Origin of the sequence: Ruminococcus sp. OM04-4AA (assembly GCF_003462585.1) — a bacterium.
Taxonomy (GTDB): Bacteria; Bacillota; Clostridia; order Lachnospirales; family Lachnospiraceae; genus Mediterraneibacter; species Mediterraneibacter faecis.
Genome location: NZ_QTZH01000024.1, coordinates 1 through 45610, shown reverse-complemented (window position 1 = coordinate 45610; position 45610 = coordinate 1). Strand labels below are relative to the sequence as shown.

37 protein-coding genes and 4 pseudogenes are annotated in these 45610 nt (G+C 42.3%); 28 read left to right on the top strand and 13 right to left on the bottom strand.

The window, feature by feature from the left end; all coding sequences use genetic code 11:
• Window positions 1–163 precede the first annotated feature (163 nt).
• The 8 genes from DXB52_RS08730 (at window position 164) to DXB52_RS08690 (ending at window position 10136) form a co-directional block, all read left to right on the top strand.
• A complete protein-coding gene (locus DXB52_RS08730) occupies window positions 164–1186 on the top strand; it encodes a DNA/RNA non-specific endonuclease (protein ID WP_118106974.1) in 1023 nt (340 codons plus the stop codon).
• Window positions 1187–1769: 583 nt separating this feature from the next.
• Window positions 1770–2603, top strand: coding sequence for a rhamnulose-1-phosphate aldolase (rhaD, locus tag DXB52_RS08720; protein ID WP_117579692.1), 834 nt, complete (start codon window positions 1770–1772; stop codon window positions 2601–2603).
• Window positions 2604–2785: 182 nt separating this feature from the next.
• A complete protein-coding gene (fliB, locus tag DXB52_RS08715) occupies window positions 2786–3910 on the top strand; it encodes a flagellin lysine-N-methylase (RefSeq protein ID WP_118106970.1) in 1125 nt (374 codons plus the stop codon).
• 481 nt (window positions 3911–4391) lie between these two features.
• Entirely contained in the window at window positions 4392–5858 is a 1467-nt protein-coding gene (locus DXB52_RS08710) for an aminotransferase class I/II-fold pyridoxal phosphate-dependent enzyme (RefSeq protein WP_117542394.1), read from the top strand.
• Window positions 5859–5863: 5 nt separating this feature from the next.
• Entirely contained in the window at window positions 5864–6718 is an 855-nt protein-coding gene (gene speE / locus DXB52_RS08705) for a polyamine aminopropyltransferase (protein WP_020436216.1), read from the top strand.
• A gap of 3 nt (window positions 6719–6721) precedes the next feature.
• Complete coding sequence (speB, locus tag DXB52_RS08700; protein ID WP_015528169.1) at window positions 6722–7579, top strand: agmatinase; 858 nt, start codon at window positions 6722–6724, stop codon at window positions 7577–7579.
• An 80-nt stretch (window positions 7580–7659) separates the two neighbouring features.
• Entirely contained in the window at window positions 7660–8919 is a 1260-nt protein-coding gene (locus DXB52_RS08695; RefSeq protein ID WP_117916942.1) for a saccharopine dehydrogenase family protein, read from the top strand.
• On the top strand, window positions 8919–10136 hold the full coding sequence (locus DXB52_RS08690) for a carboxynorspermidine decarboxylase (protein ID WP_118106967.1): 1218 nt from the start codon (window positions 8919–8921) through the stop codon (window positions 10134–10136). The genes DXB52_RS08695 and DXB52_RS08690 overlap by 1 nt, the downstream gene beginning before the upstream one ends.
• 37 nt (window positions 10137–10173) lie before the next feature.
• Here the strand turns inward: DXB52_RS08690 and spoVAC are convergent, their stop codons facing one another.
• Window positions 10174–10632 carry a stage V sporulation protein AC gene (gene spoVAC, locus DXB52_RS08685; RefSeq protein ID WP_055170376.1) on the bottom strand — a complete coding sequence of 153 codons (459 nt, stop codon included), beginning with the start codon at window positions 10630–10632 and terminating at the stop codon, window positions 10174–10176.
• A 108-nt stretch (window positions 10633–10740) separates the two neighbouring features.
• On the opposite strand from spoVAC, the gene DXB52_RS08680 reads away from it, so the two are divergent.
• The 9 genes and pseudogenes from DXB52_RS08680 to DXB52_RS08640 all read left to right on the top strand — a co-directional run.
• Entirely contained in the window at window positions 10741–11853 is a 1113-nt protein-coding gene (locus tag DXB52_RS08680; RefSeq protein WP_330677897.1) for a stage V sporulation protein AD, read from the top strand.
• A 72-nt stretch (window positions 11854–11925) separates the two neighbouring features.
• Window positions 11926–12282, top strand: a complete 357-nt coding sequence (spoVAE, locus tag DXB52_RS08675; protein WP_117542369.1) for a stage V sporulation protein AE — start codon at window positions 11926–11928, stop codon at window positions 12280–12282.
• Between the two features lie 197 nt (window positions 12283–12479).
• A complete protein-coding gene (locus DXB52_RS08670) occupies window positions 12480–13226 on the top strand; it encodes a CpsB/CapC family capsule biosynthesis tyrosine phosphatase (protein WP_117542368.1) in 747 nt (248 codons plus the stop codon).
• A 12-nt stretch (window positions 13227–13238) separates the two neighbouring features.
• Window positions 13239–13997, top strand: a complete 759-nt coding sequence (locus tag DXB52_RS08665; protein ID WP_117542367.1) for a YveK family protein — start codon at window positions 13239–13241, stop codon at window positions 13995–13997.
• Window positions 13998–14693 (top strand): CpsD/CapB family tyrosine-protein kinase, encoded by a 696-nt coding sequence (locus DXB52_RS08660; RefSeq protein WP_117542366.1) that lies wholly within the window; start codon window positions 13998–14000, stop codon window positions 14691–14693. It abuts the gene before it with no gap.
• Window positions 14694–14777: 84 nt separating this feature from the next.
• Complete coding sequence (locus tag DXB52_RS08655) at window positions 14778–16274, top strand: sugar transferase (protein ID WP_330580693.1); 1497 nt, start codon at window positions 14778–14780, stop codon at window positions 16272–16274.
• A 1080-nt stretch (window positions 16275–17354) separates the two neighbouring features.
• Window positions 17355–18284 carry an Rpn family recombination-promoting nuclease/putative transposase gene (locus DXB52_RS08650; RefSeq protein ID WP_118106965.1) on the top strand — a complete coding sequence of 310 codons (930 nt, stop codon included), beginning with the start codon at window positions 17355–17357 and terminating at the stop codon, window positions 18282–18284.
• An 8-nt stretch (window positions 18285–18292) separates the two neighbouring features.
• Window positions 18293–18424, top strand: coding sequence for a hypothetical protein (locus tag DXB52_RS17030; RefSeq protein ID WP_264466793.1), 132 nt, complete (start codon window positions 18293–18295; stop codon window positions 18422–18424).
• Window positions 18414–18545 (top strand): annotated as a pseudogene (locus DXB52_RS08640) (GDP-mannose 4,6-dehydratase); the annotation flags it as partial. The gene DXB52_RS17030 and the pseudogene DXB52_RS08640, both read left to right, overlap by 11 nt.
• A 130-nt stretch (window positions 18546–18675) precedes the next feature.
• Here the strand turns inward: DXB52_RS08640 and DXB52_RS08635 are convergent.
• Window positions 18676–20325 carry a flavodoxin family protein gene (locus DXB52_RS08635; RefSeq protein ID WP_118106963.1) on the bottom strand — a complete coding sequence of 550 codons (1650 nt, stop codon included), beginning with the start codon at window positions 20323–20325 and terminating at the stop codon, window positions 18676–18678.
• Window positions 20326–20599: 274 nt separating this feature from the next.
• Here DXB52_RS08635 and DXB52_RS08630 point away from each other — a divergent pair, with 274 nt between their 5' ends.
• From DXB52_RS08630 to glmS, 3 genes are all read left to right on the top strand, one after another.
• Window positions 20600–20968, top strand: a complete 369-nt coding sequence (locus DXB52_RS08630; RefSeq protein ID WP_227189737.1) for a hypothetical protein — start codon at window positions 20600–20602, stop codon at window positions 20966–20968.
• Window positions 20965–21681 (top strand): tRNA 2-thiocytidine biosynthesis TtcA family protein, encoded by a 717-nt coding sequence (locus DXB52_RS08625; RefSeq protein ID WP_117567946.1) that lies wholly within the window; start codon window positions 20965–20967, stop codon window positions 21679–21681. Before DXB52_RS08630 ends, DXB52_RS08625 begins: the two co-directional genes overlap by 4 nt.
• Window positions 21682–21875: 194 nt before the next feature.
• Entirely contained in the window at window positions 21876–23744 is a 1869-nt protein-coding gene (glmS, locus tag DXB52_RS08620) for a glutamine--fructose-6-phosphate transaminase (isomerizing) (protein ID WP_117567947.1), read from the top strand.
• A 45-nt stretch (window positions 23745–23789) separates the two neighbouring features.
• Here the strand turns inward: glmS and DXB52_RS08615 are convergent, their stop codons facing one another.
• The 4 genes and pseudogenes from DXB52_RS08615 to glgX form a co-directional block, all read right to left on the bottom strand.
• Window positions 23790–23939, bottom strand: a complete 150-nt coding sequence (locus tag DXB52_RS08615) for a diguanylate cyclase domain-containing protein (RefSeq protein WP_227189738.1) — start codon at window positions 23937–23939, stop codon at window positions 23790–23792.
• Window positions 23940–23951: 12 nt separating this feature from the next.
• Window positions 23952–25688, bottom strand: a complete 1737-nt coding sequence (locus tag DXB52_RS08610; RefSeq protein WP_118106961.1) for a [FeFe] hydrogenase, group A — start codon at window positions 25686–25688, stop codon at window positions 23952–23954.
• Window positions 25682–27513, bottom strand: a pseudogene (locus DXB52_RS08605) (NAD(P)-binding protein). Before DXB52_RS08605 ends, DXB52_RS08610 begins: the two are co-directional and overlap by 7 nt.
• A gap of 243 nt (window positions 27514–27756) precedes the next feature.
• Window positions 27757–29844: a glycogen debranching protein GlgX gene (glgX, locus tag DXB52_RS08600; RefSeq protein WP_118106959.1), complete on the bottom strand. Its 2088-nt coding sequence runs from the start codon at window positions 29842–29844 to the stop codon at window positions 27757–27759.
• 224 nt (window positions 29845–30068) lie between these two features.
• Between glgX and DXB52_RS08595 the strand changes: the two genes are divergently transcribed.
• From DXB52_RS08595 to DXB52_RS08585, 3 genes are all read left to right on the top strand, one after another.
• Entirely contained in the window at window positions 30069–30899 is an 831-nt protein-coding gene (locus DXB52_RS08595) for an Mrp/NBP35 family ATP-binding protein (RefSeq protein ID WP_117542147.1), read from the top strand.
• A gap of 154 nt (window positions 30900–31053) precedes the next feature.
• On the top strand, window positions 31054–32064 hold the full coding sequence (locus DXB52_RS08590; RefSeq protein WP_118106957.1) for an alpha/beta hydrolase: 1011 nt from the start codon (window positions 31054–31056) through the stop codon (window positions 32062–32064).
• Complete coding sequence (locus tag DXB52_RS08585) at window positions 32061–32834, top strand: histidine phosphatase family protein (protein WP_117908558.1); 774 nt, start codon at window positions 32061–32063, stop codon at window positions 32832–32834. The genes DXB52_RS08590 and DXB52_RS08585 overlap by 4 nt, the downstream gene beginning before the upstream one ends.
• Window positions 32835–32876: 42 nt before the next feature.
• Here the strand turns inward: DXB52_RS08585 and DXB52_RS08580 are convergent, their stop codons facing one another.
• Window positions 32877–33362 (bottom strand): GNAT family N-acetyltransferase, encoded by a 486-nt coding sequence (locus tag DXB52_RS08580; protein ID WP_118106955.1) that lies wholly within the window; start codon window positions 33360–33362, stop codon window positions 32877–32879.
• Window positions 33363–33775: 413 nt separating this feature from the next.
• On the opposite strand from DXB52_RS08580, the pseudogene pflB reads away from it, so the two are divergent.
• Both pflB and pflA read left to right on the top strand, forming a co-directional pair.
• Window positions 33776–36027: pseudogene (gene pflB / locus DXB52_RS08575) on the top strand (formate C-acetyltransferase).
• A gap of 330 nt (window positions 36028–36357) precedes the next feature.
• Complete coding sequence (gene pflA / locus DXB52_RS08570; protein ID WP_055144933.1) at window positions 36358–37104, top strand: pyruvate formate-lyase-activating protein; 747 nt, start codon at window positions 36358–36360, stop codon at window positions 37102–37104.
• A 76-nt stretch (window positions 37105–37180) separates the two neighbouring features.
• On the opposite strand, the gene DXB52_RS08565 is transcribed toward pflA, so the two are convergent.
• Window positions 37181–38503: an MATE family efflux transporter gene (locus DXB52_RS08565; RefSeq protein ID WP_118106953.1), complete on the bottom strand. Its 1323-nt coding sequence runs from the start codon at window positions 38501–38503 to the stop codon at window positions 37181–37183.
• A 178-nt stretch (window positions 38504–38681) separates the two neighbouring features.
• Here DXB52_RS08565 and DXB52_RS08560 point away from each other — a divergent pair, with 178 nt between their 5' ends.
• A complete protein-coding gene (locus DXB52_RS08560; protein ID WP_020436192.1) occupies window positions 38682–39896 on the top strand; it encodes a DUF4317 domain-containing protein in 1215 nt (404 codons plus the stop codon).
• A 141-nt stretch (window positions 39897–40037) separates the two neighbouring features.
• On the opposite strand, the gene DXB52_RS08555 is transcribed toward DXB52_RS08560, so the two are convergent.
• The 3 genes from DXB52_RS08555 to citC form a co-directional block, all read right to left on the bottom strand.
• On the bottom strand, window positions 40038–40208 hold the full coding sequence (locus DXB52_RS08555; RefSeq protein ID WP_015528732.1) for a hypothetical protein: 171 nt from the start codon (window positions 40206–40208) through the stop codon (window positions 40038–40040).
• Window position 40209: 1 nt separating this feature from the next.
• The gene (citX, locus tag DXB52_RS08550) at window positions 40210–40716 is read right to left on the bottom strand and encodes a citrate lyase holo-[acyl-carrier protein] synthase (RefSeq protein ID WP_118106951.1); all 507 of its coding nucleotides are present in this window, start codon (window positions 40714–40716) and stop codon (window positions 40210–40212) included.
• A gap of 98 nt (window positions 40717–40814) precedes the next feature.
• Window positions 40815–41930 (bottom strand): [citrate (pro-3S)-lyase] ligase, encoded by a 1116-nt coding sequence (citC, locus tag DXB52_RS08545; RefSeq protein ID WP_118106949.1) that lies wholly within the window; start codon window positions 41928–41930, stop codon window positions 40815–40817.
• 309 nt (window positions 41931–42239) lie between these two features.
• Here citC and DXB52_RS17025 point away from each other — a divergent pair.
• Window positions 42240–42527, top strand: a pseudogene (locus tag DXB52_RS17025) (recombinase family protein); the annotation flags it as partial.
• A gap of 256 nt (window positions 42528–42783) precedes the next feature.
• Here DXB52_RS17025 and DXB52_RS08535 read toward each other — a convergent pair.
• Together DXB52_RS08535 and DXB52_RS08530 are read right to left on the bottom strand one after the other, a co-directional pair.
• Window positions 42784–43572, bottom strand: coding sequence for a DUF3169 family protein (locus DXB52_RS08535; protein WP_181989185.1), 789 nt, complete (start codon window positions 43570–43572; stop codon window positions 42784–42786).
• Window positions 43562–43780, bottom strand: coding sequence for a helix-turn-helix transcriptional regulator (locus tag DXB52_RS08530; protein WP_118106947.1), 219 nt, complete (start codon window positions 43778–43780; stop codon window positions 43562–43564). Before DXB52_RS08530 ends, DXB52_RS08535 begins: the two co-directional genes overlap by 11 nt.
• Before the next feature lie 429 nt (window positions 43781–44209).
• Here DXB52_RS08530 and DXB52_RS08525 point away from each other — a divergent pair, with 429 nt between their 5' ends.
• Complete coding sequence (locus DXB52_RS08525) at window positions 44210–45439, top strand: dicarboxylate/amino acid:cation symporter (protein ID WP_118106946.1); 1230 nt, start codon at window positions 44210–44212, stop codon at window positions 45437–45439.
• Window positions 45440–45610: the final 171 nt, after the last annotated feature.

Genomic DNA, 45610 nt, shown 5'->3' with positions numbered 1-45610 from the left:
GAGCGTATGGAAATTAACTATAACGTTCTATTTTTTTTCCTTTTTTGAAAAGTGATTAAAAAACTATTGACATTTTGTTACTGGTGTTCACACAAAGCACTTCCTATATTAGAAAAAATAGTGTATACTTAACAAGTACATATGTTCGAAAAAGGAGTGCAATATGAGCAAAAAGAAATTTAAAACCATATTATGTGGATGTATAACGGTCCTTTGTCTTCTTTTGACATCCTGCGGTTCACTGCAGATATCACAAGGCTCAGGCAATCAGGATTCTGACCGCGGAAATCAAACGACAACAGAAACGACATTCGCATCAACAGGGCAGATAGAATCCGTAGATACGTTGGAAGAAGTACCGGAGTATACAGGACAGCCATACGTGGAGATCAATGATAATGAGCCAATATTTACAGAAGATGAGCTTACGACAGATTCTTACGAAGAATACAGCCCGTTAGATGAACTGGGAAGATGCCAAACAGCGGAAGCCTGTGTAGGTGAAGATTTGATGCCGACACAGAAGAGAGAAAGCATCAGTAGTGTGAAGCCAACAGGCTGGGTGAATAAGGAATATGATGGAATTGACGGTGGATATCTGTACAACCGCTGTCATCTGATTGGGTTCCAGCTGACAGGTGAGAATGCGAATGAGCGCAATCTGATAACAGGAACACGCTATATGAATGTAGATGGTATGCTTCCATTCGAGGATGAGGTGGCAGATTATGTCAAAGAAACGGATAATCATGTGATGTATCGTGTCACTCCAATCTATAGCGGTGATGACCTGGTGGCTTCCGGAGTCCAGATGGAGGCGAAGTCTGTGGAAGATGATGGCGCCGGGGTGACATTTAACGTATATGTATATAATGTGCAGCCATATATTGTGATCAATTATGAGACAGGAGAAAGTTATCAGACGGAAGAACTCGCAACGCCGGAAGGTGAGTGGGCTCCAGGAACAGAAGCTGAAGTGACTGATAAAAATGTATCCAATTCATCAAAAACATCAAATCCAACCAAAAAAGAAACTTATATATTGAATAGGAATACAAAAAAGTTTCATAAATCAACTTGTTCTGGTGTGAAGGACATCAAAGCAGAGAACAAAGAAGAGTATACAGGAAGTAGGTCGGATTTGATTAAAGAAGGATATGAGCCTTGTGGCAGATGCAAGCCGTAAGAGTTATGAGAAGAGTTATGAGATTAGAAATGGTTGCTGGTCGCACGAAGTGAAAACAGCAACCGCTAATGTGTAAGCACATGTGGTCTCAGACCTTTTTGCTATAGAGATTATTATAGAAAATATAATATCAACATATAACAGATAGTTCCAGCCACTTTCGAAGTACTGTCAGTAGAAGTACAATCAGTATTATTGTTGGAATCATAAAGGAATTCGCTCCGAAGAGAATCAGACATACAAGCGAAACCAGGATTCCAATCATAGAAGAAACATGGATTTTTTCTTCCACCCAAGTCCTTTGAATTTATCTAACATGGAAAGTCCATAGAAAAGATGTCTGGCCTGGATCATCACAGCCATGATCAGTACCTCCTGATATAGTTCAGAATTATAGCATGATAGGCTTGCTTTGTGTTAATGTCTTTCGGATTGTACAATTTTTTTTGAAAAAAGTGTTTACAAACCACATAAAACCATCTATAATACAAATAGAAACCACAAGAAAACAATAATAAAGAAGAAATAAACCACACAAAACAACATTGCGGTAAATGAGTAAAAACAGGAGGAGTAGAATAATATGAAGATTTTAGATGCAAAGTTTGTACAGGATTTTATTAAAATGGCAAATGACGGATTCCTTCAGGGATGGCATGAGAGAAATGGTGGTAATTTAAGTTATCGTTTGAAACCAGAAGAGGTTGAGCTGATCAGACCACGTCTGAATGAATCAGGAGAATGGACAGAGATCGGAACAGAGGTTCCGGGACTTGCAGGAGAATTCTTCCTTGTAACAGGAAGTGGAAAGTATTTCAGAAATATTATCGTTGATCCTGAAGTATGTCTTGCAATTATTGAGATTGATTCTACAGGAACAAAATACAGAATCCGTTGGGGACTGGTAGAGGGAGGAAGACCGACAAGTGAGCTTCCAACTCATCTGATGAACCATGAAGTGAAGAAGAGAATCACAAACGGAAAACATCGTGTAATCTACCATGCACATACAACAAATACAATCGCACTGACATTCGTTCTTCCTTTGGATGATCAGGTATTTACAAGAGAACTTTGGGAGTCAGCAACAGAGTGTCCGGTCGTATTCCCGGATGGAGTTGGAGTTGTAGGCTGGATGGTTCCGGGCGGAAGAGCAATCGCAGAGAAGACAGCTGAACTGATGGAGAAATACGATGTTGCTATTTGGGCACATCATGGAATGTTCTGTTCAGGAGAAGACTTCGATCTTACATTCGGTCTTATGCATACAGTAGAGAAGTCAGCAGAGATCCTTGTGAAGATTCTTTCTATGACACCAAGAAAGATTCAGACAATCACACCGGAGAACTTCCGCGAACTGGCACATGACTTTAATGTAACACTTCCAGAAGAGTTCCTATATGAGAAAAAGAAATAATTAAATTTCTAAGAAAATAATAAAACGTATCAAATCGACCGGATATTCAATAGTGATAATTGAAATTCAGTCGGTTTGATGCGTTTTTTTATAACCATTTCTTAAAAGTGCGTGCTATAATAAAACAGGTCGGAAATTCTATAGATGATCAGAAAAGCGAAAGGAATGGATAAAGTAGATTAATGTTATATACAATCCCGGATTATTATCATGAATTTAGCTGTGTTGCAGGAAAATGTGAGGACACTTGTTGTGCCGGATGGCAGATCGTTGCAGATGAAGCTTCATTAGAGAAATATAAAAATGAGACAGGCACATTTGCAGAGCGTATGAAAGAATCTGTCAACTGGGAAGAAGGAACATTCAAGCAGGATAAAGACAGAAGATGTGCTTTCCTGAATCAATCAAACCTCTGTGATATGTATACCGCCTTGGGAGAAGAGAGCCTGTGCAGAACCTGTAAATTGTATCCAAGACATATTGAAGAATTTGAAGATGTGCGGGAGGTTACACTTTCTGTATCCTGTCCGGAAGTGACGAGAATCCTGATGAATAAAAAAGAACCGGTACATTTTCTTACTTATGAAACAGATGAGGAAGAAGATTATGAAGATTTTGATCCGTTTTTATATTCGAAACTGTTAGATGCAAGAGATGTGATGATTGAGATTTTACAGGACAGAGAGGAAAAGCTGAATCTGCGAGCAGCTCTTATTCTGGCGATTGCACGTGATCTGCAGGAATGTATTGACGAAGAAGATATATTCTCGATGGATGATGTATTTGATTACTATCAGGCTGAAGAAGGCGTGCGGGGAGTGAAAAATGCTCTTGCAGAAGTGGATTACTATACACATAGTAGAAAGATGTTTCAAAATCAGTATCAGATGGAACATTTAAGAGCGGATTGGGAGTCTTATCTCCAAGAAACAAAGAAATTATTATATAGAAATGTAAATGAAAAAATAGACAAAAAACGATATGTTGAGATGATACAAGAATTTCATGCTTGGATGGCGAAAGAAATGCCGGAATATGAAATACAGTATGAACAGCTCCTTGTATATTTCATCAGTACCTATTTTTGCGGTGCAGTATACGATGGAGAAGCGTTTGCGAAAGCACAGATGGCTGTTGTCAGCACCCTGTTGATCCATGAACTTCTGATGGCGCAGTGGATGAAGCAAGAAAAAGTGCTAGATATAAATGATGTGATAGATACGGTGTATCGTTATTCAAGAGAACTGGAACATTCTGATTCGAACCTTAATTTAATGCAAGAATTGCTGCAAGAAAGTAACGAATAGATGGGAGAAATTCTTGACAGTGTTTTTTTAACATGTTATGCTATAGTCGATTTTGAGAGACGAAGATGCAGAGTAACAGACAGAGTCTTTTCAAAGCAATTGTTTCGGACCACCCAGCGAGGTTAAGGCCATACGGACAGCCGGGTCCACTGCCGATTATGGTAACTTTGGTTGCCTTATTGATTGAGTGAAAAGCTCTAATTTTATAAGTAGGTTTCTTTGATAGCCTTATGCGCCAGACGCGCAGACTTGTGAAACGGTCAATAAGAGTAGTAAAAGTATAATTGCTATATAGACTCTGACACGCATGATCCAGAAGTTTTATTTAAAAATCTAAGAGAAGATATTGACTTTTCTGTTACAGCTGAGAATAAAACAGACGAATACATACCGAACGCAGGTTTGTGGCTTAGCGCCCTTATCTGCGTTTTTTCTGTATTAAGAAAGTGTTTTGACAAAGGAACCTGGAAAGAGAGGAAATATGAAAGGGAGTCGTTTTAAATTAAACCAGAATCATGCACCGATTCATGAGGCTCTGGAGACTTTCCGGCGAATGAGAGTTGTGCCATTTGATGTCCCTGGTCATAAACGGGGAAGAGGAAATCCGGAGCTGACAGAATTTCTCGGACAAAAATGTGTAGGCGTCGATGTCAACAGTATGAAACCACTGGACAATCTCTGCCATCCGGTATCTGTAATACGGGAAGCAGAAGAACTGGCAGCAGATGCCTTTGGAGCAGCACATGCATTTTTAATGGTAGGGGGCACGACAAGTTCTGTACAGACAATGGTTCTGACTGCCTGCAAACGTGGAGATGAGATCATATTGCCACGTAATGTTCACAGAAGTGTGTTGAATGCACTTGTTTTATGTGGTGCGATCCCTGTTTATGTAAATCCGGAGGTAGACCAGCGGCTTGGGATTTCCCTGGGAATGCAGAGAGAACAGGTAGCAAAAGCGATAAAAGAACATCCAAAGGCAGTTGCAGTGTTAGTAAATAATCCGACTTACTATGGAATATGCAGTGATCTGCGAGCAATTGTCAAGATGGCACATGAGGCAGGAATGATGTGTCTGGTAGACGAAGCGCATGGAACACATTTTTATTTCGGTGGCGGACTTCCTGTTTCAGCTATGGAAGCAGGCGCAGATATGGCGTCCGTATCCATGCACAAAAGCGGAGGCAGTCTTACACAGTCGAGTCTGCTTCTTACAGGTCCGGACGTACATGCCGGGTATGTGCGGCAGATCATCAATCTGACACAGACAACATCAGGAAGCTATCTTCTGATGTCGAGTCTTGACATTTCAAGAAGGAATCTTGCACAGCGTGGCCGTCAGATTTTCCATCAGGTAGCAGATATGGCAGAATATGCCAGAGAGGAAATCAATGCAATCGGTGGTTATTATGCATTTGGAAAAGAACTGGTAAATGGAAATTCTGTTTTTGATTTTGATATTACAAAGTTAAGTGTACATACGTTGGATATCGGACTCGCAGGAATTGAAGTTTATGATATTCTGCGTGATGAATACGACATTCAGATCGAATTTGGAGATATTGGAAACATTCTTGCTTACCTTTCGATCGGAGACCGTGCACAGGAAGTAGAACGGCTTGTGAGTGCACTTGCGGAGATCCGCAGACGTTTTCAGACAGACGGAACAGGACTTCTGAGTCAGGAATATATTGATCCTCAGGTAGTGGCCAGTCCACAGGAAGCTTTTTATGCAGAGAAGTGCAGTCTGCCACTCCGGGAAACAGAAGGTATGGTCTGTAGTGAATTTGTGATGTGTTATCCACCTGGAATTCCGATCCTTGCGCCTGGGGAACGCATCACAGCAGAAATTCTGGATTATATCGAGTATGCAAAAGCGAAGGGGTGTAATATGACCGGACCGGAAGATCCGGATATTTTGAAACTGAATGTTCTGACAGGGAGGTAATAATAATGGAAATGTGGTTTTCAGAATTCCATACACCGGATGTGAAACACAGTATCCGGGTAAATCGTCAGCTCTTTTCCAGACAGAGTGATTATCAGAGAATTGATATTTTTGAGACACCGGAATTTGGCCGTGTTCTGACTCTGGACGGAAATGTAATGCTGACAGAACGTGACGAATTTATTTATGACGAGATGATCACGCATGTGCCGATGGCGATTCATAAAGAAGCAAAAGAGATTATGGTGATTGGAGCCGGAGATGGCGGTGTCGTTCGTGAACTGACCAGATACGACAGGGTCAGGCACATTGATCTGGTAGAAATGGATCCGATGGTTGTCGAGGCATGTCGTGCATACCTTCCGGAAAATGCATGCAGACTGGATGACAGAAGAGTACATCTTCATTACGAAAATGCACTCCGTTTCATCCGAAGATGCGAGGCAAAATATGATCTCATTATCGTAGATTCTTCTGATCCGTTTGGCCCATCGGAAGGATTGTTTACCCGAGAATTCTATGGAAATTGTTACAATGCGTTGAAAGAGGATGGAATTATGGTCAACCAGCAGGGAAGTCCATTCTACGCAGAAGATGCACATGCAATGCAGCGAAGCCATAAAAGAATTGCCAGTACATTTCAGATCAGCCGTGTTTATCAGGCGCATATCCCAACCTTTGCCGCGGGTTACTGGTTGTTTGGATTTGCCAGCAAAAAATATCATCCCGTAGATGATCTGGACGCAGAAGCATGGAATGCATTAAATCTTCGTACACGTTACTATACAACAAGACTCCATAAAGGAGCATTTTACCTTCCGGCATTTCTGGAAGATATGCTGAAAGAAGTGGAGGAATAATTCATGATTTTACCGAATATAGAAACTTTTATCGGATGCGAAAGCAGCTTTGAGGAAGCATCGATTGTCCTTTATGGTGCGCCGTTTGATTCGACGACAAGTTTTCGTCCGGGCGCAAGATTCGGTCCGGCAGCTATGCGTCATGAGAGTTTCGGACTTGAAACTTACAGTCCATATCAGGACAGAGACCTTATGGATATCAGTGTATTTGACAGTGGGGATCTGGAACTTTGCTTTGGAAGCAGTGAAATGGCGCTTTCGGATATTCAAAAGAGAGCAGAAGAAATATTGAAATCAGATAAATTTCCATTGCTTCTGGGAGGAGAACATCTGGTGACGCTGGCAGCAGTACGCGCTGTAGCTGCGAAATATCCGGATCTACATATCATCCATTTTGATGCACATGCAGATTTAAGGGATGATTATCTGGGAGCCAGATTGAGTCATGCATGCGTTCTGCGAAGATGCCATGATCTTCTGGGAGACGGACGTATTCATCAGTTCTGTATCCGAAGCGGAGAGAGAGAAGAATTTAGATTTGCCGCGCAGCATACAGATTTCCATCCACTTTCTTTTGACGGACTGGAAGAGACTGTAAGAGAATTGAAAGAGAAAAATGTACCAATTTATTTTACAATTGATCTAGATTGTCTGGATCCGGCAGTATTTCCGGGAACAGGGACTCCGGAGGCGGGGGGAGTAACTTTCTTAGAGCTTCTTGAAGCCATCCGTACAGTTGCACAGGCAAATGTAGTAGGAGCGGATGTGAATGAACTTGCTCCTATGTTGGATGCAAGTGGTGTCTCAACCGCAACAGCATGTAAGGTTCTTCGTGAACTGCTTCTTGCAATTGCAAAATAAACCGGCAACTTATAAGAGAGCAATTATAAATATACAACTGTTGAAGAAAACAGTTACATGTCAAGAAAAGGAGAAGAGTTATGAGTAGAGTACTTGTAATCGGCTGCGGAGGAGTAGCCAGTGTAGCAATTCAGAAATGTTGTCAGGCAGATGAGGTCTTCACAGAACTTTGTATTGCAAGCCGTACAAAGGAAAAATGTGATGCACTTGCAGAAAAGCTAAAAGGAAAGACAAAAACAGTTCTTACGACAGCTAAGGTTGATGCAGACGATGTGGATCAGCTGATCGAACTGATCAATGATTACAAACCGGATCTGGTAATGAATATTGCGCTTCCATATCAGGATCTGACGATTATGGATGCGTGTCTGGCATGTGGCGTAAACTATATGGATACAGCGAACTACGAGCCGGAAGATACGGATGATCCGAAGTGGCGTGCGATTTACGAAAAACGCTGTAAAGAAGAAGGATTTTCAGCATATTTTGATTATTCCTGGCAGTGGGCATACCGCAAAAAATTTGAAGATGCAGGTCTTACAGCACTGCTTGGATGCGGATTTGACCCGGGTGTCACACAGGCATATTGTGCATATGCATTAAAACATGAATTTGATCAGATCGATACCATTGATATTCTGGACTGCAATGGCGGTGATCATGGATATGCATTTGCGACAAACTTTAATCCGGAAATCAATCTTCGTGAAGTAAGTGCACCGGGAAGTTACTGGGAAAATGGACATTGGGTAGAAATCCCGCCGATGGATATTAAGAGAGAATACAACTTTGATCAGGTCGGAGACAAGGACATGTATCTGCTTCATCATGAGGAAATAGAGTCTCTTGCGAAAACAATTCCAGGTGTGAAACGTATTCGTTTCTTTATGACTTTTGGACAAAGTTATCTGGATCATATGCGTTGTCTTGAGGATGTGGGAATGCTTTCTACAACACCGATCCAGTATAATGGACAGGAAATCGTTCCGATCCAGTTCCTGAAAGAACTTCTTCCGGATCCGGCAAGTCTTGGTTCACGCACAAAAGGAAAAACAAATATTGGCTGTATTTTTACCGGTGTAAAAGATGGAAAAGAGAAGACTTACTATATCTATAACGTATGCGATCATCAGGAATGCTACCATGAGGTTGGAAGCCAGGCAATCAGTTATACAACAGGTGTTCCGGCAATGTGCGGAGCATTGATGATGCTGACTGGAAAATGGATTAGACCGGGTGTATATACCGTAGAGGAATTTGATCCGGATCCGTTCCTGGACGCACTTGACCGTTATGGTCTGCCGCGCAGTGAAAATCATGATCCGAAGCTGGTAGACTGATGGAAAGATTAGATAAAAGAGCACCATTTACAGCCACCGGCGGAATTATTCCGCCGGAATTTCAGAACATCAAAACACCTTGTTATATACTGGATGAAAAAGCACTTATAGAAAACGCAAAACTGCTCGGTGGAGTAGCAGAACGGACAGGATGTAAGATGCTTCTGGCACAGAAAGCATTCAGTAATTATGATTGTTATCCTTTTTTTGAACCGTATCTGGCGGGTACAGAGGCCAGTGGATTGTATGAGGCAAGATTAGGGGCAGAGGAAATGGCGGGAAAAGAAGTTCATGTATTCTGTGCAGGTTACCGGGCGGATGAATTCGAGGAACTTCTTCAATACGCCGATCATATTGTATTTAATTCTCCGTCCCAGCTTCTTCGCTTTGGAAGAATGGCGAAAGAGGCAGGAAAGAGCGTGGGACTTCGAATCAATCCGGAATGCTCTACCCAGGAGGGACATGAGATTTATGACCCTTGTGCACCGGGAAGCCGCATGGGTACAACAAGAGTACAGTGGGATGAAGCAATTGTGAAGAATCCGGAGTTGATGGAACTTTTGGATGGGGTTCATTTCCATACTCTCTGTGAGCAGGACTCGGATGATCTGGAGACAACCCTTGCTTCCGTAAAGAAACAGTTCGGTGATTTGATTGCCAAAGTGAAATGGATCAATTTTGGCGGTGGTCATCATATTACAAGACCAGGATATGATATTGAGCGACTGGAGCGATGCATTCGAACGGCACAGGAAGAATGGAAGGTTGAGGTTTATCTGGAGCCGGGAGAAGCCTGGGCATTGAATGCAGGATTTCTTCTGACCAGTGTGCTGGATGTTCTGAAAAATGGAGACACACAGATTGCAATCGTAGATGCCAGCGCCGCCTGCCATATGCCGGATGTACTGGAAATGCCTTATCGTCCACCGCTTCTTGGATCATCGGATGAGACAACAGATAGCGGGATTACAGTCCGGTTAGGAGGTCCAACCTGCCTGTCAGGGGATATCATTGGAGACTATAAATTCAGCAAACTACCGGAATACGGAGATCTCCTTCTGTTTGGAGATATGGCGATTTATACGACTTGCAAAAATAATACATTTAACGGGATGCCATTGCCGGATATCTGGATCAGACATGCTGACAGAACCATGCAGCAGCTAACCGTATTTGATTATACAGATTTTAAAGAAAGATTAGGAAGCCGTGAATAGCGGCTTCCTAATACATTTATTTAACACATTTCTTGTTTCACATCAACGTCCATACCCAATATACAACTCCAAGCGCCCAGCTCGTCACAATTCCATACAGGATCACCGGTCCGGCAATCGTGAAAATCTTACAGCCAATACCAAAAACCTGGCCCTCCTTCTTATATTCAATCGCAGGTGCAGCAACAGAGTTGGCAAAGCCGGTAATCGGAACAAGTGCACCGGCACCGCCCCATTTAGCAAGCAGTGGATAAATTCCGGTACCGGTGAGAAGGATACTCAGAAGAATGAGCAGAATAGAAGTCCAGCTGCTGCAGTCATCCGGGGAAAGTTTTTTCAATTCACAGAAATGATAAATACATTGTCCAATCAGGCAGATCATTCCACCAAGGAAGAACGCCTTCATCATGTTGAACCACACATTGTGCTGTGGTGTTTTCTTTTTGACATAGGCTTCATATTGTTTCTGTTGTTTTAATTGTTCTATTTTGTCCATAAATGAAATCCCTTCTTTTTTGTTTTCAAATTCTACACATAGTTTTTCACAAAATGAAAATAATATCCTTAAAAATAAATAATGAAACATCAGAAATGAGGAAATGATATGAATGATACGGGAAACAAGAACCGGACAATTGAGTCGGAGTGCGGTCCTTTTCATCTGTCCCAGCTTCGTGGAGCACAGAGCATTGTATTCACAAAAGCACCTTATCTTCTAAGCGCAGCATCTGTTGCCGGAAGCAAAGAAGCTCAGGGACCGCTTGGAAAATACTTCGATCTGACAAATGAGGATGACCTGTTTGGAGCAGAGACCTGGGAGGAAGCCGAAAGCAACATGCAGAAGGAAGCCTGTGTACTGGCACTTGGAAAGTCGCATGTAGATCCGAAGTCTGTGCGTTATCTCTTTGGTGGAGATCTTCTCAGACAAGGGATCGCAACTTCTATGGGAGTGGAAGATCTGCAGATTCCCATATTCGGCCTGTATGGCGCATGTTCCACATCAGGAGAAGCACTGGCATTAGCAGCAATGAGTGTGGCAGCAGGATACGGAGATTACATGCTGGCAGTAACATCCAGCCATTTCGGAAGTGCAGAGAAAGAATTTCGATTTCCGTTAGGATATGCGAACCAGAGACCACTTTCCGCACACTGGACCGTGACAGCCAGCGGGGCTTTCCTCGTAGGAAGCCATCTGAATAAAATACATTCCGATAAGCAACGTCAAAGAAAATCCCAGTTCCGGCATGTTCGGATCACCGGCGTTACGATAGGGAAGATTGTGGACTTTGGCCTGAAGGATTCACAGAACATGGGGGCATGTATGGCTCCGGCTGCAACCGATACCATCTACCGTAATTTTCAGGATCTTGGACGTACACAGGAAGATTACGATCAGATTATAACAGGTGATCTTGGATATATTGGTCAATCCATACTTTTTGACCTAATGAAAAGCAGAGGATATGATATCAGAAAAAAGCATATGGATTGTGGAATGACTATCTTTGATCAGGAGACACAGGATACACATGCCGGCGGAAGCGGCTGTGGATGCGCAGCGTCAACACTGGCTTCTTATATTCTGCCAAAGATTGAGAACGGAGAATGGAGAAGGATACTCTTTGTGCCGACCGGTGCATTGATGTCAACGGTCAGCTTCAATGAAGGAGCAAGTGTGCCTGGAATTGCGCATGCGATTATGATCGAACACTGTTGAAAAGCCCTATTATAATAGGAAGAAGTAAAAAATGTGCTAAGTGTGTGTTAAAAAAAGAAAAGGAATAGAAAAATGGATTATATAAAAGCATTTTTAATCGGAGGTCTCATCTGCGCTGCAGTGCAGATTCTTCTGGACAGAACAAAGCTGATGCCGGGACGGGTTATGGTATTACTCGTCTGTACAGGCGCAGTGCTTGGATTTATTGGAGCATACGAACCATTTGTAAAATTTTCAGGAGCAGGCGCAAGCGTTCCACTTCTGGGATTCGGAAATGTCCTGTGGAAAGGTGTGAAGGAAGCTGTTGATAAAAACGGATTCCTCGGAATCTTTCTGGGAGGGTTCAAGGCAAGTGCCGCCGGAATCAGCGCAGCACTTATTTTTGGATACCTGGCTTCATTGATTTTTGAACCCAAAATGAAGAAATAAACGAGAAATCACTATAATGTTACAAAATGTTACAAGGTTCATAAAAATATACATGAAAATATCTTGACAGTAAAAGAAAAATGAAATATCATTAATTGAGTATTAAAGGCAATAAGATACGACGGAACAAGGAGGCACGGCAGGACAGATTTTTTATCCCAGGTGTCTCTTTCATTGTGTAAAAGGATGAGTTAAAGATGATTGATATACATAGCCATATCTTGCCCGGAGTTGATGATGGAGCGTCTTCGATGAAAGAAAGTCTTCATATGCTTTCTATGGCGAGAAGACAGGGAATCACAGATGTGTTTGCAACTTCACATTATTCCAAAGCGTTTCCGAACAGAGATCCGGAGAAGCTGAGACGGCTTCGGGATGAGCTGATGAGCCGTGCAAATCGTCCGGTGCAAGGACCAGAGGGAAAGGTGAAGTGCAAAAGACCAATTCGAATCTGGACAGGTCAGGAGATTTTTTATTCTAATAGTGTTATACGACTGCTTGAAGAGGGAAAACTGCTTACGTTGGCAGACAGTAATTACGTACTGGTTGAGTTTATGCCGTCAGTGCCTTATTCAGAGATATGTACAGCGGTGAGGAATCTGTCAAGAGCAGGATATACTCCGGTAGTTGCTCATGCGGAGAGGTATCGTTGCCTTAGAAAAGGTAAGCGTGTGGAAGAACTGATCGATCTGGAAGCATTGATCCAAATGAATTACAGATCCGTCAGTGGAGGCTGGCATGATGCAACAGCGCGCTGGTGTAAGGATAATCTGAAAAAAAGGAATATCCATTTTATGGGAACTGATATGCACAATATCGGGAGCAGAATGCCTGATACAAAAGAGCCAATGGGTTGGATGAGGAAGCATTTAGACAGTACTTACCTCAGACAGATAACAAGAGAGAATGCACTTCGCATTACAGAAAACAAAATAATAAAATAAAGGGGAGCAAAGATGGGAAAGACGCATGATGACGACGAGGTCGAGATTGACCTCAGAGAACTATACTACGCATTGAAAAAGCGTGTTTTGGTAATCCTTGCAGCCGTACTGGCAGGAGCAGTGATTGCCGGAGCAGCAACAAAGCTTTTGATGACACCTGTTTACAGCGCAACATCTACAATGCTTGTTCTCACAAAGGAAACAACACTTTCTTCACTGGCTGATCTGCAGATCGGTAGTCAGCTGACGAAAGACTACAACATCCTGATCACAAGCCGTACAGTATTGCAGGACGTAGTAGATGAACTGAATCTGGATATGACATATAAAGAGTTGATGGAATGTATCACAATAGAGAATCCAAGTGATACACGTATTCTTTCCATTACAGCAATAGACAAAGATCCAAAGATGGCAAAGAAGATTGCTGACACGCTGGCGAAGACATCAGCTGACTTTATCGGAGACAAGATGGAAGTAACACCACCGAAAGTTATTGAAGAAGGTGAAGTGCCGACAATCCAGACAAGTCCGAGTACAAAGAAGAATGTGCTGATCGGAGCACTGGCTGGTCTGATTCTTTCCGCAGGTATTATTATCCTTCTCACACTGATGGATGATACAATCAAGTCAGAGGAAGATATCGAGAACTACCTCGGTCTGACAACACTGGCAAGTATTCCGGATAGAAAAGACTACATTACAGGAAAAGGACCTCGCAATTCAAGCAAGACAACATCGAAGAAAAAGAAGAAAAGGAGGAAAAAATAAATGGCAATTCAGAGAGTTATATTGACAGATTCCAGAAAAGAAGATGTCTTCTATGAAGAGGCTATTAAAACCCTCCGTACAAATATGCAGTTCAGTGGTGTAGAGACAAAGAGTATTGTTCTCACAAGCTGTTATCCAAATGAAGGAAAAAGTGATGTGGCTTTCCAGCTTGCAGTAGAGATTGGAAAGATGGGAAAGAGAGTTCTGATCATAGATGCAGATATTCGTAAGTCCAGTTATATCAAACGTTACCAGATCAAACAGAAGACCAATGGACTGTCACAGTATTTAAGTGGACAGGTTGCTTTGGAAGAAATAATTTATTCTACCAATTACCGTAATCTTGAGATTATCTTTTCAGGTCCGTATGCTCCGAACCCGTCAGAGCTTCTGGAGCAGGGACGTTTTGGCAGATTGATCGAAGAGACAAGAAAAGTTTATGATTATATTTTGATTGATACACCACCGATCATCAGTATGAGTGATGCAGCAATCGCAGCAAAACAATGTGATGGAGCAATCCTCGTAATCGAGAGCGAAGCAGTAAGCAGAAGAGATGCAATGAAAGCAAAAGAACAGCTTACAAAGAGTGGATGTAAGCTTCTCGGTGCAGTACTGAATAAAGTGGATATGAAGAAAGAAAAATACTATAGTAAGTATAATTCATACTACTACGGTAAAAGCAAACAGGAATAGCCGGATATGCAGTGGAGAATATCCGCTGCATATTTCAGTTTACAGAGAAAAAACAGACAAAGCATTTAAGATAAATAAAATCAGATGTTTTGTTATGCAGTCAGACAGAAGATTATCAGGGGAAAAGGGTGTACGCGAATGTATAGGAAGAACAGTAACGGCTGGTTGAAGCACTGGGATTTCATTATACTAGATCTTGTTGCATTACAGCTGGCTTATATAAGCAGTTATGTATTGCGCATGGGAACAAGTGATCTGTATCATAACGGATTATATCTGAATATCGGGATTATTATTATACTGATAGACATTTGTACAGCTTTCTTTACAGAGCCATATCATGGGATCATGAGAAGAGGATATTTTGTAGAGTTTAAGAATGTATTGAAGCATGTGTTTATCGTGAGTGTGCTTGTGATCGTATATCTTTTTATGAGCAAACAGGGAAGCATGACCTCGCGTCTTGTGATCAGCTCATTCATTCCAATGGCAGTGGTTCTGCTTTATGCGGTGCGAATCGTATGGAAGAAATATTTGCTGAAACATGGCAATATGCTCTATTCAAAAATAAATATACTCCTTGTTTCAACAAGTGATGAAATAGATTCCATGTTAAGACGGGTGGAACAGAATGTATTTAATGAATTCGATATTGTCGGAATCGTACTTGCAGACCGCGAACCGGAAGAAAATGAAATGATCGAAGGAATTCCGGTTGTAAGTAAGATTGATACAGTAACTGAATACATACAGAAAAGATGGGTTGATGCTCTTCTTGTTGGAATTAAGAAGAAAACATTGATACCGGAAGATTTGTTTGAAACATGCGTGAACATGGGAATTACAGTTCACGAATGTCTGGGAGACAGAGCAGGATGGGCAGGAAATCAGTTTATTAACCGCATGGGTGGATATACAGTCCTGACTTCCAGCGTCAGAGTGATTTCCTCACGGCAGGCCATGATGAAGAGAACGATAGACATCTGTGGCGGAATCGTTGGAATGATTCTGACAGGTATCATTACAATATTCCTTGCTCCGGCAATCTATATTGCTTCACCGGGGCCAATCTTCTTCTCTCAGATGAGAGTAGGAAAAAACGGTAAATTATTTAAGATCTATAAATTCCGAAGCATGTATATGGATGCAGAGGAACGCAAGAAAGAACTGATGAAACAGAACGAGATGAAGGGGCTCATGTTCAAGATGGAGAATGACCCAAGAATCATCGGAAGCGGAGCGGATGGAAGCAAGCATGGACTTGGCTGGTTTATCCGTAAGACATCTTTGGATGAATTCCCGCAGTTCTGGAATGTACTCAAAGGAGATATGAGTCTCGTAGGAACCCGTCCACCAACAGTAGATGAGTGGAAACAGTATGAGCCATATCACCGCGGAAGACTTGCCGTGAAGCCGGGACTGACCGGAATGTGGCAGGTGAGCGGAAGAAGTGATATCACTGACTTTGAGGAAGTTGTAAAGCTTGATATGGAATATGTCAAGAACTGGAATATCGGAATGGATATCAAAATTCTGCTTAAGACTGTCGGAGTTGTGCTTAAGGGCAGTGGATCCAAGTGATGGATTAGATAGAAGAGATAAGGAAAATGATATAAGAATGATGATCTGCAGTGGAACCGGGAGGGGAAGCTGCAGGTGTTATTGATATTGAACGTATGGCTACATGAAGAAAAAACAAAGAATTGAAATAAAGTTTAGGAGGATATTAGGACATGAAAAAGGAGTATAGAATTGCAGTTGCTGGTACCGGTTATGTTGGTTTGTCGATTGCGGCTCCGACGAATGTCTACCTCAAACTTTCAGTGGCGATTTGATGGTCTACGGTGGCGTATAAAACTCATGCAAAATACCCCTACTGCGAGCCTGTTCTATTGCAGAGCAAGGTAGTGACATGATACCTTCATTTTTCCGAAGAATTAGAGGTAGTGAGGGGGGATGATTGTTCATGTTGCAACAAAGAAGTGCTATGTAGTTGTATAGTTTTAACAAAGTGAGTTTGCGTACGGGTTATGACAATAAAGGTCAGCACTTTGAAAAACGGAGAAGCGCGACAGCGGGTTATGACCATAAGACTTAACACTTTGTTGGTGAGCTGCTACGCGAACGGTGAATTCTTTAGAGACGGTTTTATTGAACTGTTTCCAAGGGGCAACTGTGGGATAGTCTGCGATTGGCTAGGACGGTATTTTTTGGAATATGCCAATGTAAGAAGTTGGTACACATCTGGTGAAACGGAATCAGAATGGTAAGTGCCTCCATTGATGATGCGGCTAGTATAGAAGAAAAACTGCTGTAATACTAGTGCGTCATGTTTTGAGATGCTTACAAAAATTCAGCTTGCAATAATAGAATTCTCATGCTAATCTAATACCACGCAGTCATCATTCTGATGAACTGCAAAAAGATCTATGAACCAAATCGGTAATTATTCAATAAGCTCAGATTTTCGAGCAGATAATCCGATGACAACCCAAAAAGATGAATATTGTTTGAAGATTATGTGATGGAGTAAGTTTCTCAAATATCTGATTTTAAGGGGATAGTTACTTCCATAGAAAACTATCTTGTGTTAAGATAAATATAACTTTAGAATCCTCTTCTTCAGGCAATCATTCGTTGCACAGAAGAGAGGAGAATTCTATGAAAGAAAACAAGAAAAGTGTATCAACTAAGAGCGTATCATCACATTGTAAAGAATCGAAAGAGGAGCAGGAAGACTTTATCATGCTTCCAACGGTAGATTTCTGTTTCAAGGAATTGATGCAGAATGATAACATCCGCAAGAATATTATCGCAGCACTATTGAACGTTCCATCCGGTGAGGTAGAGAACACGGAACTTATGCCTACGAATCTCAGAAAAGAATCGAAAGATGATAAGTATGGGATTTTAGATGTCCGGGTGAAACTGAAGAATGGAGAACAGATTGATTTTGAGATGCAGGTAGAAGCATTTGATTGCTGGGCAAATCGTTCTGTTTATTATCTAAGTAAGATGTATACAAGTGAAATAAAAGAAGGCGAGGGATACGATTGCTTGAAGAAGTGTATCCATGTGAGCATTCTTGCATATGATCATTTTCTAGATGATAAAGAGTGTTATCGGAGAATTGCATTCTGCGATGCAAAGACAGGAAAAGAGTATACAGATCTTATGGAGATGCATATCTTAGAATTGTCAAAACTTCCACCGGAAGAGAAAAATGAGACAAGCCTGTTGCAGTGGATGCGCTTTCTTGGAGGAAAAACCAGAAAGGATTTTGAAGAAATGGCAAAGAAAAATTCTGAATTGGAAGAAGCATATGACGTATTGGATAAATTAAGCGCAGATGAAAAGAAGAGATTAGAATACGAGACAAGGCAAAGAGCAATCAGAGATTACAATATAGGAATGTTAACCGCAGAAAGACGAGGAATTGAAGCAGGACGCAAGATTGGAATAACAGAAGGAGAAAACAGAATTAACCAGTTAAATATTGAATTATCAAAACTCGGGCGTACAGCAGATATATTGAAAGCGGCGGTTGATAAGGAGTATCAGGAAAAGCTATTGAAAGAGTTTGAGTTATAATCTAATTTATGGGATATAAGGGATATCTCGGAAGCGTGGAATTTTCTGAAGAAGATGAAATATTTTTTGACAGGGGACTTGGAATACGTTCTTTGATCTCCTATGAAGGGGATAATGTAAAAGACATTAATTACAGGTAATACAGGTCAGGATGGTTCTTATCTTGCGGAGTTCCTTCTGGAGAAGGGATATGAAGTTCATGGGATTGTCCGCCGTGCGTCTATTTCTAACACGGTTCGTATTGACCATTTGATTGAGGAGGATGCTCGATTATGCAGTTGTTGAGCATGAACAGAACCGAAGTTGAAGATGTATATCTCGGTCAGTGCAGAGAATAAGGAAGCGGCTGAAGTGGTAGAAGAAGAAATCTGTGAAGGCGCAAGAGAAAATACTATTTTCTCTTGCCTCTTGCCATCCGTGCAGGATACCATTTTTGAAACCATGCTGTGAAAAGTCCCATCAATACAGGAATCAGATTATTCACAAGGATAAGCACACTTCCAAGTCCGGCTTTCTTAAGCAGAAAGGTCCAGATTGCTGTCAGCACATATAACACTCCCCATGCTGCTGCAAGAATATAATTTGTTTTCATAAAGAGAGGGTTCCGGTGTGCACTTTCACCACCATAATTATATTTTACATACGCAGCGCATAAAGGTTCTTTTGTCAGGCATGAAAGCAGCCAGAATAGTCCAAATACAAGATATCCGATGTTTGTCAGAAGAACTCCGTTTCCGGTTATATTTGCGGCTGCAGAAAGTATAGCAACAGCTGCCATAGAGAGCTGATCCCAAATTACAAATTTACGATTTCGCATAATAAATGGTACTGTTGCGACCACAAGTAGTGTGATCACAGCTCCGACTTCCGGATGAATAGAAACAGCAATCCAGAACGTAATCCACGGTATAAGCATTGTCATCATGGAAGGATTTTTCTGTTCAATCGTATTTTGAGGCGTTTTCTCTGTTTTTTTGACTACAGATGCGCTTCCGAAGAATTTATCCCAATCAATCATCAAGGAAAAGTCACCGGATACCGTATACATCTGTTTCCCCAATGCTTCTGCGCCACCGATTTCTCCACGGGAAATAGCTGACCATACAGTAAAAGGCGTATCTATGCGAGTAGTTGGAGAAAGACGTCCGTCAGTAAAAACTTCACTTCCAGTCTTGCTAAGCTGAATCTGGTAGGTGTGTCCCAAATCGGTAAAGTGTATCTCAAGTACGCGTTCTTTTCCATCATAGCTGTCTTTGTTATAAAGAGAGGCCATTTGCCGGGTAAATACAAGATCATCCGGTTCCTTTTCTCCGGTCGTTTTACTAATGCCCCAGCTGGCATCTGCCATTTTTTCAAACACATCTCTGGGATATAAAAGCGTGTGGAGTATTGTATCTGTTTTTTCAGAAATTGTTCCAGTCATTGCATATTCTGAGCCGGCACACTTTACAGTGGAAAGATATTCATCTGTTCTTGCAGACAATTCTTTTACACGGAATAATTCTCCCTGACCACAAAAGATGGTCGTATAATTTCCTTTGCCGAGAAAATGATCAAACATCCGCAATACACTGTCATAGTTTCCAACAGCAGAATAAAAGCCACAGGTGGAGATCAGCACATGTCTTTTACCTTCCATATCATATCTGGAGTCATGACTTCCGCTTCCGTATCCGTCCTGCTTTGAACTCATAAAAGGAAGACTCATAGGAAGCTGACGATCGATCAAATTCTTTAAGATAGCTGGGACATTAAAATAGTACAGTGGAAAAGACCAAAGAATAAGATCAGCATCAATCAGTTTTTCAATAACCGTTTGCATATCATCCTTGATACAGCATATGCCAGGTGTTTTCTGCCAGCACGCAAAGCATCCTTTACACGCAGCTATATTCATTGAAGCTACATGGAGTTCATCGATGGAGAGGCTTTCTTCATCATTCGTACATCCATTTTTAAATCCTTCAATGAAACTGTATGCAAGCTTTAATGAATTACTTCTTTTACCTTTAGGACTCCCGTTGATCAGAAGTATCTTCATGCTTTCATCCCTCCACGTTCATACATAATAAGGTGTGAGTGCAAAAAGTAAAATTTTTCCACTCACTGATGCAACCGGATTGCTCCATTGCTATGCAATTCCCGCACCTACATCATAATAATAAAGTATAAGAGATGCTTACAAAATCCGCAACCCGAATTTCGCAAAATTGTTGTAAAGTATTATGGAAAAGTGATATTATGAAACTAATATTTGGAAGGTTATGTGATGAGCATAGAAAGATGCAAAGTAGTAGTTGAGGAAAGCTTCTGATATGAATTATGATTTAATGAGAAGACTGCAGGAAGAACCGAGTGAAGAGCATTTATGGGATATGATCCTCAGTTATCAAAATATAATGTTTAAAACATATTCCGGTTTGCCGTTCACCTATGAAGTGAGAAAAGGAAGAAATGGTGAATATACGAAAGAATTATGGATCGACCGCAGAGAAAAAAGTAAAAGTCTGGCCTGGAGTTCGGTGAAGCTGGCGTTTCATAATATAAAGCAGACAGGAGAAATAGTGGAAAGGCCGAAGGCTCTTGGAGATATCAGGGGCGTTACCTACATTTATGGAATGTTTTATCGATTTGGACTGATCGATGTACCGGATAAAGTGAAAGAAAAAATGAAGGAAATATGAAACAACAGAAATTATTAAGCCTGATCCGTCAGGCAATACAAGATTATAACATGATAGAAGAGGGCGATAGGATTGCTGTAGGCGTTTCCGGTGGAAAGGACTCGTTGACATTGCTGTATGCAATGAAACTGCTGCAAGGATTTTACCCGAAGCGGTTCGAATTATCCGCCATTACCTGTAACGTGGGATTTGAAGGAATGGATTTTACGGGTGTAGCAGAGTATTGTAAGCACTTGGAGATTCCTTATGAGCAGGTCGATACAGAGATCGCCCGGATCGTATTTCAGGAAAACAAGGATGTAAGGCCGTGTTCGTTGTGTGCAAAACTTCGGAAGGGTGCGATGTATCAACGACTGGGAGAGCTTAGAATCAATAAGATGGCATATGCACATAATAAGGATGATTTTATAGAGACAGCATTGATGTCATTGATCTATGAAGGACGATTCTATGCATTTCCACCGGTGACAGAATTACCGGAAGCCGGAGTGACGGTGATCCGTCCGATGATGTATGTTCCGGAGCAGGGGGTAGCGCATTTTGTTGCAGACCAGGGAATCCGTGTGGTTAAGAATACCTGCCCGGTAGACGGCTCAACAAAAAGAGCGTATGCAAAACAGCTAATAGAGCAGATCAACAGGGAGACACCAGGGGCGAAGGAGAGGATTATGCATGCAATCATGAACGGAAGGTTTCCTGACTGGCCAATGTAGCAATGGAAAGCGATTAAGAAAATGCATTTTTTACTTCCCTATTTCGCCTATCTGTGTTACACTAACGAATGAGTTATTTAACTTTTTTGTAACAATTACGAAAGTGATAGGCTCATTGAAAAGGGAAAACAACATGGAAATGCATATAACTATTTGTAGAGTGGGATACAGATAGTTAATAGGAGGAATTATTTATGTGTGGAATCGTAGGATTTACAGGAAATCATCAGGCAGCTCCGATTCTGTTGGACGGATTGTCCAAGTTGGAATACAGAGGATATGATTCAGCCGGTCTTGCAGTGCGTGACGGAGAGCATCTGTCACAGGTTGTTAAGGCGAAGGGACGTTTGAGCAATCTTTCAGAGAAGACTGACAGTGGTAAGGCACTTAAGGGAACTTGTGGTATCGGTCATACACGCTGGGCGACTCACGGTGAGCCGAGCCAGGTGAATGCACATCCGCATGTGTCAGGAAACTGTGAGAAAAGTGGTTCCGGTACCGTGGAGTCTGAAGTGGTCGGAGTTCACAATGGTATCATTGAGAATTACACAGAGCTGAAAGAGAAGCTGTTAAAGCATGGTTATACATTCTACAGTGATACAGATACAGAAGTAGTGATTAAGCTGGTTGATTACTATTATAAGAAATACAATTTAGGACCGATCGATGCGATCGCAAAGACAATGGTTCGTGTACGTGGTTCTTATGCACTTGAATTGATGTTCAAGGATTATCCTGGAGAGATCTGGGTTGCTAGAAAAGACAGCCCGATGATCATCGGTATCGCAGATGGCGAGACCTATGTGGCATCTGATGTTCCAGCTATTCTGAAATATACAAGAAATGTATATTATATCGGAAATCTTGAGTTTGCGAAACTTACTCCGGGCGAGGCTCATTTCTATGACCTGAACGGTGATGAGATCGAGAAAGAGACAACAGAGATCAAATGGGATGCAGAGGCAGCAGAAAAGGCTGGATTTGAGCATTTTATGATGAAAGAGATCTATGAGCAGCCGAAAGCAATCCGTGATACTCTGAATTCAGTTGTAAAAGACGGAGTGATCGATTTTACTGATATTGATCTTACAGAGGAAGAGATCAAGAAGTACAGCCAGATTTACATTGTTGCGTGCGGATCTGCATGGCATGTCGGAGTAGAGGCGCAGTATGTAATTGAAGAGATGGCCCAGATTCCGGTTCGAGTAGAGCTTGCATCTGAGTTCCGTTATCGTGAGATGCCGCTTGTGAAGGATGGTCTGGTTATCGTGATCAGCCAGTCCGGAGAGACAGCAGATACATTGGCAGCAATGCGTATGGCGAAAGAGAAAGGACTTGCTACACTTGCAGTTGTAAATGTAATTGGAAGCAGTATTGCCCGTGAGGCGGACAAGGTGTTCTATACACTGGCAGGACCGGAGATTTCGGTTGCGACAACAAAGGGATACAGTGCACAGCTTGTGGCTTTGGATTGTATTGCGGTTCAGTTCGCGAAGGTGAAGGGGCTGATCACAGACGAGCAGTACAGCTACTACATTTCTGAACTTCAGACGATTCCGGACAAGATCGAGAAGATTCTTCAGGACAAGGAGAGAATCCAGTGGTTCGCAGCCAAATATGCGAATGCACATGATGTTTTCTTTGTAGGTCGTGGAGTTGATTATGCAGTGTGTCTGGAAGGAAGTCTGAAACTGAAAGAGATTTCTTATATTCATTCCGAGGCTTATGCAGCAGGTGAGTTGAAGCATGGAACAATCAGTCTGATCGAGGACAACATTCTTGTGATCGGAGTTCTGACACAGAGCAAGCTGTATGAGAAGACAGTCAGCAATATGATGGAATGCAAGAGCCGTGGCGCATATCTGATGGGTGTGACAAACTATGGCAATTATGAGATGGAAGATAAGGTAGACTTTACAGTCTATGTTCCGAAAGTGGATGAGCATTTCATGGGAAGTCTCGCAGTGATTCCGCTGCAGTTACTTGGATATTATGTAAGTGTTGCGAAGGGACTTGATGTAGATAAACCGAGAAACCTTGCGAAGAGTGTAACAGTAGAATAAAGAAAAAGCAGGCAGGACAAACTTGTTCTGCCTGCTTTTTCTTTATTAAAAACCGCATCCGTTTCGCCCGTTTTTCTTTACGTGATACAGAGCCTTGTCGGCATCTTTGAAAATACTTTCGCTAGGATTTTCACGGTCGGAAAATGCGGCCCCTGCACTGATTGAAACTTTTGGGATGCCTATTTCAGAATGCAAAATGATGAATAGTTATCTCGGCATCTCCCACTTTGTATGATCTGTATGAAGCAGCATATGTGATTTGTGTGACAATGGTTTCTCAAGGAAATCGTTGTACAATTTCATAACATCCTGGTTCTCATGGGAGAATCTGATCTTGGCGTTCTTGTCAAGGAAATAGAGGTTTGCACCACGTGTGTGTGCAAGTTCTTCGCCGTCGTGGATCGGCTGACCGCCTCCGCCGACGCATCCTCCTGGACAGGCCATAACTTCCACAAAGTCGTAGTGTACTTCACCATGTTCAATTGCTTCAAGCAGTTTGCGTACATTTCCAAGACCACTGACAACAGCAGCGCGGATCGTAGCATCACCGATCTGTACTTCAGCTTCTACAACACCCGTCTCAAAGGATGGACTGCGGACGATCTTAAATGCATCCGGATCCGGGTTACGTCCGGTTACAAGATAGTGTGCGGAACGAAGTGCAGCTTCCATAACACCGCCGGTAGCACCGAAGATAACACCGGCACCGGACCACTCTTTCATAAGCGGATCACATTCGCGGTCTTTCAGGCTCTTTGGATCAATATGTGCAGCACGGATCATTCTTGTCAGCTCTCTTGTAGTGAGAACTGTGTCAATGTCATGTCCGGCATACTCACCGTAGAAAAGTTCCATGTTGCGTTCGCCTTTTTTTGCTACGCAAGGCATGACAGATACGGTGTAAATATCTTCCGGAGCAACACCGATGGACTGTGCAAAATAAGTCTTCATAACAGCACCGAACATCTGCTGTGGTGACTTGGCTGTGGACAGCTGTGGCACCAGATGTGGGTACTGTGATTTGATGAAACGGATCCATCCAGGGCAGCAGGAAGTGAACATCGGACGCAGCTTTAATTCTCCTTTGGTGAAGCGCTGCAGAAATTCATTTCCTTCTTCCATGATTGTAAGGTCAGCAGAGAAAGAAGTATCGAAGACGTAGTCTACGCCGATCTTTTTCAAGGCGTCCATGATCTTTCCGATTTTTGCTTCTTCTCTGGAAAGACCGAGAGCCTCTCCCCACGCGGCACGGACTGCCGGAGCAACCTGTGCGACAACAACTTTCTTCTTGTCAGCAATCGCACTCCATACGTCTTCTGTATCATCACGCTCACGAAGTGCACCGACCGGACAATGTGTGATACACTGCCCGCAGAGAGAACAGGAGACTTCGTTGATCTTTTTATTTCCGTTTACATTGATCGTTGTTCTTGAACCTGTACTTGTAACATCCCAGATGTTCAGTCCCTGGATCTTGTCACAAATCTGGATACAGCGCATACATTTGATACATTTGCGTGAATCACGGATGAGAGGGAATGTCTTGTCCCAAGGAGTTTCTTCAAAACGTTCTTTGAACGGAAGATCGATCAGGTTCAGGTCATTTGCAACCTGCTGAAGTGTACAGTTCCCGCTTCTGACACAGGTTGCACATTTGCAGTCATGCTGGGAAAGGATAAGCTGTACAGTCTGTCTTCTTGCAATGCGTACTTTTGGGCTGTTGGTGTAGATCACCATGCCCTCGGTCACAACGTTATTACAGGAGGTGACCAGACGATCTTTCCCTTCAATCTCAACAACACAGACACGGCAGGCCGCAATCTCGTTGATATCTTTTAAATAACATAATTTCGGAATCGGAGTTCCAAGCTTTGCCGCAGCTTCCATGATAGTAGTTCCGGAAGGTACGGATATTTTCTGATTATCAATTGTAATATTTACCATTTTTCTTTCCGACCTCCTTTAAAAATACCATAACCGAAGTGGTCGCAGCGCAGGCATCTGTGGGATTCCTGTTTTGCTTCGGCTTCTGTCATACAGTTTTCAACGCCTTCGAAGTCACAGACACGGCTACAGGCTTCGCGCTCTGTTATCTCAACTCTTCCACATGGCTCACGGTCGCTTAAACGTGGCTCCGGAATCTCAACATCGCAGCTGATGATATGGTGGAAACCAAGATATTCATCGATATTGGCGGCAACAACCTTTGCAGCAGCAATTGCTTTGATTACAGAAGCAGGTCCGGACGCACAGTCTCCACCGGCGAATACGCCAGGGATGTTATCGAAACCGCCATAACGTTCTGTCATGATCTTACCGCGGGAAACCGGAACGCCGGCTTCGGCAAAGTGTTCAGATTCGATATCCTGACCGATTGCAACGATGAGTGTCTGGCAAGGGATAAGGAAATCTTCTTCTCCTGTCGGACAGACACTTGCACGACCGTCTTTGATCTTGCTGATCATCTGTGGTGTGACGTAGATGCCTGAAACGTGTCCATTCTCATCTGTCTCTATTCTGGATGGAGCTTTCAATGTGAGAACTTCAATTCCCTCAGCAACAGCACCTTCAATCTCAGCCGGAAGAGCAGTCATATCTGCAGTACGGCGTCTGTAAACGATACTTACTTTTTTAGCACCGAGACGTTTTGCTGTGCGGACAGCGTCCATAGAAACATTACCGCCACCGATGACAGCAACTTCCTGTCCGGTAAGATCAGGGCTCTTATTTTCTCCGACATCACGAAGGAAGATACGGCGGAGATCACGCCTTCTGCATGCTCGCCTTCGATACCAAGCTTCTTATCAGTGCTTGCACCGATGGAAATAAGAACAGCATCGTATTCTTGGCGCAGACTCTGAATTGTGATATCTTTACCGATACGTTTTCCAAATTCTACCTGAACTCCGGTCTCAAGGATTGCCTGAATGTCTTCGTCCAAACGATCTTTCGGAAGTCTGTAGTTCGGGATACCGTAGCGGAGCATTCCGCCGAGCTTTGGAAGCATCTCGAATACGGTTGTCTGATGTCCCATCAACTGCAGGTAGTAAGCAGCACTGAGTCCACCAGGTCCTCCACCTACAACAGCGATACGCTTTCCGGTGGAAGGTGCGCATTCCGGTGGCGGAACTTTGCCTGCATAGTCAGCGGCCATACGTTTCAGTCCACGGATATTGATGGCATCATCTACGATATTTCTACGGCAGCGGGCCTCACAAGGATGCTCGCAGATAAAACCGCAGGTTGTCGGGAACGGATTATCCTTACGGATCAGACGAATTGCGTCGGCGTAACGCCCCTCTCCGGTCAGTGCGATATATCCAGGGATATCAACATGTGCAGGACAGAGAGAAACGCAAGGTACAGGCTGTGTATAGTGGCAGGTACAGCGTCCCTGACGGACATGTTCCTCATAATCTTCGCGACAGTCTCTTAAGCTCTTATGTACCATGGCACCAGCTTCATATCCGATCGGACAGTCAGAACCTTCGCGGATAGATTCAGACAGTGTGTCAATCAGATCGAGTGTCTCCATTGTAGCAGTCCCGTTCATAACATCTGTCAGAAGGTTCTTCAGTTGCCACAGCCCAACGCGGCACGGGGTACATTTTCCACAGGATTGCGTCTGACACATCTCGATGAATGCACGAGTCATGTCAACCGGACATAATCCCGGAGGGCTGGATTCAATTCTGCGTTCCAGATCTTTGTACAGCTCTTCAACGACGAGCTGGCCTTTGTCTGGACCTGGGATTTCAAGTCTACTCATTTTAAACCTCTCCTTTTACCATAACGTTCATTACTGACTGATTTTAAAATAGGAAATGTATTTGAAAAACCTATCTTCAAACCAGTAAAGTTCCATTTGGTAATATTCTACAAATAAATCTAAAAATTATCAAGAAAAGTTTAAAAAATGACGAGCCTGTTATTTATTATACAAACAACAAGCTTGTCAAAAATAAACAAAAATATTCTAAAAAATATTGAGAAACAGCTAAAAAAATTTAATTCATATAGCGGTAGCAACGAAAATGATAACAGAGCGTTCACCTAAAAATATTTTAGATTCTACCGTGGGCATTGAATTTTTGTGAAAAAACTGACATTTAGGATCTCCGGTGTTGACCGCAACTTTCCATTCATAATGTTCAGGAAGTTCCGGCAGAGTGAGTGTGACCGGAAACCATCCGGAATTTACAGCCAGATAAACAAGATCTTCTTCTTGTGTTGCTTCATTATAACCTGCGAATCGTACACAGACAACATGGCTGTCACCGGAGAAATTTGTCTCATCCGGAGTGAGTCCATGCGTGCTCATCGCCGGAATACCAAGATAACTTGGTTCGAGATCCTTACGGATGGCAGGATGATCTTTGCGGAACTGGATCATATATTGAAAGAAATCGAACAGATCTTTATTTTTTTTGAGGAGACTCCAGTCCAGCCAAGAGATCAGGTTATCCTGACAATAAGGGTTATTATTTCCATAACGTGTGTCTGCGAATTCATCACCGGAGAGGAACATTGGAGTTCCACGGCTACAAAGCAGAACGGCACATGCATTTTTCATCAGTCGTTTGCGAAGCACCAGAACAGCGGAATCATTTGTTTCGCCTTCTACGCCACAGTTCCAGCTGTTATTGTCGTCAGCTCCGTCAGTGTTCCCCCAACCGTTGGCTTCATTATGCTTCTGGTTATAACTGTACAGGTCACAAAGCGTGAAGCCATCATGACAGGTGAGAAAGTTGATGGAAGCATTTCCACCTCGGTAAGCAGGATCGTACAGATCAGGAGAACCTGTGATTCTTGCGGCAGCAGTCTGGGCAAGGAAGTCATCTCCTTTTAAAAAGCGGCGCATATCATCACGGTAGCGCCCATTCCATTCAGCCCAACGCTTCCAGGAAGGGAAGGAACCGACTTGATAAAGTCCGCCGGCATCCCATGCTTCAGCGATCAGTTTTACATTTCCAAGGATTGAGTCAAAAGCCAGGCTTCGCAGAAGCGGTGGCTGGCTTAGAGGTGTTCCGTCATCATTTCGTCCGAGAATCGAAGCGAGATCAAAACGGAATCCGTCTACACGGTATTCGATGACCCAGTAACGCAGACACTCCAAAATCATGTCTCGCACGACCGGGTGATTGCAGTTTAATGTATTTCCACATCCACTGAAATTATAATAATGTCCGTCCGGAGTCAACATATAGTAAATGTTGTTGTCAAACCCTTTGAAAGAAAAGCACGGACCGAATTCATTTCCTTCGGCAGTGTGGTTGAAGACAACGTCGAGGATCACTTCTATCCCATTGTCATGGAGATCTTTGATCAGTGTCTTGAGTTCCAGTCCTTCGCGGTTATATTCCATAGAAGAGCAGTAGCTTGTATTTGGTGCAAAGAAACTGACCGGATTATATCCCCAGAAATCAATAAGTTCATTTTCATCAATCAATCGTACATCGCGCATCTCATCAAATTCAAAGATTGGCATTAGTTCAACAGCGTTGACTCCAAGTTCTTTCAAATAAGGAATCTTTTCGCGCAGACCTTCGAAGGTACCGTGGTGCTTAACACCGGAACTTTCATCCATGGTAAATCCGCGGACGTGCAGCTCGTAGATGATCAAGTCTTCCATAGGGATAGAATGGTGACGCTGGTCACCCCAGTCAAAGTTGGATTGTACCACGCGGGCACGATAACCATGCTGGGCGTTATTCACATGTCCCCACTGGCTCTGTCCGGTGACTGCACGTGCATAAGGATCCAGCAGGATTTTGTTTTTATCAAAACGGAGTCCTTTCTTTTCATCATAAGGACCATCCAATCGATAGGCGTACTCAAATTCTTCGATATCCAGATCAAAGACGATCATAGAATAGCAGAATCCGATCCTGTAACTTTCCGGAAATGGAATCACGGCGTATGGTTCTTCGGCTTTGCGGTGAAACAGCAGAAGCTCGCAGGAGATAGCACCGTGTGTATGAATCGTAAAGTTGACACCACCTGGGATAGCGACTGCACCGAATTCACGGAAAAAGCCGGGGCGGATCTGGAATCCATTGACGGTATCGATTGGCTTGAGCTGTTCGGATATTACTGGCATACAGAAAAACTCCTTTCTAAGTTGTATTCAAGTAACTTAAGTATAACACTTAGAAAAATAAAAGCATAGAAAAATAAAAGCGTGGGTTCAGCCTATCATTCTTTTATGAAATGTGTTACAATAGTGTCACTGTGTCAGAAAAATTTCTGACGAGATGTGTTACCGGACGCAGAATTTGTGAATGGAAGCGACATCATTATTTGTAGAAAAGAGGTTATGGTATTATGGCAGAAGAGCAGAACACAGCAGGATGTTCAGAGGAATCCTGTGCCAGCTGTGCCAGTGCAGGAACGTGCACAAGCAAGAAAGTTGATATGCATGAACCGATGAATATGTATTCATCTATTAAGAAAGTAATCGGCGTTGTCAGCGGAAAGGGCGGCGTTGGTAAGTCACTTGTGACAGCATCCCTTGCAAGAATGATGAGAGCAAAAGGATACAATGTTGGTATCATGGATGCAGATATTACAGGTCCATCGATTCCGAAGATGTATGGTCTTCATGAGATGGCAGTAGGAACAGAGCAGGGAATTCTTCCATGTGAGGCAGCAGACGGAACAAAGATCATGTCTGTCAATCTTCTTTTGGAAGATGAGGAAGCACCGGTTATTTGGAGGGGACCAGTGATCGCAGGTGTTGTAAAGCAGTTTTGGACAGACGTTATGTGGGGAGATCTTGATTATCTTTTCGTTGATATGCCACCTGGAACAGGTGATGTTCCGCTGACAGTATTCCAGTCTCTTCCGGTTGATGGCGTTGTGATCGTTACATCTCCGCAGGATCTTGTACAGATGATCGTGAAGAAGGCATATGGAATGGCGAAGCAGATGAATATTCCGGTTCTTGGAATTGTTGAGAACTACAGCTATGTGAAGTGTCCGGATTGTGGCAAAGAGATTAAAGTATTTGGAGAGAGCCACATTGATGAGATTGCAGCAGATCTTAATGTTCCGGTTCTTGGAAAGATGCCACTTGACCCGGCAATCGCGCAGATGGTTGAGGAAGAGAAGTTTTCTGAGGCAGAGAATCCATATCTGGAAGGTTTCGAGCTGTAAAGCAAGTTGAGTGTATGTAATGGGAGTCATGGAAGACAAGGTTGGGGGATCTTGTCTTTCATGGCTTTTTTACGCGAGCAACGAGCAAAGTCCGTGCTCCCAAAAGAAATAACAGAAAAGCACAAATTATAAATTACACAGGAGGAATTAACACATGATAGGCGAAAGAATAGAATTATGGCACAAAGAAGAATATCATTACCCAGCGGCGCATGGGTTTATCCCGATTATGGTCAGCTATATTCATGAGGATGAGCTGCTGCATCCGGCAATGCTGGTTGTTCCGGGAGGCGGTTACAGACTTGTATCGCCTTCGGAAGCACATCTGGTTGCTACGGAATTTTATCAGGCCGGTTATAATGTGTTCGTCCTTGAATATACAGTGAATCCACTGGATGAAGCACCATTAAAGCTTCAGCCGCTGAAAGATATTTCCAGAGCAATGCGAATGATCCGTTTTCGTGCAGAACAGCTGCATATTTTATCGGATCAGATCGTGGTTTGTGGATTTTCAGCTGGAGGACATCTGTGTGCGAGTCTGTGTGTGCATGGAGCGGATATCGAGGATCCTGATGAAAAATATCAGAAGTTTTCAAACAAACCGGATGCTGCTGTACTGTCTTATCCGGTAATTACTTCAGGAAAATATGCTCACAGAGATTCTTTTGTAGCTCTTTTAGGGAAGAATTCAACAAAGAAAGAGTTAGAATATATGTCAATTGAAAAGTATGTAACAAAAGAAATACCACCATGTTTCATTTGGCAGACAGCAACGGATGGAACCGTTCCGGTACAGAATAGCTATCTTTTAGCCCAGAAATGTCTGGAAGAAGGAGTTCCATTTGCGCACCATGTATTTTCAGAAGGCGTACATGGAATGTCTGTTGCAACAGAGGACTGGCTGGAACGCAGAGGAAGACAGCCTTATACACAGGAGCAGCTTCGTATGCTTGCAGAAGCGATTCTTGCGGGAGAAACTTCATTTTCAAAGGAAAAGGGAGAAGAACTTCTTGTGCAAAATGGGATTGGAAGAACACAGCCACCGAAATGGACAGCAGAGCAGAAAGAAGAAATCCGAAAGACTCTGAAAGAAGTACAGATCTGGCCCAAACTGGCAGAGGAATGGCTGGAGAAAATAATTGATTACAAAGGAGAAGCACGATGAGAATTCTATTGATCCGTCACGGAGATCCGGATTATGTAAATGACACATTAACAGAAAAAGGAAGACGTGAAGCAGCACTGCTTGCAAAACGTGCAGTATCTATGAATATGGGGGAATGCTATAAGTCTCCACTTGGAAGAGCGAAGGATACGGCGGCTCCATGTCTTGAGGTAACTGGAAAAACAGCAGAAATATTGGATTGGCTGCAAGAGTTCCCGGCGCAGGTTGATTTGAATAAAAATCCGGAACTTGAAAAAGCATATCCTGATGTGAAAAAAGAAGGAGGGTATTTCTTACCTAGAATTGCATGGGATATGGTTCCGGGGTATTGGACAGAACATGAAGCTTATATGGATAAAAATACATGGAGAGAAACAGAAGTGGCGAAAAATTCCGATCTCGTAGAAGTATACGATCATGTGATTGAAGAATTTGATCGCTTTCTCGCAGAGCATGGATACGTAAGAGAAGGGGCGCATTATCGTGTGGAGAAAGAAAGTGATGAGACAGTGACATTTTTCTGCCATTTCGGAATCAGCTGCGTGCTGTTGTCCCATTTATGGAATGTATCACCATTCGTGCTTTGGCATAGTCTGGCTCTTGCACCGACTTCTGTGACAGAAGTAGTAACAGAAGAGAGAGAACAGGGAACGGCATATTTCCGAGGATTGAAAGTAGGAGATATCTCACATCTCTATGCAGGTGGAGAAGAACCGTCCTTCGCAGCAAGATTCTGTGAGACATATAGCAACAAGGAGCAGAGACATTAAAATCAAATGTCTCTGCTCCTTGCTTTATGGATTTTGGTATTATTAAACCACCTTCTGATAAGCAATTCGTTCTGTTCCATCTTCAACATATACGATTCCGCAATATTTGAATCCATTCTTATCTAACAGATGCTGCATTACGATGTTGTCACGGTGTGTGTCAATACGGATATTGCCGCATTGCTCCAAAGCCCAGTTCAGGCAGAAGGAAGCAGCACCTTTTACATTTCCGGTGGAAGTGATGCGGTGGACAACTCCGTAACGGGAGTCATTGATCCAGTCGCCATCGTAGATACGCATATAAGTAGGATCAGCACCTTCTTTATAATAGAAAGTGGCAATGATCTGATCCTGCTCTGTGCAGACATAACTGTTCCCCTCAGTAATATCGTCCAGAATTAACTGCGGAGAAGGATAAGTGTTTCCCCACTGGGAAGCATTTCCGTGAGTTGCCATAAATCTGCGTGCGTTTTCGTACATTTTAAGAAGCACGTCTAATTCTTCCGGCCTGGTCTTTCTGATTTCCATAATATTCCTCTTTCATAAACTAAATATAGATACTCTAATGCACTATTATATCAAAAAACAGAATATAACTCTATTGACAAAAATATAAAGAAAAAAGAAAGTGAAAACGTTATCATAGAGGAAAAGTACCTAGAGGTTTTTCAGAAAGAAAATCAGATCGTTTATTTGCGTGTGAATCCGACCGTACACATGGGGAAAATGTTCTTTTTACGGTACATTTTTACTGTACTAAAGTTTGTACAATTCCCCGTAAAATGGGCGTTTTTTCGCATATTTTGTACTAAATCGAATACAAAGCAATTTCCGATATTTATTCTCGATTTTACGCTTGTCATTTATTTAACACGGTGTTATACTATGCCCGTAAAACAATTACAAAACTATTTTAGGAAAGAATATAGGAGGATTTTTCAATGGCTAATTTTGAGCAGTGGGCTGGCTTCAAGGGAAGAAAATGGACACACTCTGTAGACGTGCGTGATTTCATCCAGGAGAACTACACACCATATGAAGGTGATGAGGCATTCCTTGAGGGACCGACAGAAGCAACAGACAAATTATGGGGAAGACTGCAGGAACTTCAGAAAGAAGAAAGAGCTAAGGGCGGAGTTCTCGATATGGAGACAGAAGTTGTTTCCGGTCTGACAGCATACGGCCCAGGATATATCGATGAGAGCATGAAAGACCTTGAGCAGGTTGTTGGTTTGCAGACAGACAAACCACTGAAGAGAGCATTCATGCCTTACGGTGGAATCAAGATGGCAGAGCAGGCTTGTACAACATACGGATACCAGCCAAGCGAGAAACTGCATGAGATCTTCACAAAATATCATAAAACACATAACCAGGGTGTATTCGATGTTTATACACCAGAGATGAAAAAAGCTCGTCATAACAAGATCATCACAGGACTTCCGGATACATACGGACGTGGACGTATCGTAGGTGACTACCGTCGTGTTGCACTGTACGGTATCGATTTCCTGATCGAGAGAAAACAGTATGACTTCGAGCGTTACGCAAGACACGGCATGAAGGGTGAGGATTTCCGTCTTCGTGAAGAACTTGCAGATCAGATTAAAGCTCTGAAAGAGATGAAAGAGATGGCTGCAGCATACGGATTCGATATTTCTCAGCCGGCTAAGAATGCTCACGAAGCAGCTCAGTGGCTGTACTTCGGATATCTTGCAGCAATCAAGACACAGAATGGTGCAGCTATGTCCGTAGGACGTATCTCTACATTCCTTGATATCTATATTGACAGAGATCTTAAGAATGGAACACTTACAGAGAAGGAAGCTCAGGAGATCATCGACCACATGGTAATGAAATTCCGTATGGTTAAGTTCGCAAGAATCCCATCTTACAACCAGCTGTTCTCAGGAGACCCGACATGGGCTACACTTGAGGTTGGTGGACTTGGACAGGACGGACGTTCTATGGTAACAAAGACTGACTACCGTTTCCTCCACACACTGAACAACATGGGACCTTCACCAGAGCCAAACCTGACAGTTCTTTATTCTTCAAGACTGCCAGAGAACTTTAAGAAGTTCGCATCCCTGATTTCTGTAACAACAAGCTCCATCCAGTACGAGAACGATGATGTTATGCGTCCGGTATGGGGAGATGACTACAGCATCTGCTGCTGTGTATCTGCTACAGAGACAGGTAAAGAGATGCAGTTCTTCGGAGCTCGTGCAAACCTTGCTAAGTGTCTTCTTTACGCTATCAACGGTGGTGTTGATGAAAAGACTAAAGTACAGGTAGGACCGGCTTACCAGCCAATTACTTCTGAGTACCTTGATTACGATGAAGTACTTGCTAAATATGATGAAATGATGGAGTGGCTGTCCAAGCTGTATGTTGATACACTGAACATGATCCACTACATGCATGATAAATACTACTATGAGGCAGCTCAGATGTCCCTGATCGACACAGACGTTAAACGTTCTTTCGCAACAGGTATCGCTGGATTCTCACACGTAGTAGACTCCTTAAGCGCTATTAAATACGCTAAGGTTAAAGTTGTTCGTGACGAAGATGGACTTGCTACAGACTTCGAGATCGAAGGAGACTTCCCGAAATATGGTAACGATGATGACCGTGCAGACGAGATCGCTGTATGGCTGCTGAAGAAATTCATGCACAAACTGAACAAGTGCCACACATACAGACATTCTGTACCGACAACATCTATCCTTACAATTACATCTAACGTTGTATACGGTAAGGCTACAGGATCTCTTCCGGACGGAAGAAAGGCTGGAGAGCCACTTTCACCAGGAGCTAACCCGTCTTACGGCGCAGAGCAGAGTGGACTTCTTGCTTCTCTTAACTCTGTTGCTAAGCTCCTTACGAGCTTGCACTTGACGGAATTTCTAATACACAGACAATCAACCCAGGTGCACTTGGACATTCTGATGAAGAGCGTAAAGAGAACCTCGCTCACGTACTTGACGGATACTTCGATCAGGGAGCACATCATCTGAATGTTAACGTATTTGGCGTTGACAAACTGAAAGATGCTATGGAGCACCCAGAGAAACCTGAGTACGCTAACTTCACAATCCGTGTATCAGGATACGCTGTTAAGTTTATCGACCTTACTCGTGAGCAGCAGCTTGACGTTATCGCAAGAACTTGCCACGATCATATGTAATACAGCCAAGCCATGCGAAATCAGACAGTAAAAGACTCGTGCAAGCTTGCTTGCTAAGAGACTTTTGACTGGCTGGTTTCATAGGGCGCAGCCCCACAGCGAGAAGAAGCGAAGCGGAATCGAGCTGTGAGCATGGCGATGCTCTGGAATTCAGGCTTTAGCCTATGCATATTACATCAGGACGCAGTCATTTCACCATGCTGCGTCCTTTTTTAAAAATAAAATGTAACTGTTTAGAGCCAAGCAAAATTTCATAAAACAGCTATAAAATGCGTAGCATTTTGGAGGTTGGCTCTGAACAGTTACAATAAAATTTAGGAGGAGAAGAACATGTCAGAAGTAAAAGGATATATTCACTCAACAGAAAGCTTCGGTTCCGTTGACGGACCTGGCGTACGCTTTATTATTTTTGTAAGCGGATGTCCAATGCGCTGTCAGTTCTGCCACAACCCGGATACATGGAAGATGCAGGATGGCGAACTGAAGACAACAGACGAACTGCTTAAAACAGCACTTCGCTATAAAAGCTACTGGAAAGACAAAGGTGGTATCACAGTCAGCGGTGGAGAACCTTTGATGCAGATGGATTTCCTGATTGACCTTTTCAAGAAGGCGAAAGAACAGGGAGTTCATACCAATATTGATACAAGCGGAGCTGTATTTACAAAGGAAGAACCATTCTTTGGTAAACTGCAGGAGCTGCTGAAATACACAGATATGCTGATGCTTGACATCAAACACATTGATGATGAGCAGCATAAGATTCTCACAGGACAGAGCAACAAGAATATTCTTGAGTTTGCACGTTATCTGTCTGATATCAAGAAACCAATCTGGATCCGTCACGTACTCGTTCCGGAGCGCAGTGACAAGGATGAGTACCTGGAGAGACTTCATGATTTCATCGAGACACTGGATAATGTAGAGCGTGTTGAAGTTCTTCCATATCATACACTTGGTGCATACAAGTGGAAAGAACTTGGATATGATTACAAGTTAGAGGGAATCGATCCTCCGACACAGGAGAGAATTGAGAATGCAAACCGTATTCTTGAGACAGCGAAATATTTAAAATAAGATAAAAAAGAACTCTGTTATGAGATGTATGAATCAATACATTCGCAACAGAGTTCTTCTTTTACAAATACTTTACTTAAAATTTTCTCAGAAAGAAGAAGGTCACGACACACACGATTGCCTCGGTAACAGGAAGGCAGAGCCAGATACCTGTCATTCCCAAAAGTGCGGCAAGCAGGAATGCAATCGGCAGGATCAGTACAAGGCCGCGCAGGATAGAGATGATGAATCCCGGTACCGGCTGGTCGGAAGCACTTAAATAAGTGGCTGACACCATATTGATGCCTGAAAAGAACAGGCTTACAAAGTAAATGCGCATGCCTTCTGCTGCCATTGAAGTAAGCAACGGATCCTTGTCTTTATTAAACAAGTCAGCAATCGGAACTGCAAAGACAAAGACAACCAGATAAGCGATCAAAGCCATAAGTAATGCAGTGCTTAATGCATAGCGTCTTACCTGGTGGCGTACAGGAACTCCATTTTTACCAGGGTGGCTGCTGACAATCGGCTGGATGCCCTGCCCGATTCCGGTAAAGATTGCCACAAGTACGAGTGCGATATTAGCAAGGATACTGTATGCCGCAAGTCCGGTCGTTCCGCTGAATTTCAGAGTCAGCATGTTGAAGACAAGAATTACGATGCCGGAAGATAATTCAGCTACAAGAGAAGAAACTCCAAGCCGACAGATATCTACAGCAGTTTTTAGATGTATCCTTGTTTTTACCAGATGAAACTGATTTTTCTTTTTCCAGAAATGCATGGACAGAATACTCATCCCAACCAGTGGAGCAGTTGCAGTAGCCAGTGCAGCTCCGGTCATGCCAAGCTGCATAGGATAGATGAAAATGTAATCCAGCACAATATTTGTCAGACTTCCAACGAGCATTGCAGTCATTGAAAGCCGCGGTTCTCCATCATTTCTGACAAAACAATTCAACAGATTGTTGCATAAAAACAGAGGAGAAAACATGAGCAGGATGCTGATATATGGAATTGCATGCGGCAATGTAGTTCCGTCGGCTCCAAGTAAGACACAAAGAGGTCTTGCAAAAAACAGTCCGATGCTGAAAAAGAACAGCATAGCTACAAATGCAAGCTGAAGTGCCTGGGTGAAGATCGTGCGGTGAATCTCACTGTCAGCTCTGCCGGAGGAAAGCGAGTATCGCGCAGCAGCACCCATACCGATCATCAGCCCTGTTCCGTTTAACAAGCTGAAAGCAGGAAGAACCAGATTAAGCGCGGCAATCGCATCAGAGCCGATTCCCCGGGCAACAAAAAATGTATCGGCAAGGATATAACAAGAATATCCGATCATGCCGAGTACATTTGCTGAGACATATTTAACAAAGAGTGGAAATACATGTTCCCGGGCAGTTGAAGTAACTGAGTTGGATGACATAATAAAAAATTCCTTTCTGTATTTTCAGAATGCGTATAATACCATAGTATTTTGAGAAAATCAAATCTTTCTTTCTTATGAAAATAGAGGTAAAATAAAAATGTTATGTCTACGGTATTTACAATCCCCGAAAAGGTGGTTTACTCATTATAACATAGAACGAAGAAAGGAAACATATATGAATAAAAAAGAAGTACTTGAGATCCGTAAGCAGTTCTCACCGAAAAACTGTGCGATTACGAAAATCTGTGGCTGCTATGTGGATTATGAGAAGAATAAAAAGATGGAGTCAAAAGACGCATTTCTCGCACTTCCGGAAGAAGAGGCATTTAAATATTTTGATATTTTCAAGAAGACACTTTCCGGAAGTATCGGAAAGAATATGCTGAATATGGAGTTTCCACTGGATGCAGAGATGCCGGGCGGAACGCAGGAATTTCTTCTGAAGCTTCGTGACAGCCGTCTCGAAGACGATATGCTTTTGGAAGAATTCTATGACAAAGTTATTGCAACGTATGAGTATGCGGAGAATTATTACATTATTTTGATCCATGCAGCATACGATGTTCCTGGAAGAACATCCGATGATCTTGAGATGGATGATGCTTCAGATGAAGTATATCAGCATATACTGATGAGCATCTGTCCGGTCAGTTTGTCAAAGGCAGGGCTTAGCTATAACGCGGAAGAGAACTGTATTCAGGACAGAATCCGTGACTGGATCGTTGATAAGCCGGACAAAGGATTCCTCTTCCCGGCATTCAACGACAGAAGTACTGATCTTCACAGTGTGCTTTATTACACGAAGAAATCAGAAGATCTTCAGCCGGAGATGATCGACCAGCTTCTTGGTGCGAAGATGCCGATGTCTGCGGACACACAGAAAGAGACATTCCAGATGATTATTGAAGATACATTGGGAGAAGATGGTGATTACGAGACTGTCCGTAACATTCACGAGACATTGAATGATATGATCGAAGAACACAAAGAAGAACCGGATCCGCTGACATTGGATAAGACCGATGTGAAGAAAATCTTCGAGCAGAGCGGTGTGCCGAATGAGAAGATGGAGAACTTTGAGAAGAACTTCGAAGAAAATGCAGGCGAGAAAGCAACGCTTCTGGCAAGTAATATCGCAGAGACAAGAAAGTTCAATATCGAGACACCAGATGTTGTGATTAAAGTAAATCCGGACAGAATGGATCTTGTAGAGACAAGAATGATCGACGGAAGACAGTGCCTTGTGATTCCTGTGGATGACCACATTGAGGTCAATGGGATCAATGTCAGAACGATGAAGGTAAAAGGCGTTGCAGGACCGAAAGCGGGTGGTTCTGGTGAAGCTGTGGAAAATGCAGAGGATGATGTTGTTCCGTTTGATGAAGATTAATTGACGGGGAATGAAATAGAGAAAACGTACAAAGAGGATTCCTGCCTGAAAATATTTCCTTTTCTTTAAAATGAAATATTTTCAGGAGGGAATCCTCTTTACAGTCTTCTTTGAATAAAAACAGGTAGAAGAATAGTAACATTAGATGATTGTATACTGCATCAGTTCATAGTGCAGTTTACAACCTTCTACAATCTCAGCCGGGAGCAGTGCTCTGGCTACGAGTTTTAACTCTTCATCCGGAAGATCAACTCTTCTTAAGTGTGCATAATCTCCATCAATCTGTTCTACGATATAATCACATACTAACATTTTAAAATCTCCTTTTTTCCAGCATTTCTTCAATCTTTGCCTGCATCTCTTCTACAGTGTGGTTTCTTGTGCGTGCACATTCCTGCGCCTGACAGCCACAGATGATACATTTGCGGTAGGAAGGGCGGGAAAGTTTCTGTCCGTCTGTGTCAATCACATCTATATCAAAGAGACGCCCAATCGGATGTGTTTCTTCAATCTCAGTTGTGAGATTTTTGATTTTTTCTGCCGGACAGTCGATTGCAAGCAATAATTCATCTCCGGTTTTTTCGTGAATTTCAATTGAGTTTTTAATATCTGCCTCAGCTTGTTCCAGCTTTAGAAGCAGTGTATTCTTTCCACTGTCAAAGGCGGTGCGGATCTGTTCATTTGTCTTCACGGGTCCTGGGATGTTCATACAGAATGAAATGACTGGACAGTGGTATTGTTCAATGAATGTATCCTGGATTTGTGCACGCCGCTCACGACATTGCAGCATATCTGTTAATACAACCTGTTCTCCTTGCACAAGGAAACCTCCTTGTCATTTTCTCGCGTTTTGTTTAAGGGTGAATTACACGGTTTCAGCAATTCTACGCAGTATATATTTTACATAGTAGTTGCTCCTTAATGATGTACAACATGTTCAGCAGCTTTGATCTTTGCAATCACAGGATCTGCGTCTTTGCTCTGAAAATAGTGAAGTGTTGTTTCAGGAACAAGTGTCTTCAACAACTCTATATTATCATTTTTTAGCGCAGTTCGTACAGTCGATGCGCTGATTACAGCTCCGTTAGCTTCTTTTCGCGGAACAATCGTACATGAAATTTTATTTTCGGGAAGTTTTTTAGCCATAATCTTGTTGTAGATTCCAGTCACCTGGCTGTTTGGCTCTTCACCTACATAGCGGCAGTTGATTCCAAGCGCCTGCGCGATTCTAACAAAGATCGTCAGGTCAAGGTTCGCATGACTTTCCATAACAGCATCGGCATCTTTCTGAAAATAGCTTGGGAAAGTTGCATTGCTGATAATGTAAGGACCGCTCTCATGATAAATGATGTTGTTAAGGTGAGCGGTTCCTTCCAGAACTAATTGTTTTCGCACAGAGAACGGAACAAGACTCTGATCTTCACTGACGATAAATAAATGAAGAATATCACTTTCAGCAGCTTTTTCCACCAGATATTGATGCCCCAAAGTAAATGGATTCGCATTCATGACAAGTGCTGCAATGCGAAGGTTCTTTTGTGCCTTAGAGGATACTTCAGAAAGAATCGGTGTATTGTCAGTGGCGAATCGTTTCGTAACTTCTGACTGTTCGCTTTCTTTCTTTAAACGTTCCAGATAAGCGGAGAATCCTGTTTTTCTGTTCTCCATAAATACAATCTGACCGTCAATTCGGGCAATCTCATAAAAACCGAGATCACCAAAAAACTTGGCGGAATTGCATTTTGTATAGAGAAAAAGATGTGTATTACCACGCTCGAACTGTACGCTGATCAAGTGAGTTACAATCTGATTCATCAGTCCTTCTCCCTGATGCGCGTTGCTGACTGCCATACAGCGGAGTGTGTTGCCAAAACAGCTTCCGGTAGCGATGATGTTCATCTCATCATCATACATATCGCAGGTGTAGTCAAGATTTGCATCTCGGCGGATACCTTCTGCAAGGAGCAGTTCGTTTATCTGCTTGTTTGCCAGAATGTCAGATGGGTAGATCTGAGAGATTATATAATCAGACATAAAATCCTCCTGATAAATATCATAGGTCTGCCATTTGAATTTGACAGAAAAAGTGTTTCAATTACAAAGACATTCTATCATGAACTACAAAAAAGTAAAGAATAAGAATGATTAATGACAGAATCATTCTTATGATGGTTAGTGCTGATATAAAAAGGGAACTTTTTCCCTGAAAATATCAAGTAGCAGGTGTGGTAACATATGTACAACATCTTAATCAATTACATGAACCACTTATCGTGTATTTGCTTAGGCTGTTGTGTTTACAAGTCTACAAATACGATTGAGATGGAAAGGAGAAAGCCGAAAATGGCAAAGGGAAAATTATATACAGCTCTGTATGAGCGTTTGAGTCACGATGATGAGCTTCAGGGAGAATCTAACAGTATCTCTCATCAGAAGCAGATTCTTCAAGAATATGCAATGCAGAGGCACATAGCCTGACACCGGTTCGTCATTTCACAGATGATGGTATTTCCCGGTATACGATTTGATCGCCCAAGCTTCATTCAGATGATGAATGAGGTTAAGGTCGGAAACATTGGAACCATTATCATTAAGGACATGAGCCGATTGGGAAGAGATTACCTTTCCGTGTACAATAAAGTTGTTCAGGCTATATTGTAGAAAGGAAAGGTAATTTATGGCGAAGAAAGAATATTCACTCGCTAGTGTATCTATTTTATAAGTGTCTCTTAAAAACAAGATACACTAAAAATTCTTCAACATTTTTTTGTGCACGATATCATTATTGAATGTTAACTAAATGACATTGGTTCATTCCCATGTTAACGGCAAAAAAGGCAGAGCGCAAATTACTTGCATTATTTACTGAAATTTCTATAATTAATTGCTATAATTTATTTTTTAATTTAACACAGGAAACACAGTATTTTACAGTTATACATAAATAGATTACACCGACCACAACAATCGCGAACACTCCTGTATTGAAAAATAAATGCGCGATCATCGTCACAACTAACAATATTCCGATTAATTTTCCTGAGAATATGTAAGTACTGTAGGAACTTTGATAAACAGCTTCCTTTTCTGCCTCATCACAGTTTTCCAGCCATTGTTTATGAAAATCTTTGGAAGCAATATCGCCCTTTTTCTCTGGATGTACTTTCTGAAGCAGTTTTACATAACGGGCCTGAGCCATGCCACAGTAAAAGAAACAGATTAAAAACAGGACACATGCTGTAAGAAATTTTACCAGCGAAGTTCTTCCATCATGAATATATCTCATAGAATATCCACTTCCCAACAAAGCAATGCAAAGCACCTGTGCCACTACATTGATACACTGCAGAATTGCTCCGTACCTTTCTTCTTCATAATCCAGTCGATGAAATTCCTCATCTTCTGCATCTTCAATCCGATCACAGACGTTTCTTAGCTTTTTGAAGCAGATCTCATATGCTGCAATTGAAACGACAAGCACTGACAGGAGCCCTGGAACCATAAGCCTCCGTGTCACTTCCGTCAGAAGGCTCAGCGATCTTCCACTAAAATCTTCCCCAAAAACAATTTCATAAACTACAGTACTTACGCCTCCTATTACTCCGCCTATCAGCATTGCCGCTAACATCCTTACAATGGTTTTCTTTGTGTTTCTCGTCTTTGTATCACTCTTCATTGTTTTCATCCTCCTTATACTCAAAGATATCTTCTACTGTAACCTGACAGATCTTTGCAATTTTTAATGCCAGTGTCACAGATGGGGAATAGTCCCCACGCTCGATCAGACTGATCGTCTGGCGGGAAACTCCTGCCCGCTTTCCAAGCTCTGTCTGATTGATTCCCAGTTTTGATCTATATTCTTTTAATCGATTTAATAAAGGCAATTTCCAGTCCCCTTTCGTTTTGATTTGACAACTTTTCTTGTCATTTATGATGATAACATTGACAACTTTATTTGTCAATTAATTTCATACATCTTATAGACAACTTTGAATTTTTCAAAGCAAAACTTACATCCGTATAGCTGAGCAGCAAAATAATCAGCTATGGTCTGCACACTAACCTCAGGATTTGTTTTTCGAGAAATTAAAAACAAGAAAAAAAGCGCATGGACTTATAATATTCTTCTGCCTTGCAGGACAATAAAATATAAAAGTCCTATAGGTGCAAATCGGTAAGCTGTAAACAGACAGTTGTAGATTTATCCTTCGTGTATTATAATATTGCATACCGACTAAACAGGTCTGAGAAAGGTTGGAGATTACAGACATCTGTGAATTAGGACCGAAAAATAGTATTGGAGGATTCTTTTTATGAAAAAATCGAGTTTTTTCAAAAGTCTGCCATTTAAACTTCTGGTAGGTGTTGTGATCGGAATTCTTGCCGGACTTGCTCTTAATGCAAATGACGGGACAGGTTTGACAAATGCAATTCTGAACATTATTGTAACTTTGAAATATGTTCTGGGACAGATTATTTCATTCTGCGTTCCGCTGATCATCATTGGATTTATCGCACCGTCCATTACAAAGATGGGAAATAATGCATCGAGATTACTTCTGCTTGCAGTATGTATTGCATATGTATCTTCTGTTGGGGCTGCGTTATTCTCTACAGCAGCAGGATATGCGCTGATCCCGCATCTTTCTATTGTGACAGATGTAGATGGACTGAAAGAACTGCCGGAGATGGTGTTTGAACTTTCTATCCCACAGATCATGCCGGTTATGAGTGCACTTGTATTTTCTATTATGATCGGACTTGCAGCGGCATGGAATAAGGCAAAATTAATCACAGGAATGTTGGAAGAATTCCAGAAGATCGTGCTTTCCATTGTGTCAAGGATTTTGATTCCAATCCTTCCGTTATTTATTGGATTCACATTTTGTTCTCTGGCATATGAAGGCTCCATCACAAAACAGCTTCCGGTATTCCTTAAGGTTATTATTATTGTTATGATCGGACATTATATCTGGATGGCACTTCTTTATACAATCGCCGGCGTTTATTCAGGAAAGAATCCACTGGAGGTTGTGAAGCATTACGGACCGGCATATCTGACAGCCGTTGGAACAATGTCTTCAGCTGCTACACTCGGAGTTGCTCTGCAGTGCGCAGACAAGGCGAAACCATTAAGAAAAGATATGGTACAGTTTGGTATTCCACTGTTTGCTAATATCCATCTGTGTGGTTCTGTACTCACAGAAGTGTTCTTCTGTATGACAATCTCACAGATTCTGTATGGAAAACTTCCGTCAATTCCAACAATGCTTCTGTTTTGTATACTTCTTGGAGTATTTGCAATCGGTGCACCGGGAGTTCCAGGAGGAACAGTTATGGCATCCCTTGGACTTATCACAGGAGTCCTTCTGTTTGATGATGCGGGAACAGCACTGATGCTTACAATTTTCGCACTTCAGGATAGTTTTGGAACAGCTTGTAATGTGACCGGGGACGGAGCACTTACGCTGATTCTTACAGGATATGCGGAAAGACATAAGATTCCGGAGAAGTCAGATGAGATGCGGAATATTGAATTTTAATAATTAGATTTTAAGGGCAACTATTATAGTTGTCCTTATTTCTATTAAACGGAAAATCAAAAAGAGGTTGTAATTTTCGAAAATATATGTTAGCCTAAATTCACGCAGTTCTTATTCTTATGAACAGCAAAGATATCTATTAACCAATCGGTAATTATTTTCATAGTTCAG

Excerpts from the sequence above, each read along its gene's own strand:
- pflA (WP_055144933.1), top strand. The coding sequence starts at position 36,358 with ATGTCAGAAGTAAAAGGATATATTCACTCAACAGAAAGCTTCGGTTCC.
- glmS (WP_117567947.1), top strand. The coding sequence starts at position 21,876 with ATGTGTGGAATCGTAGGATTTACAGGAAATCATCAGGCAGCTCCGATT.
- glgX (WP_118106959.1), bottom strand. The coding sequence starts at position 29,844 with ATGCCAGTAATATCCGAACAGCTCAAGCCAATCGATACCGTCAATGGA.
- fliB (WP_118106970.1), top strand. The coding sequence starts at position 2,786 with ATGTTATATACAATCCCGGATTATTATCATGAATTTAGCTGTGTTGCA.
- DXB52_RS08730 (WP_118106974.1), top strand. The coding sequence starts at position 164 with ATGAGCAAAAAGAAATTTAAAACCATATTATGTGGATGTATAACGGTC.
- DXB52_RS08595 (WP_117542147.1), top strand. The coding sequence starts at position 30,069 with ATGGCAGAAGAGCAGAACACAGCAGGATGTTCAGAGGAATCCTGTGCC.
- DXB52_RS08710 (WP_117542394.1), top strand. The coding sequence starts at position 4,392 with ATGAAAGGGAGTCGTTTTAAATTAAACCAGAATCATGCACCGATTCAT.
- DXB52_RS08660 (WP_117542366.1), top strand. The coding sequence starts at position 13,998 with ATGGCAATTCAGAGAGTTATATTGACAGATTCCAGAAAAGAAGATGTC.
- DXB52_RS08565 (WP_118106953.1), bottom strand. The coding sequence starts at position 38,503 with ATGTCATCCAACTCAGTTACTTCAACTGCCCGGGAACATGTATTTCCA.
- DXB52_RS08690 (WP_118106967.1), top strand. The coding sequence starts at position 8,919 with ATGGAAAGATTAGATAAAAGAGCACCATTTACAGCCACCGGCGGAATT.
- spoVAC (WP_055170376.1), bottom strand. The coding sequence starts at position 10,632 with ATGGACAAAATAGAACAATTAAAACAACAGAAACAATATGAAGCCTAT.
- citC (WP_118106949.1), bottom strand. The coding sequence starts at position 41,930 with ATGTCTGATTATATAATCTCTCAGATCTACCCATCTGACATTCTGGCA.
- DXB52_RS08625 (WP_117567946.1), top strand. The coding sequence starts at position 20,965 with ATGAAACAACAGAAATTATTAAGCCTGATCCGTCAGGCAATACAAGAT.
- DXB52_RS08590 (WP_118106957.1), top strand. The coding sequence starts at position 31,054 with ATGATAGGCGAAAGAATAGAATTATGGCACAAAGAAGAATATCATTAC.
- spoVAE (WP_117542369.1), top strand. The coding sequence starts at position 11,926 with ATGGATTATATAAAAGCATTTTTAATCGGAGGTCTCATCTGCGCTGCA.
- DXB52_RS08630 (WP_227189737.1), top strand. The coding sequence starts at position 20,600 with ATGAATTATGATTTAATGAGAAGACTGCAGGAAGAACCGAGTGAAGAG.
- DXB52_RS08680 (WP_330677897.1), top strand. The coding sequence starts at position 10,741 with ATGAATGATACGGGAAACAAGAACCGGACAATTGAGTCGGAGTGCGGT.
- DXB52_RS17030 (WP_264466793.1), top strand. The coding sequence starts at position 18,293 with ATGGGATATAAGGGATATCTCGGAAGCGTGGAATTTTCTGAAGAAGAT.
- DXB52_RS08525 (WP_118106946.1), top strand. The coding sequence starts at position 44,210 with ATGAAAAAATCGAGTTTTTTCAAAAGTCTGCCATTTAAACTTCTGGTA.
- DXB52_RS08585 (WP_117908558.1), top strand. The coding sequence starts at position 32,061 with ATGAGAATTCTATTGATCCGTCACGGAGATCCGGATTATGTAAATGAC.
- DXB52_RS08665 (WP_117542367.1), top strand. The coding sequence starts at position 13,239 with ATGGGAAAGACGCATGATGACGACGAGGTCGAGATTGACCTCAGAGAA.
- DXB52_RS08695 (WP_117916942.1), top strand. The coding sequence starts at position 7,660 with ATGAGTAGAGTACTTGTAATCGGCTGCGGAGGAGTAGCCAGTGTAGCA.
- DXB52_RS08655 (WP_330580693.1), top strand. The coding sequence starts at position 14,778 with ATGTTTTGTTATGCAGTCAGACAGAAGATTATCAGGGGAAAAGGGTGT.
- speB (WP_015528169.1), top strand. The coding sequence starts at position 6,722 with ATGATTTTACCGAATATAGAAACTTTTATCGGATGCGAAAGCAGCTTT.
- DXB52_RS08580 (WP_118106955.1), bottom strand. The coding sequence starts at position 33,362 with ATGGAAATCAGAAAGACCAGGCCGGAAGAATTAGACGTGCTTCTTAAA.
- DXB52_RS08555 (WP_015528732.1), bottom strand. The coding sequence starts at position 40,208 with ATGTTAGTATGTGATTATATCGTAGAACAGATTGATGGAGATTATGCA.
- rhaD (WP_117579692.1), top strand. The coding sequence starts at position 1,770 with ATGAAGATTTTAGATGCAAAGTTTGTACAGGATTTTATTAAAATGGCA.
- DXB52_RS08635 (WP_118106963.1), bottom strand. The coding sequence starts at position 20,325 with ATGAAGATACTTCTGATCAACGGGAGTCCTAAAGGTAAAAGAAGTAAT.
- DXB52_RS08670 (WP_117542368.1), top strand. The coding sequence starts at position 12,480 with ATGATTGATATACATAGCCATATCTTGCCCGGAGTTGATGATGGAGCG.
- DXB52_RS08610 (WP_118106961.1), bottom strand. The coding sequence starts at position 25,688 with ATGGTAAATATTACAATTGATAATCAGAAAATATCCGTACCTTCCGGA.
- DXB52_RS08535 (WP_181989185.1), bottom strand. The coding sequence starts at position 43,572 with ATGAAGAGTGATACAAAGACGAGAAACACAAAGAAAACCATTGTAAGG.
- DXB52_RS08560 (WP_020436192.1), top strand. The coding sequence starts at position 38,682 with ATGAATAAAAAAGAAGTACTTGAGATCCGTAAGCAGTTCTCACCGAAA.
- DXB52_RS08650 (WP_118106965.1), top strand. The coding sequence starts at position 17,355 with ATGAAAGAAAACAAGAAAAGTGTATCAACTAAGAGCGTATCATCACAT.
- speE (WP_020436216.1), top strand. The coding sequence starts at position 5,864 with ATGGAAATGTGGTTTTCAGAATTCCATACACCGGATGTGAAACACAGT.